This is a genomic window from Thermodesulfobacterium geofontis OPF15, from assembly GCF_000215975.1.
GTDB classification, from domain to species: Bacteria; Desulfobacterota; Thermodesulfobacteria; order Thermodesulfobacteriales; family Thermodesulfobacteriaceae; genus Thermodesulfobacterium; species Thermodesulfobacterium geofontis.
The window spans coordinates 1145420-1201917 of the sequence record NC_015682.1; the positions used below are offsets into that span (position 1 = coordinate 1145420).

General features: G+C 30.6%; 64 protein-coding genes and 1 tRNA gene (2 of these 65 running past the window's edge). 34 read left to right on the forward strand and 31 right to left on the reverse strand.

Translation table 11 applies throughout. The features are described from left to right. The 6 genes in view from TOPB45_RS05925 to TOPB45_RS05950 are tightly spaced (at most 14 nt apart) and all read right to left on the reverse strand, a layout consistent with a single transcriptional unit that may run on beyond the window. A protein-coding gene (locus TOPB45_RS05925) for a 3-deoxy-D-manno-octulosonic acid transferase (RefSeq protein WP_013909933.1) crosses the window boundary here: on the reverse strand, window positions 1-1170 show its 5' portion. The gene continues 81 nt to the left of window position 1, outside the view; 1170 of the gene's 1251 nt are visible here — the first part of the coding sequence; its start codon is at window positions 1168-1170; the stop codon falls past the left edge of the window. Then, window positions 1167-1904, reverse strand: coding sequence for a peptidoglycan editing factor PgeF (pgeF, locus tag TOPB45_RS05930; protein ID WP_013909934.1), 738 nt, complete (start codon window positions 1902-1904; stop codon window positions 1167-1169). The genes TOPB45_RS05925 and pgeF overlap by 4 nt, the downstream gene beginning before the upstream one ends. A 4-nt stretch (window positions 1905-1908) precedes the next feature. Continuing rightward, window positions 1909-2526, reverse strand: a complete 618-nt coding sequence (locus TOPB45_RS05935) for an XTP/dITP diphosphatase (RefSeq protein ID WP_013909935.1) — start codon at window positions 2524-2526, stop codon at window positions 1909-1911. Next, window positions 2523-3233, reverse strand: coding sequence for a ribonuclease PH (gene rph, locus TOPB45_RS05940; protein ID WP_013909936.1), 711 nt, complete (start codon window positions 3231-3233; stop codon window positions 2523-2525). The genes TOPB45_RS05935 and rph overlap by 4 nt, the downstream gene beginning before the upstream one ends. Window positions 3234-3246: 13 nt before the next feature. Continuing rightward, window positions 3247-4353, reverse strand: coding sequence for an SPL family radical SAM protein (locus TOPB45_RS05945; protein ID WP_013909937.1), 1107 nt, complete (start codon window positions 4351-4353; stop codon window positions 3247-3249). 14 nt (window positions 4354-4367) lie between these two features. Further along, window positions 4368-5390 carry an aspartate-semialdehyde dehydrogenase gene (locus tag TOPB45_RS05950; protein WP_013909938.1) on the reverse strand — a complete coding sequence of 341 codons (1023 nt, stop codon included), beginning with the start codon at window positions 5388-5390 and terminating at the stop codon, window positions 4368-4370. 227 nt (window positions 5391-5617) lie between these two features. Here TOPB45_RS05950 and nikR point away from each other — a divergent pair, with 227 nt between their 5' ends. Then, window positions 5618-6040 (forward strand): nickel-responsive transcriptional regulator NikR, encoded by a 423-nt coding sequence (gene nikR, locus TOPB45_RS05955; RefSeq protein WP_013909939.1) that lies wholly within the window; start codon window positions 5618-5620, stop codon window positions 6038-6040. A gap of 5 nt (window positions 6041-6045) precedes the next feature. On the opposite strand, the gene rnr is transcribed toward nikR, so the two are convergent. The 5 genes from rnr to TOPB45_RS05980 are packed head-to-tail and all read right to left on the reverse strand — an operon-like array spanning window position 6046 to window position 11567. Beyond that, entirely contained in the window at window positions 6046-8163 is a 2118-nt protein-coding gene (gene rnr, locus TOPB45_RS05960; protein WP_013909940.1) for a ribonuclease R, read from the reverse strand. Between the two features lie 22 nt (window positions 8164-8185). Then, window positions 8186-8494 (reverse strand): hypothetical protein, encoded by a 309-nt coding sequence (locus TOPB45_RS05965; protein WP_144011493.1) that lies wholly within the window; start codon window positions 8492-8494, stop codon window positions 8186-8188. 34 nt (window positions 8495-8528) lie between these two features. Beyond that, on the reverse strand, window positions 8529-9626 hold the full coding sequence (hisC, locus tag TOPB45_RS05970; RefSeq protein WP_013909942.1) for a histidinol-phosphate transaminase: 1098 nt from the start codon (window positions 9624-9626) through the stop codon (window positions 8529-8531). An 8-nt stretch (window positions 9627-9634) separates the two neighbouring features. Then, the gene (locus tag TOPB45_RS05975) at window positions 9635-10792 is read right to left on the reverse strand and encodes a SufB/SufD family protein (protein WP_013909943.1); all 1158 of its coding nucleotides are present in this window, start codon (window positions 10790-10792) and stop codon (window positions 9635-9637) included. A 22-nt stretch (window positions 10793-10814) separates the two neighbouring features. Beyond that, window positions 10815-11567: an ABC transporter ATP-binding protein gene (locus TOPB45_RS05980; RefSeq protein ID WP_013909944.1), complete on the reverse strand. Its 753-nt coding sequence runs from the start codon at window positions 11565-11567 to the stop codon at window positions 10815-10817. Window positions 11568-11754: 187 nt separating this feature from the next. Between TOPB45_RS05980 and TOPB45_RS05985 the strand changes: the two genes are divergently transcribed. From TOPB45_RS05985 to waaC, 7 genes are all read left to right on the forward strand, one after another. Continuing rightward, on the forward strand, window positions 11755-12999 hold the full coding sequence (locus TOPB45_RS05985) for a DNA methyltransferase (RefSeq protein ID WP_013909945.1): 1245 nt from the start codon (window positions 11755-11757) through the stop codon (window positions 12997-12999). Beyond that, window positions 12992-13669, forward strand: a complete 678-nt coding sequence (locus TOPB45_RS05990) for an MjaI family restriction endonuclease (RefSeq protein WP_013909946.1) — start codon at window positions 12992-12994, stop codon at window positions 13667-13669. Before TOPB45_RS05985 ends, TOPB45_RS05990 begins: the two co-directional genes overlap by 8 nt. A gap of 259 nt (window positions 13670-13928) precedes the next feature. Continuing rightward, window positions 13929-16037, forward strand: a complete 2109-nt coding sequence (locus TOPB45_RS05995; protein WP_013909947.1) for a polyribonucleotide nucleotidyltransferase — start codon at window positions 13929-13931, stop codon at window positions 16035-16037. After that, entirely contained in the window at window positions 16012-16848 is an 837-nt protein-coding gene (locus tag TOPB45_RS06000; protein WP_013909948.1) for a purine-nucleoside phosphorylase, read from the forward strand. The genes TOPB45_RS05995 and TOPB45_RS06000 overlap by 26 nt, the downstream gene beginning before the upstream one ends. A 1-nt stretch (window position 16849) precedes the next feature. Further along, window positions 16850-18307: an Rne/Rng family ribonuclease gene (locus TOPB45_RS06005; RefSeq protein WP_013909949.1), complete on the forward strand. Its 1458-nt coding sequence runs from the start codon at window positions 16850-16852 to the stop codon at window positions 18305-18307. A gap of 9 nt (window positions 18308-18316) precedes the next feature. After that, complete coding sequence (locus tag TOPB45_RS06010; protein WP_013909950.1) at window positions 18317-18880, forward strand: D-glycero-alpha-D-manno-heptose-1,7-bisphosphate 7-phosphatase; 564 nt, start codon at window positions 18317-18319, stop codon at window positions 18878-18880. After that, window positions 18877-19908 (forward strand): lipopolysaccharide heptosyltransferase I, encoded by a 1032-nt coding sequence (gene waaC, locus TOPB45_RS06015; protein ID WP_013909951.1) that lies wholly within the window; start codon window positions 18877-18879, stop codon window positions 19906-19908. Before TOPB45_RS06010 ends, waaC begins: the two co-directional genes overlap by 4 nt. Here the strand turns inward: waaC and TOPB45_RS06020 are convergent. Further along, window positions 19896-21620 (reverse strand): ABC transporter ATP-binding protein, encoded by a 1725-nt coding sequence (locus TOPB45_RS06020; RefSeq protein WP_013909952.1) that lies wholly within the window; start codon window positions 21618-21620, stop codon window positions 19896-19898. The genes waaC and TOPB45_RS06020 overlap by 13 nt on opposite strands. A gap of 14 nt (window positions 21621-21634) precedes the next feature. After that, window positions 21635-22495, reverse strand: coding sequence for a zinc metalloprotease HtpX (locus tag TOPB45_RS06025; RefSeq protein WP_013909953.1), 861 nt, complete (start codon window positions 22493-22495; stop codon window positions 21635-21637). Between the two features lie 61 nt (window positions 22496-22556). Here TOPB45_RS06025 and TOPB45_RS06030 point away from each other — a divergent pair, with 61 nt between their 5' ends. From TOPB45_RS06030 to rlmB, 6 genes are all read left to right on the forward strand, one after another. Beyond that, a complete protein-coding gene (locus tag TOPB45_RS06030) occupies window positions 22557-24518 on the forward strand; it encodes an ASKHA domain-containing protein (protein WP_236608013.1) in 1962 nt (653 codons plus the stop codon). 22 nt (window positions 24519-24540) lie between these two features. Next, a complete protein-coding gene (locus TOPB45_RS06035; protein WP_013909955.1) occupies window positions 24541-25146 on the forward strand; it encodes a phosphatidylserine decarboxylase in 606 nt (201 codons plus the stop codon). A 2-nt stretch (window positions 25147-25148) separates the two neighbouring features. Further along, window positions 25149-25874 (forward strand): CDP-diacylglycerol--serine O-phosphatidyltransferase, encoded by a 726-nt coding sequence (gene pssA, locus TOPB45_RS06040; RefSeq protein WP_013909956.1) that lies wholly within the window; start codon window positions 25149-25151, stop codon window positions 25872-25874. Between the two features lie 151 nt (window positions 25875-26025). Further along, window positions 26026-26307, forward strand: a complete 282-nt coding sequence (locus tag TOPB45_RS06045; protein ID WP_013909957.1) for a DUF370 domain-containing protein — start codon at window positions 26026-26028, stop codon at window positions 26305-26307. Continuing rightward, the gene (gene gmk / locus TOPB45_RS06050; protein ID WP_013909958.1) at window positions 26294-26911 is read left to right on the forward strand and encodes a guanylate kinase; all 618 of its coding nucleotides are present in this window, start codon (window positions 26294-26296) and stop codon (window positions 26909-26911) included. The genes TOPB45_RS06045 and gmk overlap by 14 nt, the downstream gene beginning before the upstream one ends. Further along, window positions 26904-27650 (forward strand): 23S rRNA (guanosine(2251)-2'-O)-methyltransferase RlmB, encoded by a 747-nt coding sequence (rlmB, locus tag TOPB45_RS06055; RefSeq protein WP_013909959.1) that lies wholly within the window; start codon window positions 26904-26906, stop codon window positions 27648-27650. The genes gmk and rlmB overlap by 8 nt, the downstream gene beginning before the upstream one ends. A 36-nt stretch (window positions 27651-27686) precedes the next feature. Here rlmB and TOPB45_RS06060 read toward each other — a convergent pair whose 3' ends face one another. From TOPB45_RS06060 to TOPB45_RS06070, 3 genes are read right to left on the reverse strand one after another with little or no spacing between them, the layout of a single operon-like run. Beyond that, window positions 27687-28148 (reverse strand): hypothetical protein, encoded by a 462-nt coding sequence (locus TOPB45_RS06060; protein ID WP_013909960.1) that lies wholly within the window; start codon window positions 28146-28148, stop codon window positions 27687-27689. After that, entirely contained in the window at window positions 28118-28753 is a 636-nt protein-coding gene (locus tag TOPB45_RS06065; RefSeq protein WP_013909961.1) for a histidinol phosphate phosphatase domain-containing protein, read from the reverse strand. Before TOPB45_RS06065 ends, TOPB45_RS06060 begins: the two co-directional genes overlap by 31 nt. An 11-nt stretch (window positions 28754-28764) precedes the next feature. Beyond that, the gene (locus tag TOPB45_RS06070) at window positions 28765-29280 is read right to left on the reverse strand and encodes a bifunctional nuclease family protein (RefSeq protein WP_013909962.1); all 516 of its coding nucleotides are present in this window, start codon (window positions 29278-29280) and stop codon (window positions 28765-28767) included. Window positions 29281-29501: 221 nt separating this feature from the next. On the opposite strand from TOPB45_RS06070, the gene TOPB45_RS06075 reads away from it, so the two are divergent. The 9 genes from TOPB45_RS06075 (at window position 29502) to TOPB45_RS06115 (ending at window position 36277) form a co-directional block, all read left to right on the forward strand. Beyond that, entirely contained in the window at window positions 29502-29894 is a 393-nt protein-coding gene (locus TOPB45_RS06075; protein ID WP_013909963.1) for a NifB/NifX family molybdenum-iron cluster-binding protein, read from the forward strand. A 69-nt stretch (window positions 29895-29963) separates the two neighbouring features. After that, window positions 29964-30317 (forward strand): DUF2325 domain-containing protein, encoded by a 354-nt coding sequence (locus TOPB45_RS06080; RefSeq protein ID WP_013909964.1) that lies wholly within the window; start codon window positions 29964-29966, stop codon window positions 30315-30317. Continuing rightward, the gene (locus TOPB45_RS06085; protein WP_013909965.1) at window positions 30293-30610 is read left to right on the forward strand and encodes a FeoA family protein; all 318 of its coding nucleotides are present in this window, start codon (window positions 30293-30295) and stop codon (window positions 30608-30610) included. The genes TOPB45_RS06080 and TOPB45_RS06085 overlap by 25 nt, the downstream gene beginning before the upstream one ends. 4 nt (window positions 30611-30614) lie before the next feature. Continuing rightward, entirely contained in the window at window positions 30615-31373 is a 759-nt protein-coding gene (locus TOPB45_RS08630; RefSeq protein ID WP_013909966.1) for a GGDEF domain-containing protein, read from the forward strand. 4 nt (window positions 31374-31377) lie between these two features. Then, on the forward strand, window positions 31378-31986 hold the full coding sequence (locus TOPB45_RS06095) for an HD-GYP domain-containing protein (RefSeq protein WP_013909967.1): 609 nt from the start codon (window positions 31378-31380) through the stop codon (window positions 31984-31986). Between the two features lie 82 nt (window positions 31987-32068). Continuing rightward, window positions 32069-32299 (forward strand): FeoA family protein, encoded by a 231-nt coding sequence (locus TOPB45_RS06100; RefSeq protein ID WP_013909968.1) that lies wholly within the window; start codon window positions 32069-32071, stop codon window positions 32297-32299. Further along, window positions 32296-34440: a ferrous iron transport protein B gene (feoB, locus tag TOPB45_RS06105; protein WP_013909969.1), complete on the forward strand. Its 2145-nt coding sequence runs from the start codon at window positions 32296-32298 to the stop codon at window positions 34438-34440. Before TOPB45_RS06100 ends, feoB begins: the two co-directional genes overlap by 4 nt. Window positions 34441-34527: 87 nt before the next feature. Next, window positions 34528-35709 (forward strand): carbohydrate porin, encoded by a 1182-nt coding sequence (locus tag TOPB45_RS06110; RefSeq protein ID WP_013909970.1) that lies wholly within the window; start codon window positions 34528-34530, stop codon window positions 35707-35709. 226 nt (window positions 35710-35935) lie between these two features. Continuing rightward, a complete protein-coding gene (locus TOPB45_RS06115; protein WP_013909971.1) occupies window positions 35936-36277 on the forward strand; it encodes a histidine triad nucleotide-binding protein in 342 nt (113 codons plus the stop codon). Here the strand turns inward: TOPB45_RS06115 and metG are convergent. The 13 genes from metG to TOPB45_RS06180 all read right to left on the reverse strand — a co-directional run bounded on the left by metG (window position 36274) and on the right by TOPB45_RS06180 (window position 45856). Beyond that, entirely contained in the window at window positions 36274-37827 is a 1554-nt protein-coding gene (gene metG, locus TOPB45_RS06120) for a methionine--tRNA ligase (RefSeq protein WP_144011494.1), read from the reverse strand. The genes TOPB45_RS06115 and metG overlap by 4 nt on opposite strands. Beyond that, complete coding sequence (locus TOPB45_RS06125) at window positions 37817-38692, reverse strand: PSP1 domain-containing protein (RefSeq protein ID WP_013909973.1); 876 nt, start codon at window positions 38690-38692, stop codon at window positions 37817-37819. The genes metG and TOPB45_RS06125 overlap by 11 nt, the downstream gene beginning before the upstream one ends. Beyond that, entirely contained in the window at window positions 38693-39652 is a 960-nt protein-coding gene (gene moaA / locus TOPB45_RS06130; protein ID WP_013909974.1) for a GTP 3',8-cyclase MoaA, read from the reverse strand. After that, a complete protein-coding gene (locus TOPB45_RS06135) occupies window positions 39642-40175 on the reverse strand; it encodes a DUF4416 family protein (RefSeq protein WP_013909975.1) in 534 nt (177 codons plus the stop codon). Before TOPB45_RS06135 ends, moaA begins: the two co-directional genes overlap by 11 nt. Next, window positions 40162-40362 (reverse strand): Trm112 family protein, encoded by a 201-nt coding sequence (locus TOPB45_RS06140; protein ID WP_013909976.1) that lies wholly within the window; start codon window positions 40360-40362, stop codon window positions 40162-40164. Before TOPB45_RS06140 ends, TOPB45_RS06135 begins: the two co-directional genes overlap by 14 nt. A 70-nt stretch (window positions 40363-40432) precedes the next feature. Beyond that, entirely contained in the window at window positions 40433-40783 is a 351-nt protein-coding gene (locus TOPB45_RS06145) for a hypothetical protein (RefSeq protein ID WP_013909977.1), read from the reverse strand. A gap of 24 nt (window positions 40784-40807) precedes the next feature. Further along, window positions 40808-41371, reverse strand: coding sequence for an elongation factor P (efp, locus tag TOPB45_RS06150; protein WP_013909978.1), 564 nt, complete (start codon window positions 41369-41371; stop codon window positions 40808-40810). A 3-nt stretch (window positions 41372-41374) separates the two neighbouring features. Beyond that, window positions 41375-42415, reverse strand: coding sequence for a bis-aminopropyl spermidine synthase family protein (locus TOPB45_RS06155; protein WP_013909979.1), 1041 nt, complete (start codon window positions 42413-42415; stop codon window positions 41375-41377). A 106-nt stretch (window positions 42416-42521) separates the two neighbouring features. Then, window positions 42522-42598 (reverse strand) — tRNA-Met (locus TOPB45_RS06160). 51 nt (window positions 42599-42649) lie between these two features. Continuing rightward, on the reverse strand, window positions 42650-43270 hold the full coding sequence (locus TOPB45_RS06165; protein ID WP_041430354.1) for an HD-GYP domain-containing protein: 621 nt from the start codon (window positions 43268-43270) through the stop codon (window positions 42650-42652). Window positions 43271-43301: 31 nt separating this feature from the next. After that, entirely contained in the window at window positions 43302-43706 is a 405-nt protein-coding gene (locus TOPB45_RS06170; RefSeq protein WP_041430355.1) for a GAF domain-containing protein, read from the reverse strand. Between the two features lie 108 nt (window positions 43707-43814). Next, window positions 43815-44246, reverse strand: a complete 432-nt coding sequence (locus TOPB45_RS06175; RefSeq protein WP_041430356.1) for a GAF domain-containing protein — start codon at window positions 44244-44246, stop codon at window positions 43815-43817. After that, window positions 44243-45856: a GGDEF domain-containing phosphodiesterase gene (locus TOPB45_RS06180; protein ID WP_013909980.1), complete on the reverse strand. Its 1614-nt coding sequence runs from the start codon at window positions 45854-45856 to the stop codon at window positions 44243-44245. The genes TOPB45_RS06175 and TOPB45_RS06180 overlap by 4 nt, the downstream gene beginning before the upstream one ends. Window positions 45857-45922: 66 nt before the next feature. Between TOPB45_RS06180 and nrdR the strand changes: the two genes are divergently transcribed. The 11 genes from nrdR to TOPB45_RS06235 all read left to right on the forward strand — a co-directional run bounded on the left by nrdR (window position 45923) and on the right by TOPB45_RS06235 (window position 55654). Beyond that, a complete protein-coding gene (gene nrdR, locus TOPB45_RS06185; RefSeq protein ID WP_013909981.1) occupies window positions 45923-46375 on the forward strand; it encodes a transcriptional regulator NrdR in 453 nt (150 codons plus the stop codon). Next, window positions 46365-47102: an orotidine-5'-phosphate decarboxylase gene (gene pyrF, locus TOPB45_RS06190; protein ID WP_013909982.1), complete on the forward strand. Its 738-nt coding sequence runs from the start codon at window positions 46365-46367 to the stop codon at window positions 47100-47102. The genes nrdR and pyrF overlap by 11 nt, the downstream gene beginning before the upstream one ends. Continuing rightward, complete coding sequence (locus TOPB45_RS06195; protein ID WP_013909983.1) at window positions 47089-48174, forward strand: DUF763 domain-containing protein; 1086 nt, start codon at window positions 47089-47091, stop codon at window positions 48172-48174. The genes pyrF and TOPB45_RS06195 overlap by 14 nt, the downstream gene beginning before the upstream one ends. A 138-nt stretch (window positions 48175-48312) precedes the next feature. Next, window positions 48313-48885: an RsbRD N-terminal domain-containing protein gene (locus tag TOPB45_RS06200; protein WP_013909984.1), complete on the forward strand. Its 573-nt coding sequence runs from the start codon at window positions 48313-48315 to the stop codon at window positions 48883-48885. Window positions 48886-48906: 21 nt separating this feature from the next. Continuing rightward, window positions 48907-49968 (forward strand): sulfate reduction electron transfer complex DsrMKJOP subunit DsrM, encoded by a 1062-nt coding sequence (gene dsrM / locus TOPB45_RS06205; protein ID WP_013909985.1) that lies wholly within the window; start codon window positions 48907-48909, stop codon window positions 49966-49968. Window positions 49969-49983: 15 nt separating this feature from the next. Beyond that, on the forward strand, window positions 49984-51618 hold the full coding sequence (dsrK, locus tag TOPB45_RS06210) for a sulfate reduction electron transfer complex DsrMKJOP subunit DsrK (RefSeq protein WP_013909986.1): 1635 nt from the start codon (window positions 49984-49986) through the stop codon (window positions 51616-51618). Between the two features lie 11 nt (window positions 51619-51629). Then, the gene (gene dsrJ, locus TOPB45_RS06215; protein ID WP_013909987.1) at window positions 51630-52016 is read left to right on the forward strand and encodes a sulfate reduction electron transfer complex DsrMKJOP subunit DsrJ; all 387 of its coding nucleotides are present in this window, start codon (window positions 51630-51632) and stop codon (window positions 52014-52016) included. After that, the gene (gene dsrO / locus TOPB45_RS06220; protein ID WP_013909988.1) at window positions 52007-52786 is read left to right on the forward strand and encodes a sulfate reduction electron transfer complex DsrMKJOP subunit DsrO; all 780 of its coding nucleotides are present in this window, start codon (window positions 52007-52009) and stop codon (window positions 52784-52786) included. Before dsrJ ends, dsrO begins: the two co-directional genes overlap by 10 nt. Window positions 52787-52810: 24 nt before the next feature. After that, window positions 52811-54001, forward strand: coding sequence for a sulfate reduction electron transfer complex DsrMKJOP subunit DsrP (gene dsrP, locus TOPB45_RS06225; RefSeq protein WP_013909989.1), 1191 nt, complete (start codon window positions 52811-52813; stop codon window positions 53999-54001). 54 nt (window positions 54002-54055) lie between these two features. After that, the gene (locus tag TOPB45_RS06230; protein WP_013909990.1) at window positions 54056-55450 is read left to right on the forward strand and encodes a cobyrinate a,c-diamide synthase; all 1395 of its coding nucleotides are present in this window, start codon (window positions 54056-54058) and stop codon (window positions 55448-55450) included. Between the two features lie 15 nt (window positions 55451-55465). Next, window positions 55466-55654: a 4Fe-4S dicluster domain-containing protein gene (locus TOPB45_RS06235; protein WP_013909991.1), complete on the forward strand. Its 189-nt coding sequence runs from the start codon at window positions 55466-55468 to the stop codon at window positions 55652-55654. A gap of 43 nt (window positions 55655-55697) precedes the next feature. Here TOPB45_RS06235 and coaD read toward each other — a convergent pair whose 3' ends face one another. After that, window positions 55698-56192, reverse strand: a complete 495-nt coding sequence (gene coaD / locus TOPB45_RS06240) for a pantetheine-phosphate adenylyltransferase (RefSeq protein WP_013909992.1) — start codon at window positions 56190-56192, stop codon at window positions 55698-55700. Window positions 56193-56205: 13 nt separating this feature from the next. Next, window positions 56206-56498, reverse strand: partial view of a hypothetical protein gene (locus TOPB45_RS06245; RefSeq protein ID WP_041430357.1) — the end only. It continues 1147 nt past the right edge of the window; 293 of the gene's 1440 nt are visible here — the last part of the coding sequence; its start codon lies off the right edge, out of view — the gene reads right to left on this strand; the stop codon is at window positions 56206-56208.

The following is a 56498-nucleotide window of genomic DNA, read 5'->3' on the forward strand; positions in this document are numbered from 1 at the left end:
GCCTAATTCAATTCTTTTATCAGGATTTTTGAGCAAATCTTCCAATAAATCTTTTAATTCTTCTTTTTCTGTCTGTAAACAAGCACCTCTTTCTAAAAACTCTTCTATAAAAGGGAAATTTTCCATAGAGGGTCCAAAAATTACAGGTTTTTTCCAATAAATAGCTTCTAAAGGATTTTGCCCTCCATGAGGAATAAAACTTCCCCCAATAATAGCAATATCAGCTATTCTATAAAGGGACCCTAAAATTCCCATCCGATCTACTAAAATAATAATTTTAAAATAGCTTCTCATATCTAAAGGTAATTCGCTTAATTTGTAAAAACCTATTTCATTTTTTTCATCAATCATAGAATTTATAATCCTTTCTACTTCTTTATATCTTTCTGGATGTCTTGGAACAATGAAAAGAGAAGAAGGAATAGGAATTTTTAAAAATGTTTCAGTAATTAATTTTTCTTCTGGAAAGTGGGTACTTCCAGCTACAATAATAGGACGAGGAACTAAATTTTCCCATAAAAAGGAAATGTAAGGTATTTCTATATCAAATTTAGTATTTCCAGTAACTACAATTTTGTCTTCAGGAGCTCCTAAATCTTTAAACCTATTTTTATATTTTTCATCTTGAACAGCTATTAAAGAAAAACTGCTTAAAATTGGCTTCAAGAAAAACTTTATTTTTTTATATCTTCTGAAGGATTTATCACTAATTCTTGCATTTATTAAAAATACAGGTATTTTTTTTGAAGAGATTAAAATCAAATTAGGCCAAATTTCAGTTTCTGCAATAAGTAAAGCAGATGGATTAAAAGTTCTTAAAGTCCTTTTTATAGCAAAAGGGCAATCTAAGGGAAGATAAATGATTTTAACTGGAAGATCTTTAAATCTTTGAGAAGCAACTTGATTTCCAGTATCAGTAATAGTACTAAGAAGGATATCATATTCCTTAGCCAAACTTTTTATTAAACTTGAGATAGCAATCACTTCTCCTACAGAAACAGCATGTATCCAAACAACTTTCCTTTGCGAAATAAAATCTGTTTTGGTAAAAAGAGCTAATTTATCTTTAAGCCATTTTTTTCTTAATTGAGAAGGTCTTTTAAAAAATTCCTTAGGTAAAAAAAATCCATTAACTAAGTAATATAAAAAGGTGTAAAGTTGAAAAATCATTTTAAAATTCCTATTAGTGCAATTTGAAAGCTTCTTTTCTCTCTATGATATCTTTGAGACCAATATTTATCTTTTAAACAATAGGTACAATCTTTTGAAATCCAAATATTACTTTTAGGAATCAAACATTCTAAAGCTTGATAATAATTTAAATTTTCCAAATCAAGGAAAATTTTTTTGTTTTTAAAGAAAATGAACCTTTCTGGATTTTCAAAATTTTTTCTTATCATTTCAATTACCTCATCCCCTACTTCATAACAACAAACTTTAATATGAGGTCCCATAGCAATTAAAATATTCTCAGATTTAATACCTAAGTCTATAATTTTTTGTAAAAATTTAAATAAAATTTTATTTACAGATCCTCTCCATCCTGCATGCACAGAAGCTACAAAATCAGCGTTTTTGCTGGTTATTAAAATAGGGACACAATCTGCAGTTCTTATACCCAAAAAAATATTTTTATCAAATGTATATACAGCATCTCCTTCAATTTCAAAAAGGGATAAAGAAGTGTTAGAAAATAAATTTTCTTCTAATTTGATTATCTGAGTGCTATGGATTTGTTTAGGAAAAAAAATTTTAAATGAATTTAAGGCATTTAAAGAATTAAAATTAAAAGGGTAGGGCAATTTTTGGGAAAAAACACCAAAAACAGAAATATCTTTAAAAATTGGTGGAAATATAAATTCAGTGTTAAATAAATTTTTGAAAACACATAATAAATTTTTCATAATCTTAGCTTATAGATTTTAAAAATTCAGTTAAAATGTCTTTAAGTTTTGCTAAGGCTTTACCTCTATGACTTAGTTTATTTTTTTCTTCAATTGGGAGTTCAGCTGCGGTTTTTTTGTAATTGTATTCAGGAACTAAAAATATGGGATCATACCCAAATCCGTAAGAACCCCTCGGTTCAAATCCTATAAGTCCTTCCCAAATGCCTTCACTTTTTATATATTTTCCACTTGGATGATAAACTACTATAACACAAACAAATCGAGCTTTTCTTTTTTCAAGAGGTACATTTTTGAGAAGTTCTAAAAGTTTTTTATTATTTTCTTCATCAGAAGCATTTTCTCCTGCAAATCGAGAGGAATAAATTCCTGGTGCTCCATTTAGGATATCTACCTCTAATCCAGAATCATCTGCTAAGGATAAAAGTCCAGTTTTTTCTGCATAATATTTGGCTTTGAGATAGGCATTTTCAAAAAAGGTATTTCCAGTTTCTTGAGGGGGAGTTATATTAGGAAAATCTTTTAGAGTTTTTATTTCAAAATCAAAGTCTTTTAAAGCTTCACTTATTTCTTTAGCTTTTCCCATATTAGAAGTTGCTATAAGTAATATTTGTTTTTTCACTCTTTTAGTACCTCTTTTTGTTTTTTAATTAATTCAAAAATACCCTTAAAAGCAAGATCTTTCATAATTGTAATTTCTTCCCAAGAAAAGGGTGCTTTTTCAGCTGTTGCTTGTATTTCAATAATTTTACCTGACTGGGTCATAAAAAAATTAGCATCTACCTCTGCAATTAGGTCCTCTTCAAAATTAAGATCGAGATAATACTGGTCACCTATCTTACCTACACTTACCCCTGCTAAATAATCTAAAATTGGATCCTCTTTAATAATTTCTCTTTCTAAAAGTCTTTTTATAGCAAGTTTTAAAGCTACAAAAGCTCCTGTCACAGAAGCACTTCTTGTTCCTCCATCTGCATTTAAAACCTCGCAATCTACCCATAAGGTTCTTTCTCCCAATTTAGTTAAATCTACTACACCTCTTAAAACACGTCCTATAATTCTTTGAATCTCCATAGATCTTCCTTTTCTTCCCATTGTTTCTCGAGGTGTCCTTTCTACAGTTGCACCAGGAATAAAGGCATATTCAGCAGTAATCCAACCTGTTCCAGTTCCTTTTAAAAAGGGTGGTACCTTTTCATCTAAAGTTACAGTACATAAAACTTTAGTATTTCCAAACTCAACAAGTACTGAACTTAAAGGATTTTTTAAAAAATCAATTATAAAATTTACAGGTCTTAATTCATCAAGTTTTCTTCCATCAATTCTCATTTAACCTCCTCATTTAATTGTTTTTAGTATAACAAAGCTTTAAAGCAACCTTATCAAGAAGAAGCTTTACTTCGAAAGAAGAAGTCACTCTTTTTTCTAAAATTTCTTCCCAAATTCTTTCCCCCTCCATACAAAAATAGAAAGTTACTAAATCTTTTACTTCATTTATTAATTTTTTAAAAGAAATATAAAGTTTTTTTCTTAAATCTATGAAATAACGTTTTTTATTATCTAAACCCTCTATAAATTCTTGTGAATAAATTTTGGTTTTGGGAAACCTTTTTTCTGCTATAATTTTTAATTCTTTAGGATATCTTAAAGTTCCAAGGCTTATCCAAGCTATTTTTTCAGGAGGGATAGTGTTTAAAATTTTTTCTAAAACTTTAGGATATTCTTTTTCTGCATCTTCGTAAAAAATAATAGGATCAAAATGAAAAGCTACTGTAAATCCAAAATTAATAGCTTTTTTAGCACTTTCAAGTCTTTTTTCTAAGGGTGCTGTTCCTTTTTCTTCCTCTTTTATAATTTTTTCTGTATTTACAGACCAAGCAAAAATAATCCTTGGATCTGGTTTAAATTTAGAAAAATAATTTTCTGAAATAGCTACCTTAGTTTTTAGTTCAAGCACAGCCAAAGGATCTTTTTCTTCCCAAAAGTTTATCAAAATTTCAGAGACATTACTAATAGATTCTAAAGCCATACTGTCAGCAAATTCCCCTGTTCCAATTCTTAAAACTTTTTTTTGTTTTTTATGTTCATCTAAAATTTTTTCCAATTCTGACAGTCCATTTTCTATTAAATTTGCCCAAATTTTGAGCCCAGGTCTATTTAGATAAGTCTGTAATATACAATAACTACAATCTAAGGGACAACCCTCTCCAAAATGAAAAATCTTGTATCCACAACAAAAATAGATTTTTGTTCCAGGGCAAACTTTGAAGAAATTGCCTTTATAATTAATAAGAAAAAGTCTTTTTTTACCTAAGGAGATAAGTTCATAAAAGGGTTTTTCTTCCCATCTAAAATTTTCGTAGGAGGTTATTATTTTTGCAGAATAATCTTTAAGAATTTTTTTAGTTAATTGAAAAGAAAGGGCTGATTCCTCAATAAAAATTTCCATTAATTGAGTAAATTCTATAGATAATTTTGAATTAAAATTTCTGCAATTTGAACTGCATTAGTTGCAGCACCCTTTCTAAGGTTATCAGCAACCACCCAAAGATTAAGTCCATTTTCTATAGAAAAATCCTCTCTTATTCTTCCTACAAAAACTTCATCTCTTCCAGCGACTTCAATTTGAAGAGGATAAAGTTTTTCGTTAGGGTTATCAAGCACTATTACTCCTGGAGCTTTTTCAAGGAGTTCTTTTGCTTTTTCTACAGTAATTTTTCTTTCCGTTTCTATATTTATAGATTCAGCATGTCCATAAAAAACTGGAACTCTTACAGTTGTTGCAGTTACTTTTATATTAGGATCTTCCATAATTTTTTTAGTTTCTTCAATCATTTTTATTTCTTCTTTAGTATATCCATTAGGAAGAAATACATCTATATGGGGAACACAATTAAAAGCTATAATTTGAGGAATATATTTAGGAGGTGGCATAGGAGTTCCTTCACACCAAGCTTTCACTTGGGCTTCTAATTCATTTATAGCTTTTTGCCCTGCTCCTGAAACTGACTGATAAGTACTAACTATAATTCTCTTAATTTTTCCATAATCATGTAAAGGCTTTAAAGCAACTACCATTTGAATAGTGGAACAATTTGGATTGGCGATAATTCCTTTATTTTTATATCCTGCTACTGCATGGGGATTTACTTCTGGAACAACTAAAGGAACTTCTGGATCCATTCTCCAAGCACTTGAATTGTCAATAACTACAACACCATCCTTTGCAAAAAGCGGTGCATAATCTAAACTTCTCTGAGCACCTGCAGAAAATAAAGCTATATCTAAACCTTTAAAACTTTTAGTTTCTTCTAATGCTTCTACTTCAATTTCTTCTCCTTTAAAAGGGAGTTTTAATCCTTTCGATTTAGGAGAAGCAAAAAGTTTTAAATTTTTAACAGGAAAGTTTCTTTCTTCTAAAACAGTAAGCATCATTCTACCAACTGCCCCTGTTGCTCCTACTATAGCTACATTATATTCTTTCACTTTTAGCCCCCTATAATTAAATTACTAAATTCTAAAAACTATCATATAACTCAAAGATTTCAAGATTTTTTAGATTAAGTATCAAATAACATAAAACCTCTCACAATCAATATAAAAAATCTTATTTATTTTTCATAGTCTTTACAAAATTAATAATCATGTTATTTTAATATTCAAACTTTAAAGTTATAGAATCAAAATAAGTAGCACTAAAGGAGGATAGTTAAATGGAAAAGTTAGCACGTTTTGGGATTTCTATCCCTGAAGAATTATTAAAAGCTTTTGATGAATATATAGAAAGAAAACACTATGCTAATCGTTCAGAGGCAATTAGAGATTTGATAAGACAGAAATTAGTAGAAGAGGAATGGAGAGAATCAAAAGAAGAAGTTGTAGGTGTAATAACATATTTATATGATCATCATAAAAGAGAACTTACTGATAAATTAATTGAAATACAGCATGATTACTATGATAAAATTATTACTACCCAACACATTCATGTAGATCATGATAGATGCTTAGAGGCAATCTTAGTAAGAGGAAAGGCAAATGAGATAAAGGATCTTGCAGATAAAATTCAGGCACAAAAGGGAGTTCTTCATCTTAATTTAGCCCTAACTACTCTTGGGAAAAGTTTACCCTCTTAAAAAACTTAATTTATTAGTTCAAAATTGATGTAAAATCTTTTTAAATCAACCTCTTTAACTTTAACCTTGACTTTTTGTCCTAATTGAAAGGTTTTGCCTGTATTTTTTCCTACAAGAGTTATTCCCTTTTCATCAAGAACATAATAATCATCTTTTATATCAATTAATCTTACTACTCCGCTTACTAAATATTCTTCTAAATCTACAAAAAAGCCAAAAGCGGTAATTCCTGTAATAATTCCGTGAAAGACTTCCCCTATTTTGTCTTTCATAAAGAAGGCTTGAAATCTTTTTAATATATCTCTTTCAGCTTCTTCAGCTATTCTTTCTCTTTCAGATAAAAATTTACCCATTACTTCCAATTCTTCCTCTTTATAAGGAGGCTTTTTATTCCTTAGAGCCCTTTTAAGGGTTCTATGAACTACAAGATCGGGATATCTTCTTATAGGGGAAGTAAAATGACAATAACAAGTAGAAGCAAGACCAAAGTGTCCTACATTTTCCGGAGAATACCTTGCCTGTTTAAGGGATCTTAAAAGAAGGAAATTAAACAAATAAGCGTAAGGTTTTCCGCTAAATTTGGTAATAAGTTCCTGGAAAAAATGAGGAGTTAGCTCTTCTGGATGATTAATATCTATTCCATAGGCTAAAAATATCTCTGAAAGTTGTTTAAATTTATTTGGATCCGGCTTTTCATGAATTCTATAAAGAAAAGGATATCCTCTTTTAGTTAAATATTCCGCCACAGCTTCATTAGCAGCTATCATAAAATCTTCTATAAGCATATGGGCTAAATTTCTTTCTCTTTTTACGATATTTTCTATTTCTCCTTTCATATTTATAATTACCTCTGGTTCTGGAAGATCAAAATCAAGACTTCCTCTTTTAAGTCTTTTTTCTCTTAAAATAAGGGCAAGTTCAGCTGCAACTTCTAACATGGGATATAAGGTTTCATATTTTTGAATAACTTTCTTATTTTTATCAACTATCATTTCTTTTACTTCTGTATAAGTTAAACGGGCATGGGATTTTATAACAGCTTCATAAAAGTTTTGTTTAATAATCTCTCCATCCTTGGTGAAATCTATTTCTACTACCATAGCAAGACGTTCAACCTTGGGATTTAAACTACAAAGGTGATTAGAAAGCTTTTCTGGAAACATAGGGACAACCATATTGGGAAAATAAACACTTGTTCCTCTTGAATAGGCTTCTCTATCTAAAAAAGTATTTTTTAAAACATAATGAGCTACATCAGCTATAGCTACCCATAGTTTATAACCATTTTTAGTTCTTTTTACACATACTGCATCATCAAAATCTCTGGCATTTTCTCCATCAATGGTAACTAAAGGAATTTCTGTAAGGTCTACCCTTCCTTTTTTATTCTCAGGAGTAACTTCATCTGGTATTCTTATGAGTTCTTTTTGAACTTTTGAACTCCATTGATGGGGAAGGTCATGAGCATAAATTACAGCCCAAGCATGGGTTTCTAATTTTTCAGGATCCCCGAGATCTCTAATTATTTCTCCAACAGGAAGTCCGAACTCTGAAGTATTTTGAATAATTTTTGTAACCACTAAGTGATTTTTTTTAGCTTCATGAAGACGTTTTTTAGGAATAAAAATTTCAAAAGGAAACCTTGGATCCTCTGGTTCAACAAAAAAATATTTACCTCTTTTAACTAAGTATCCAACAATGTTTTTTCTTTTCCTTTCTACAACCTTGACAATACTCCCTTCAGGTCCTTTAGAAGTGATTTTCTCGATCCTTGCAAGGACTATATCACCGTTCAAAGCGTTTTTAATTTTTCTTGGAGGAATAAAAATAGTTTTTCCATCTTCAGTTTCTACAAATCCAAAACCATCAGGATGCACTCTTAGTTTTCCTTGATAAATAGGAAATTTCTCTGGAAGACCATATTTTCTTCTTTTTAATTGAATTATTTTTCCGCTTTCAAGTAATTTTTTAACAGCTCTTCTTATCTCTTTTCTTTTCTCAGGAGGAACATGTAAATGATGATAAATATCTCTTAGAAAAAGAAAGTCTTTTTGTTTTTTTAAGAGAGAAAGAATTTCTTCTTCTAAATTATAGAGGGACTTTTTTTTCTTTTTTGAGGGCATGAAAAATTATAAACCAATTAAACTATTTAAGATTTAAGTATTGAATAGCCTTTTCCAAATCTTCATCAGGAACAGTTGTATGGAGTCCAGATTTAGGACCCTTTCTTATTAAAACTCTAAGCTCTTCTGCAGAAGTAATGTTTTTTTCTTTTACCATATTTTCAAGACTTTTAGAACCTTTGTGACATTTTAAACATTTAAAATCCCTTGGTTTTTCTTCTACTGGATTTGAAGAGGCATTTTTACTATAACCATTAAAAATTACTAAACCACCTATAAGAAATATCACAAAAATTATACCCATACTAAACCTTTCTAATTTGTTTTTCATTGTTTAATTAAACTTACTTGTTAAAAAATTTTTGTCAAGATAAAACATTTAGGATATCTTTAAGATTTTTTATAAAAGCTTCATTTTCCTCTGGTAAGCCTATAGAAATCCTTAAAGCTTTAGGAAATCCATAAGCCTTTAAAGGTCTTAATAAAAAGCCTCTCTTTAGAAGTTGCTCATATAAAAATTCTACTTTTTCTCCAAAATCAACCATAATAAAATTAGCCTGAGAGGGATAAACTTTAAATCCAAGATTTTTTAATTCATCTGTTAAATATTTTCTTCCTTCTTTTACTAAATTAATGCTTTTTTCTATATATTCTTTATCTTCAAGAACTGCTAAACCAGCTTTATAAGCTAAAATATTTATGTTAAAAGGTTGTCTCACTAAATCAAGTACTTTAGAAAGTTCTAAAAAGGTTATCCCATATCCCAGTCTTAATCCAGCAAGACCAAAAGCTTTAGAGAAAGTTCTAAGAATTAAAACTTTATAGCCCTTCTTTAAAAATTCTATTCCTAAAGGGATAGAAGGGTCTTCTATAAAATCTCCATAAGCTTCATCTATTACTATTAATACATGAGGAGGAATTTTTTCTAAAAATTCTTCCCAAGATTCTCTATTTAAAACACTTCCAGAGGGATTATGAGGATGATCTAAAAATATAATTTTTGTTTTTTTTGTAATACTTTTTAAAATTTTATTGAAATTATGTGTTAATTTTTTAGTTAAGGGTATAGTTTTTATCTTAACTCCGTATATTTGGGCAAATTTTTCATACATTAAGAAGCTTGGTTTACTTATAATAATTTCTTCATGAGAATCTATAAGGGCTTTAAAAAGAAAATCAATTATTTCATTTGATCCGTTTCCTAATATAATTTGTTCAGGCAAAACATCCCATTTTTTAGCTAAAGCTGATTTAAGTTCTTTATAGCTCGCTTCGGGATAGTAATTAATCTGAGAAAGGGAATCTCTAAGTACATTTAATACTTTAGGGGAAGGACCCAATGGATTTTCATTAGAGTTCATTTTATATATTTTTCCTGAAATTGATAATTCTTTTTTGAATTCCTCTATAGTTTTGCCAGGAGGGTAAGGTTTAAGAGATTTTAAATGAGGTTTAACAGACATTTTTATATTTAAAATCCTAATTTTGCAAGTTCTAAAGTTTTATCAATCTGAGATTGTAAAGCAGGTGGTATTCCTTCTATTTTAATAGTTAAAAATCCTTTTACAATAAGAGAAATTGCTTCCTCTTCACTTAACCCTCTTGCCATAAGATATTCTACTTCCTCTTGAGCTATTTTACCTACTGCAGCTTCATGAGTTAATTCTACATCATAAAAGAAGCTATCTAATTCAGGTATAGCCCTCATAATTCCCTTATCAGATAACATAAGTCCTTGACATTCAAGGTGTCCTTTTACTTTTGGAGCTTTAGCTATAATTTTACCTCGAGCAATATTTTCACCTCCATAGACTACATTACGAGAAATTATCTCTGTTCTTGAATTTTTTGCTTCTAAATGGACTTCTCCACCTATATCTATATAAGAATCAGGATGATTTGCAATTATGGAAATAAAAGAAGCCTTTGCATCCTTTCCTATTAAACGACAAACAGGAGCTGTTTGAATATTTTTTACTGGAAAAAGACTAACGTAAGTAGAAACAAAAGTTCCTCCCTCTTCTACTATAATACCTGTTCTTGGTCTTACACTTGTTTTTTCTCCCCACATATGAATCATAGTAAAAGTTAATTTGCCTCCCTTTTTAATATAAAACTCAGATATACCTATGTGAAGCGCTGATCCTATATGAGGATGAACCGAACAAGAAGTGATTAAATTAAGTTCTGCTCCCTCTTCTACAATTACGATATTATGAACTTTTTGAGCTATGTTTTCAGTTCTTATATAGAGACAGGTTTGAACAGGATATACCAATTTATAATTAGGGAAAACTCTTATAAAATAGCCATCATCTAAATCTTCTGCTACAGCTTTTGTAAACTGATCTTTTTCAGGAGAAACAGCCTTCCAATAATAATCTTTAATCCATTCATATTTTTTTAAAGCTTCGGTGATAGGTAAAATCTCCAATCCTTCTACTTTTTTCCGACAAAGAAGTGGTACTGCATCTATTTGAACATATTCTCCTTCCCTTTTTAATTCCTCATCTAAACCAAGAAGTTTAAGACGCTCTTTCTCTTCTTTATCAAGTTCAGCAAGATCTTTTGGCTTGGGTGCTTCTTTAGCTGACTTAAATTCTTTTAAATCTACTGTCTTTTCTTCCATAAATCCTCCAAAAGATTTAAACTTAAAACAGTTTAATTCTTTTCAAACATTTTTTACATTCTTCATATCCATATTTTTGGATACCTTCAAATATTTCTACAGGATTCCCTTGGCAATAAATTTCTCCATCCATAATTACATATCCAAGATCAGCAGCTACATATTGAAGAATAAATCCTGTATGAGTAATTATTAAACCACTTTTATTTCTTGGTTTATGAGGAATATCCTTTTGTAAAAGTCTTTTAATCATATTTCCGATTAATTGGATATTCTCTACATCAACACCTGATTCTGGTTCATCAAGCAAGACTAAGTCAGGATCTTGTATTAAAAGTTGAAGAAGTTCGCTTTTTTTAAGCTCTCCTCCAGAAAAACCTTTGTTTACCTCTCTATCAAGAAAGTTTTCAAATTGAAAAGTTCGTGCTAATTCCTCAATCTTTACACTATTTTCTTTAGCACAAAGTTTTAAAATATCCCTTAGTTTTACTCCTTTTAAAGTAGGGGGTCTTTGAAACATTATCCCAATACCTCTTTTTGCTCTTTCATAAGGAGGAAGATTTGTTATATCTTCACCTTTAAAATAAATTTTTCCATGTTTGATTTTATAGGTACGAAAACCCATAATAGTCATAAGAAGAGAAGTTTTACCTGAACCGTTTCTTCCGAATATTACATGAGTTTGTCCTACAGGAAGTGTCAAATTTATCCCTTTAAGAACCTCTTTCCCTTCTACTTCTACCCAAAGGTCTTTAATTTCTAAAAGTTTTTCCATTTTTGAACCCCTTATTTAAGTAGATTTGATTTTTATTATAATACACTTTTAAAAAATTTTTACTATAATGCTAAACAATTTTTAAAACTTTTTTGAGAATTTATTTTATAATATTTACTAAAGCTAAAGTATTCTATCAATTTTTACAGAATAGGTTATAATTTTTGGTAAAAAGTTAAAAAACTCTATGATACCTTGGGCTAAAATAATTATTGGTGATAGCAGAAAAATGGTTGAAATTAAAGATGAAAGTATAGATCTTATTGTTACTTCACCTCCTTATTGGCATATAAAAGATTATGGAAAGGTTGGTCAGATTGGATATGGTCAAACACTTCATGAATACTTGAAAGATTTATATAGGGTTTGGGAAGAATGTTTTAGGGTTTTAAAGTCAGGAAGAAGATTATGTATTAATATAGGGGACCAATTTGCTAGGTCAGTTATATATGGAAGATATAAAATCATTCCTTTGCATGCTGAGGTTATATCTCAGTGTGAAAGAATTGGTTTTGATTACATGGGAGCAATCATTTGGCAGAAAAAAACTACAATGAATACAACAGGTGGAGCGGTTGTAATGGGTTCCTATCCTTATCCACCAAATGGCATGATTGAGATAGATTATGAATTTATTTTAGTTTTTAAAAAACCTGGGACAGTAGGGAAAGTTCCAAAAGAGATAAAGGAAAATTCAAAGCTTACCAAAGAAGAGTGGAAAGAATATTTTGCTGGGCATTGGGGGTTTGGAGGTGAGAAACAAATAAATCATGAAGCAATGTTTCCAGAGGAATTACCGAAAAGGTTAATAAAAATGTATTCTTTTATAGGAGATACCGTGCTTGACCCATTCGTAGGAAGTGGAACAACTGTAAAAGTTGCCCTTGAATTAAAAAGAAATGCTGTAGGATATGAGATAAACGAAAATTTTCTTGAAATAATTAAAGAAAAGATGGGTATAAAAAATTCACTATTAAGAGTTTATGATGTAGAAATAATTAAAAGAAATGAAAAAATAAAACTAAACAATGTAAATTACAAACCAAGTATCCAAGATGCAAAACCACAATTAGATCCCAAAAAGTTAAATTTTAGAAAAAATGCTTTGTATAAAGTTGTTGATATAGTAGATGAAAATACAATAAAACTTAATACAGGTCTTTTAGTAAAGTTTTTAGGAGTAAATATTGTTGATAAAGACAGGGCAATTAAATATTTAAAAGAATATCTCTTGAAAAAAGAAGTCATGCTAAGGTTAGAAAGCAATTCAGTATTAAATAAAAATACGATTTTTGCTTATGTGTATTTAAAAAATAAAATTTTTATTAATGCTTATCTTATAAAGTCAGGAATAGCTCAAGCAGATAGAGAGAAAGAATATAAATTAAAAAGAAAGTTTTTAGAATTGGAAAAGGAGACAAAATGTGGCTAAAGAATGGATACTTAACATGGCAACTAACAGATGGGGACTTAATAAAAAGGATAGCGTCGGTCCTGTTTCGGAATGGATAAGGGAGTGTGACCCTAAGGATCTTAAAGAATGGGAAAATTGTTATTTTGAAAAATTAAAAGAATTTCTTTCTTTGAAAAATATTTTTCTTGAACCTTATGAATATCTTGAATATCTTGGGAAAAAGCTTTACACCAAAATCACAGAAGTAATAAGAGCTGAAATAGATGAAGTGTCAGAAGAAGATTGTGTGAAATATATTTACAATCTTGTCATAAATAGAACTTTTGAGGGTTATCAAACAGAAATAGATACTGTTTATAAAAAACTACGAAAGGAATTAAATATAGAAATAAAACCAGCACCCGACGAATGGGATAGACTTTATAATGTAGATTTTTATATAGAGGTAAATGGAAAATATATAGGTCTGCAGATAAAACCCATTACTTATAATCAAACTCCAGAAATTCACAAGTGGAAAGATTGGCTTAGCAGAACGCACAAGAGTTTTGAAGAAAAAATTGGTGGTAAGGTGTTTATTATTTTTTCCATTAAGAAAGGGGATAAAAAGGAAATATATAATAAAGAAGTAATTGAGGAAATTAAAGATTTAATCAAAAAATTAAAATTAGTGAACAATTATAAATAACTTTATTCTTATAACAAGTAATTGCTAATTTTGTTAGCATTTAAGAAGTTTATTTAAGGAAAGTATTTCAAAAAGGTTTCTGCACAAGTCTTCAATTAACTTCTAATCCACAAATTTTACCTGGACAACCGAGGGATTAAAGCCTGATAAAAATTGCGCTTTAGTGTGATAAATAGGAAAACAATTTTATCTTGAAAAATTTAAGTTATATTCTAAACTTTAACCAAATTTCAAAATTTTCTGAGGAGGAATTAAGTCTATGGAGAGATTGGAGGTTGAAATTGGTTCTTCTGCGCCGATTATAATTGAAACTGGTGAATACGCCAGATTTTCTGATGGAGCAGTAATTGTTAAACAAGGAGATACTGCAGTTTTGGTTACTGCAGTTATGGGAGAAAATTTAGTTGAAGGGATAGATTTTGTCCCGCTTTCAGTTGATTATAGAGAGCAATCCTCTGCATGGGGTAAAATCCCTGGAGGATTTATAAAAAGAGAAGGGAAACCAACTGATAGAGAGGTTTTAGTTTCCCGTCTAATTGATCGTTCTATAAGACCTCTTTTTCCTGAAGGTTTTTTCTATGATGTAGTGGTAACAGCTTTAACTTTATCTGCTGATGAGAAATTTGATCCTGATGTTCTCTCAATTATAGGAGCCTCAACAGCATTACATATTTCTAAAATTCCTTTTGAAGGTCCTTTAGCAGGTATAAGGATCGCTAGAATAGATGGAGAGTTTTTAATCAATCCTACCTATGAAGAAAGACAAAAGGCAGATTTAGATTTGGTTGTTGCCTGTTCCAAAGATGCAATTGTTATGGTTGAGGGAGGAGGAAAAGAGGTTGAAGAAAAAGTTGTTATAGATGCTCTTTATTTGGCTTTAACAAAATGTCAAGCTTTAATATCTGCCCAAGAGAATCTAAGAAATCAAATAGGTATCCCTAAAAAGGAGATAGAAATTCTTAATTTACCAGAGGAACTAATAAATAGGCTAAATGAATTTTGTTACAATAAAATAATAAAAGCTTTAGAAATTCCAGATAAAAAGTTGAGAAAAGAAGAACTTAATAAAATTTTAGAAGAATTTATTGCGAGTTTAGAGAATCAAGAGATTAATAAGGTAGCTCTTAGTTATTTTTATAAAAAATTAGTTAGCCAAATTTTAAGAAAAAAACTTTTTGAAGAAGGGAAAAGAATTGATGGAAGAACCCCTGATGAAATAAGACCAATAGAGATAAAAATCCATCCCTTTGAAAGACCTCATGGGAGTGCCATTTTTACCAGAGGACAAACCCAGGTATTTGCTACTGTTACCTTAGGTTCACCTGAAGAAGCACAAATGGTTGAAAGTATCTATGAAGGAGAAACTTTTAAAAGATTTATGCTCCACTATAATTTTCCACCTTTTTCTACAGGGGAGGCAAGACCCTGGGGACCACCAAGAAGAAGAGAAATAGGACATGGGGCTTTAGCTGAAAGAGCACTTGAACCCTTAATTCCACCAGAAGATACCTTTCCCTATATTATTAGAATTGTAGCTAACGTTCTTGAATCTAATGGTTCCACTTCTATGGCAACTGTGTGTGCAGGTTCTCTTGCTTTATTTGATGCAGGAGTTCCTGTAAGTAAACATGTAGCTGGGATTGCAATGGGACTTGTGATGGAGGAAGATAAATATATTATCTTAACAGATATTTTAGGAGAGGAAGATCAATTAGGAGACATGGATTTTAAAGTTGCAGGTACAAAAGAAGGAATTACAAGTATTCAAATGGATATAAAAATAAAGGGGTTAAAAAAAGAAATTATGGAAGAAGCGTTATTAAAAGCTAAAAAGGCACGTTTATTTATATTGGAAAAAATGTATTCAGCAATTCCGGAGCCTCGTAAGGAACTTTCACCTTATGCTCCTAAAATTGAAATTATAACTGTTCCAGAAGACAAAGCATTCTTAATTATAGGTCCGGGAGGAAAAACTGTAAAAGAAATAAGAGAAAAAACTAACACTATAATATGGGTTCTTGAGGGAGGAAAAGTTTCTATTACTGGAAAAACAAAAGAAGATATAGAGGCAGCAAAAAGAGAAATAGAAGCTATAATTGCTGAAATTGAGATAGGTAAAATTTACGAAGGAAAGATAACAAGAATAGAACCTTATGGACTTTTTGTAGAAGTATTCCCTGGTAAAATAGGTCTTTTACATATTTCTAAGATGGAAAATCCTCCTAAGGATTTAAAATCAGCTTATAGTATTGGAGAAAAAATAAGGGTAAAGGTTTTAGAATTTGATGAACTTGGAAGACCAAGATTTACTACTAAATTTGATAGTGAAGAAGGTTTAACAGATGAAAGAGGAGGACCAATACTTTAAAAAAGTTGAAGAGACTTACCAATTTTTAAAAGAAAATGTCCCTTTTGCCCCTGATATAATAATTACCTTAGGAACTGGTCTTTCTTCTCTGGGAGAAAAAGTTGAAAAAGTAAAAACTTTTCCTTATAGAGAAATTCCAAATTTCCCTATTTCTACAGTAGAAACTCATAAAGGGGAACTTGTTTTCGGTTATTTAGAAGATAAAAAAGTAGCTGTTTTACAAGGAAGATTTCACTATTATGAAGGTTATTCTGCAAAAGAGTTAACTTTTCCTTTAAGAGTGCTTACCCTCTTTAAACCAAAAATTTATATAGTTTCTAATGCTGCAGGAGGATTAAATTTAAGTTTTAAAGCTGGAGATATAATGATTATAAAAGATCATATAAATTTAATTCCAGATAATCCCTTAAGAGGGATTAATAATGAAGCTTGGGGGCCAAGATTTCCTGATATGTCATGTGCCTATGACTTAGAACTGAGGGATTTATTTAAAAAGGTTTCCCAAAAACTTAATGAAGAAGTAAAAGAAGGGGTTTATGTTGCAGTTCCTGGACCAAGTTTAGAAACACCTGCAGAAACAAGATTTTTACGTATGATAGGAGCAGACGCAGTTGGAATGTCTACAGTGCCTGAAGTAATTGTAGCTGTCCATGCAGGACTTAAAGTTTTAGGAATTTCAGTTATTTCTAATGTTAATGATCCTGACAATTTCAAACCTATTCTTTTTTCTGAAGTGGTAGAACAATCTAAAAAAACAGAAAAAAGATTAGAAAAAATTATAAGGGCATTTATAAGGGATTTAAAAATTTAAAATGGAAAAATTACTTATAAGTTATACACCGTTTGAGACAAGAGTCGGGCTTATAGAGGGAAATCAATTAGTAGAATTTTATGTGGAGAGACCTTCTGAAAAGGGATTGGTTGGGAATATATATAAAGCCAAAGTGGTAAGAGTGGTTCCTGGTATTAATTCAGCATTCGTAGATCTTGGTTTGTCAAGGACTGCTTTTCTTTTTGGTGATGATATAATGCCTTCAGGTGAAGTAGATTGGGATAAAGAAGGTATAATGATTACCCATCTACATGAAATTCTTAAAGAAGGGCAAGAGATTTTGGTTCAAGTAATAAAAGAGCCTATAGGAAACAAGGGAGCAAGGGTTTCAACCAATCTTACCTTACCTGGGCACTACTTAGTTTATCTTCCCTATATGAATCATATAGGTATTTCAAGAAAAATAAATAATGAAAAGGATCGTAAAAGATTAAGGGAGATGTTAGATAAAATAAGACCCCTCAATACTGGTTGGATTATAAGGACTGCTGCAGTTGAGGCTTCTGAAGAAGATCTAAAAATTGAAATGGAGTTTTTACTGAATTTTTGGCAAGAAATAAAAGAAAAAGCAGAAAAAGTAAAAGCTCCAGCCCTTATTTATGAAGAATTAAATATAGCTTTAAGAGCAATAAGAGATCTTTTTAATAAACAGATTTCAGCCATAATAGTAGATAATAAAGAATTTTATGAACAGATTAAAAATTTTTTAAATAAGTTTTTCCCTCATCTTACTCCTTATGTAGAACTTTATGAAGGACATGAAGATATTTTTACAGCTCATGGAATTCAAATAGATATAAAAAAAATACTCTCTCGAAAGGTATGGTTAAAATCAGGTGGTTTTATTGTAATTGAACCTTGCGAAGCTTTCACTGCTATAGATGTTAATACAGGAAGATATACTGGAACTAAAGAGCTTGAGGAGACAGTTTTTAAAATAAACTTAGAAGCTGCAGAAGAAATTGCTTATCAATTGAGGCTTAGAAATATAGGAGGGCTCATTATTATTGATTTCATAGATATGGAAAATCCTGAACATCAAGAATTAGTTGTACAGACACTAAAAGAAGCTTTAAAAAAAGATAAAGCTAAACACAGCATTTTACCTATTTCTCCTTTTGGGATACTTCAAATGACAAGAGAAAGAAAAAGAGAGTCTCTTTATCAAATATTTTATGAAACTTGTCCTTATTGCTCTGGTGAAGGAAAAATAAAAAGTAAGAGGACTATTTATTATGAAATATTAAGAAGAATTATGAAAATGGGTCCCCATATTAAAAATAAGAAGGTTGAAATAGAGATAAATCCTGAGCTATCTGAGATTATAGGGGAAGAAATCCAATACTTGGAAGATCTTGAAAAAAAATATAATTTTACCGCTACTTTAAAACCAAATAAGGAATTCCCTATTTGGGAGTATAAATTTCATATTATGTAAAATAAATTTATGAAAGAACCAGCAGTATTTTTAGACAGAGATGGAACTATCAATGAAGAAATGGGTTATATTAATGATCTTTCTCGTTTAAGAATTTTACCAGGAGTAGCAACTGCTTTAAAACTTCTTAAAGATTACGGATTTAAGTTAATTGTAGTTAGTAATCAAAGCGGACCTGCAAGAGGTTACTTTCCAAAAGAGTTAGTTTTTGAGACAAATGAACTTTTACAAAAAAGACTTAAGAAGAAAGGTGTTTCTATAGATGATTTTTTTATCTGTTTTCATCATCCAGAAGAAAATTGTTCTTGTAGAAAACCTAAACCTGGTCTTATATTACAAGCTCTTGAAAAATACTCCATAGACCTTGAAAGATCATATTTAATAGGAGATAAAATTATAGATATAGAAACAGCACAAAACGCTGGAATAAAAGGAATTCTTGTTTTGACAGGATATGGGAAGGGGGAACTTAAATATGTAGCTCCTCAAAAAGGGATTTTTCCCCATTTTGTAGCAAAGGATCTTAAAAGTGCTGCTGAATTTATTATAAAGGATTGTTTTCAGAAAAAGTGAAAATTTTAATAGTAAAACTTTCAGCTTTAGGTGATGTAGTTCAGACTTTACCCTCTTTAAGTTTATTAAAAAAGGTTTTTCCTGAATCTAAGATAGATTGGGTTGTAGATAAAAGAAATGCTGAAATCTTAGAAAAGCATCCTTATCTCAATAAAATTTTAGTTTTTTCAAATAATACCTTTTTTTCTTTTAAAAACCTGAAAAAATTCTTAAAAGATTTAAGATCAGAGGAGTACGACGTAGTTATAGATTATCAAGGACTTTTAAAAAGTGGAATTATTACTGGATTAAGCAAAGCTAAGTATAAAATTGGCTTTGCCAATCATAGAGAGGGAAGCCCCCTTTTTTATAACCTTAAACTTCCTCCCTATGATAAAAATTTACATGCAGTTAAAAGATACCTTTTTCTTACCAAAAAAGCGATCGAAATTTTAGGAAAGCATAAGGATTTAATTTATTCTGAAGAAATACCAGAACCAATTTTTTCTTCTGAAATATTAAATAAAAAGCTTAAATTTATTAAAAAACCTTATATAGTTTTTGTTCCTTCTGCACGTTGGGAGACTAAATGGTGGCCATTTTCGCATTGGGAAAAACTTATAGAGCTTTGTAAAGATTTAGCTAAGAATTTTGATATATTTATCACAGGAAGTTCATCAGAAATAAATTTAAAATCGTGGGCAGAAGAAATGGAAAAAAAATACCCCTATATTTATTCTTTAGTTGGTAAACTTTCTTTAAAAGAACTAATAATCTTAATAAAAGATTCAAAAGCTTTGGTAAGTGTTGATACTGGACCTATGCATATAGCTGAAGCATTAAAAAAACCTGTAGTAGCCTTATTTGGACCAACTTCTCCAGAAAGAACCGGACCTTGGGCTGGAGATTTTAAAGTTATTAGAAGTTCTTTATCTTGTAGCCCCTGTTTTAAGAAAAAATGTAAAGAATTAAAGTGTATGTTTGAGATAAAGCCTGAAGAAGTAAAAAATGCTTTGGAAGAGCTAATTATAAAGTATTATTCTCTATGAAAAGTTTTATAAAGTTCCTGATAAAGAGGAGATTTTTCCAGTAATTCATCATGAGTTCCTTCAGCTACGATTTTTCCTTTGTCAAGAACAACGATTTTATCTGCTTTTTTAACAGTTGATAAACGATGAGCAATAATAATAATAGTATGCTTGTCTTTTAAATTTTCTAAAGCTTGGTGGATAGCAAATTCTGTTATACTATCAAGTTGACTTGTAGCTTCATCAAGAATTATTATAGGAGGTTTTTTTAGAAAAACCCTTGCTAAAGCTAATCTTTGTTTTTCTCCCCCAGACAGACTCAATCCATTTTTCCCAAGAATAGTTTCATAGCCCTGAGGAAGTTTTTCAATAAAATCATGAATCATAGCTAATTTACAAGCCTCTATCACTTCTTCTTTTGTAGCAGAAGGTTTCACCATTATTAAATTATCCCAAATTGAAAGATTAAAGAGAAAAGGTTCTTGCAAAACCATACCAAAAAGACTTCTCAAACTTGAAATGTCAAAATCTTTTAAAGGAGTGCTATCTAAATAAATATCTCCTTCTTGAGGATCATAAAATCTTGGTAGAAGAGAAACTAAAGTAGTTTTTCCTGATCCACTTTGCCCAACTAAAGCTGTGATTTTATTAGTAGGTATAAATAAATTGATTTTTTCTAAAGCAAGTGGTAATTGAGGTGAATATCTAAAAGATACATCTTTAAACAAGAATCCCTGAGAGGGAGCAAAGGCTTTTAAAGTTCCTCCTTTTTCTTCTGGCAATTCAAAAATTTCTTGGATTCTTATCCAGGCTCCTTGAATTTCTTTTAAACCTGTATAAGACCTTGCAAGTTTTCTTAGGGGATTAAAGATAAGAAGGATAGATGCCAAGATAGAAAGAAAGGCTCCTGGAGAAAGAGAGCCTTTTATAATTAAAAAACCTCCATAGCCTATAACTAAAGCACCTCCAAATCCTGTCATAATATCTACTAAACTTTTAGAACCTTCTCTATATTTGGTAATTTTTAAGCTCCATCTATAGAATTTATTTAATTCCTTTAAAAAAAGATCTGACAATTTATCATAGGAGCCACTTATTTTTATTTCTTTTATCCCTTTAGTTATTTCATTCATTTTTTGAGTAAGCTCTCCTGTAGCACTTTGAGCAAGTTTTCTTGCTTTTCTTGTTTTTATTCCTAAAGCTTTAGCTCCAAAGACAATTATAGGGATAGTTAATAGTGCAACCAAAGTTAGATCCCATTTTTGATAAAAAGCAACTCCTAATAGAGCAAAAACAGTCAAAGTTTCTTTAAAAAAGGTTTGAAGATTATCACCTAAGATAGGTTCAATTTGAGAGGTGTCATTTATCACTCTTGAAATAGTTTGCCCCTCTCCATATTTAGTTAAATGTTCTACAGGGATGGAAAGACATTTTTTAAAGAGATCAAGTCTAATAAGATTTACCATTCCTGTTGAAACATCTTTCATTAAATAAGCTTGAAGAAGGGAAAAACATCCCATAAGGGTAAAAATTAAAATGATAAAGAAAGGAATCCATTTAAAATATTCATAATGTTTTTCTATAAAAACATAATTAAAAATAGGTTTTATAGCCCAGGTGCTAAAACCTGTTAAAGTAGAAGTAAGAGAAGCAAAAAAAAGAGCAAGGAGAAATTTTTTCCAGAAAGGTTTTAAATAATGTAAGATATTTTTTAGGAAAAAAAGAAGTTCCAAAGAAAACCTATCTCCTAAATTTCTTTTGCTAATTTCATAAGTCTCGCAATTCTTTCTTCAATAGGAGGATGAGTTGAAAATAATTTAAATAAACTTTTACTTGATAGAGGATTTACAATATACATCTGAGCATGGGCAGGGTTTACATCTAAAGGATAAGCTCTGTTCCAGGTTTCTAATTTTTCAAGAGCCTTTGCCAAAGCACCTGGGTTTTTAATAATTTTAGCTCCAGTTTCATCAGCTAAAAATTCTCTACTTCTACTTATAGCAAGTTGAATAAGTGTTGCAGCTATAGGAACAATAATAATAGCAACAAGGGTTGCAATAAGACCAAGTGGATTTCCTCTATCCTCATCATCTCTATGAATTCCACCAAACATTAAAGCCCATTGAGCCATATGAGCAAGATAAGTAATAGCTCCTACTAATACAGCAGCGATAGTAGAAATTAAAATATCTCTATTTTTAATATGAGCAATTTCATGTGCTATAACCCCTTTTAATTCTTCAGTATTTAAAAGTTTTAATAATCCTGAAGTTACAGCAACTACGCCATTTTTAGGATTTCTTCCAGTAGCAAAAGCATTAGGAGTTTCAACAGGGACAATATATATTTTAGGTTTAGGAATTCCAGCCTTTCTTGCTACTTCCTCTACTATAGCATGAAGTTCTGGAGCTTGACTACGATCCACAGGTACAGCTCCAGTTGTTGCAAGAACAATCTTATCCGAAAAGAAATAGGCTATAGAATTCATTATTAAAGCCATGAAAAGAGCAATAGTTGCCCCTGTTTTTCCTCCGATTAAATTTCCAACTACAATAAAAAGAATGCTTAATATAGCTAAAAATAAAAAAGTTTTTAAGACATTCCACATAAACTTTTTCACCTCCTAATTTGCTTCTTTTGTTTTAAAAATTATAAGTAAAAATAGGTGGTTGTCAAGAAATCGGTATTTTAAAGAACTTTTAGAGGTCTTTATTATCGAAGTATTGACATTTAGATTAAAAGTTATAAATAAAAAGATCATGTTTAAAATTAAATTTTTACCTTACAATTTAGAAGTTACTACACTTCCAGGAGAAACTATTATAGACACAGCAATGCGATATGGTATTCATATAAATGCCTCTTGTGGAGGAGCTGGGGTTTGTAATAAATGTAAAATCATAATTGAAGAAGGAAAAGTAAAAGGAGAAATTATTGAGAATAATTTTTATAAAGCTTGTGCAACTTTTCCTCTTTCAGATTTAGTTGTTAGAATTCCTATAGAAAGTTATATAGAAAAAAGGGCAACTTTTCTAAAACCAAAAAAGAGACCTGCTTTTTTATCAAAAGAAATCAAAAAAATACCAGATTCCCCTTTTAAAAAACTTTATTTTAAACTCCCTTTACCTACCATTGAAGAAAACTTTTCAGATTGGACAAGAATAAAATATGCGTTAGAAAAAGAAAAAATTTTAAATCCCGAAGTAAATATAAATATTTTTAAAAAATTGCCCCACATTTTGAGAGAAAAAGAATTTGAAGTAACTTTAAACTTATATTATGATCCAAGAAAGGATAGATACTATTTAATAGATATAGAAAGTGGAGACAAAACTTCTTATAACTTAGGAGTAGCAATAGATCTTGGAACTACAACTTTACAGCTTGAGCTTATAGATTTAAATACTGGAGAAACTTTAGCTTTTACTTCTGATTATAATCCTCAAATAAGCTATGGTGAAGATGTGATAAGTAGAATTGAGTTTGCTAAAAGAAAAGATGGTTTAAAGATTTTAGCATCTAAGGTTAGAGAAAAGATAGTAAATTTAATTGAAGAAATGTTAAGAGAAGCACAAAAAAATTTAGAAGATATAAACTTAATTTCTCTTGCAGGGAATACAGTAATGAGTCATTTGTTCTTAGAATTGGAGCCTAAATATTTAAGGGAATATCCTTATGTTCCAGTAGCTACTGAATTTCCCTTAATTTTTGCTAAGGATTTAGAACTTCCTCTTAAAGAAACTACTTTAATTCAGCTTGCACCTTGTAAAGCAAGTTATGTAGGAGGAGATATTGTTGCAGGTGTTGTTGCCTCTCGCATGGCAGAAGAAGAGCCTTTAACCTTATTTATAGATCTTGGAACAAATGGTGAAATTGTATTAGGAAATAAAGAATTTTTAATGTGTGCTGCCTGTTCAGCAGGACCTGCTTTTGAAGGAGGGGGAATAAAAAACGGAATAAGGGCTGTTTCAGGAGCTATTGAAGTTGTCAATATTGATCCTGTCTCTTTTGAACCAATGATTTTAACTATAGAAAAAAAACCACCTAAGGGAATATGTGGTTCTGGAATAGTTTCACTTTTGGCTAATTTATTTAAAGTGGGGCTTATAGATAGATCAGGTAAATTTGTAAGAGATACAAAACATCCCAGATTAAGAGAAGGTGAAGATGGATGGGAGTATGTAGTAGTTTGGAAAGAAAATTCAGCAACCGGTGAAGATATTGTTTTTACCGAAAATGATATAGAAAACGTAATTAGAGCCAAAGGAGCCATATTTGCTGGATGTCAAGTATTGTTAGAATCTATAGGACTTTCTTTTGAAGATGTTGAAAGAATCTATTTAGCAGGAACCTTTGGAAATTATATAGATTTAGAGGAAGCAATTATTATAGGACTTTTGCCAGATATTCCTCGTGAAAAATTTTTCTTTTTAGGAAATACAAGCCTTGAAGGAGCAAAACTTGCTTTATCATATAAGGAAATACTTTTAAAAATGGAAAAAGTAGTTAATATGATGACCAATATTGAACTTTCAACTTATCCAAAATATATGGAATATTACATGGCTACCTTATTTTTACCCCATACCAATGAAGATCTTTTTCCTTCAGTAAAAAATTTAAAAATTTAAAAATTTAAATGGAGAGATAAAAATGATTCACAAAGAAGGGATTCCCTGGGTACTATATCCTCTTTTTTTCTCAACAACTGCTTTAATTTTTAAAAAGAAAAAATTAGCAGCTGCAGGTTTGATGTTAAGCACCTTAAACGCTTATTTTTTTAGAGATCCCAAAAGGGAACCTGTATTAAATCCTGAATTGATCATTTCCCCTGCCGATGGAAAGATAGTTCTTTGTAAAATAGAAGAAAAAAAAGATTGGTATCCGGGAACACTCTGGAGGATAGGTATTTTTATGAGATTATGGGATGTGCACATCAATAAAAGCCCAGTTACAGGAAAAATTTTGAAAATGAGTTATTTCAAAGAAGAAAACAGAGAAAAACAAATTTATCTTATTGAAAGAGAAGATGGATGTCCTTTCTGGGTAATTCAGATAGGAGGACTTATAGCAAGAAGAATAAAGAGTTTTGTTCTTCCCGGAGATGACGTAGTTACAGGAGATCCGATAGGAATAATAAAATTTGGTTCAAGAGTTGAACTTTATTTTCCATTAGAGGGAACTGAGATTTACGTTAAAGAAGGACATAAAGTTTTTGCTGGTGAAACTGTTCTTGGAAGAATTCCTTTAAAGACTTAAACATGACCTATCTTCTTCCTCATATATTTACCACCCTAAATATCTTTTTTGGATTTTATGCTATTGTTAAAGTTATAGATGGAGATTTTTTTAAAGCAAGTTTGGGAATATTTTTAGCTATATTTTTTGATATTTTTGATGGAAGAATAGCAAGACTTTTTAAAATTCAAAGTAGATTTGGATTAGAGTATGATTCTTTGTGTGATCTTGTATCTTTTGGAATTGCCCCAGCTTTATTAATTTATCAATTTTCTTTAAAAGGTTTCAACAAAATTGGTTGGTCAGCAAGTTTTTTATATGCTACTTGTGTAGCTTTAAGATTAGCAAGGTTTAATGTAAAGAATCTTTTTAAAAAGAGTTATTTTGAAGGATTACCCTCTCCAGCAGGAGCTGGAATTTTAGCTTCCTCTGTTCTTTTTCTTTTAAAAACTGACATTGATCCTATTTACAAAACCTATGGGTTGCTAATTTTAACTTACCTTGTAGCTTATTTATTAGTTTCTCCTATTCAATATCCCAGTTTTAAAGAATTTAAAATAAAGAAAGCACAAGCTTTTTACTTCTTAGTGTTTTTTATTCTTGGATTAACAATAATTGCTTCTAACCCATCCTTTTATTTGTTTATAATATTTAGTTTTTATTTGCTTTTGGGTCCCTTTTTATTTTTTAAAAATAATCGTAAAAATTTTTTTAAAAACTTTACCAAGAAGGGCACTTTCAAGAGTTGATATTTTAAGACTTTAGTAAGGGATAGCAATTTAAAATAGGATTTTAAGAAATTAAAAGAAAAATTGACAAATTGAAAACTTGATTTAAAATTTTTGGTTAAAATAAAAAAAATTCTTTTAAGATTAAATATATTAAAAGAGGGGATGAGATATGGGGACTCCGTTTAAATTACTTAATATTGGGTTTGGAAATTTCGTAGTAGCTAATAGGATTATCGCTATTGTTAATCCAAATTCAGCACCCATGAAAAGACTTAAAGAGGAATCAAAAGAGGCTAAACATCTTATTGATGCTACTCAAGGTCGCAAAACAAGATCTATAATAATTACTGATAGTAATCATGTTATTCTTTCTGCTATTCAGACCGAAACAGTGGCTCAAAGGTTTATGAGTGATACATTAGAAAAATTAGAAAAGGATGCAGAAGAATAAATTTTTAATAATTGTTGTTACAGGTCCTTCAGGAGCAGGTAAAACCTCCCTTCTTAAATATTTACCTCCTGAAGAATTTTATATTTCTGTTTCTCACACAACTCGTCCGCCTCGTAAAGATGAAATAAATGGAAAAGATTATTATTTTATAAATAAAGAAAAGTTTTTAGAAATGATTAAAAATGGAGAATTTTTGGAATGGGTAGAAGTTTTTGGTACCTACTATGGGACTGCTAAAAGCGAAATAGAAAAGGCTTTTTCTCAAAACAAACATCTGATTTTAGATGTAGAGGTAATTGGAGCAACTCGTATGAAATCCTATTTTGGTAATTCTGCAGTTTTTATATTTATTCTTCCTCCAAGTATAGAAGAAATAGAAAAAAGACTTAAAAAAAGAGGGACAGAAGATGAAAATAAAATAAAGGAGCGTATTCAAAGGGCGAAAGAAGAAATTAAATTTGCAGGCTGGTTTGATTATATCATAGTTAATGACGATTTGGAAAAAGCAAAGGATAATTTTTTTTCAATTATTAAAGCCGAACTTTGTAGACCCTTTAGAAATAACAATTGGCAAAATATTTTAAAATCATTAATTTATGAGTAAAGCCATTTATGGAGTTAATGCAGTCTTAGAAGCCTTAAATTCTCATCCAGAACTTATTGAAGAAATTTGGTTAAATAAGACAACTCTTTCAGGTAAAAAATATCAAATACTTGAAAAAGCTAAAAAATTTGGGATTCCATTAAAATTAATTTCCAAACCAGATTTCAGACCCCCTAAAATTTCACCTAATACGAATACCCAAGGTGTGGTAGCATACATAAGTGAGTTTATATACGCAGATTTAGAAGATATTGTAAAAAATTGGGAAAATAAAAAGGAAAATCCTTTAGTTATTATGCTTGATGAAGTAGAGGATCCTCAAAATGTAGGCTCTATTATAAGAACTGCTGATGCAGGAGGTGTTCACGGGATAGTAATACCTAAATTAAGAGCCTGTGATATAAATGAGACTGTAATTAAAGTTTCCTCTGGTTCTGTATTTAATATACCTATAGCAAAGGTAAATAACCTTAAACATGCTATATCCTTTTTTAAAGAAAAAAATCTTTGGATAATTGGACTTACTCACAAATCTGATATTTCTATATATGAATTAGATTTAAAAAAACCTTTGGTTTTTATTGTAGGAAATGAAGGGAGAGGTATAAGAAAAACTATCTTAGAAAAATGTGATTTTTTAGCTAAAATTCCTATGAGAGGGAAAATAGAAAGTTTAAATGTTTCTATTGCTACAGCTATTGCAATTTTTGAAACTTTAAGGCAAAGATTTTATACTTAAATTTTTGCAGACTTACAATCTGCAAACCCCTCCCTTTCAACCTCCACTTAAGTAAATAGCAAGAATTTTCTTTTCTATTTCTATATTAAAGTTTTTTATTAATTTTGGTTCATATTTTTTAATTTCCGAAAAATCTGGTATTATTTCTTTTCCTCCCTTTTCCTTTTTTTGAGTATATACATCTATTAAAACAAAATCTTTTAAATTGGTGATTAAAGCAAAGTAGGGTGGGGGATCAAAGAAAACTCTTGCTAAAGCAATTATACCTCTTTCTGAAGGGGTTAAATTTTCTTGAGGCTTATAATCTACTATAAGTAAAGGTTTAGAATTGTATTTAATAATTAAAGGGATGAAGATGTTAAAAGGTTTTTCTTTATAGGAAAATTGATAGTTTCCTTCTTCAAAAAAGCAGTTTCCATAATATCCCTTTTCTTTGAAAATATTTTTAAGTATTGAAAGTGCTTCATTTACAAGAATTTCTTCTTTGCTATTTCCCATATTTTTTCTACTTCTTCTAAGGTAAGGCCTGCTCCTAATCCAATTTTTAAAGCAAGTTCTTTGGTTAAAAGATCAGAAGGGCTATGAGCATCAGAATTAATTATTAAATTGGCACCATATTTTTTGGCAAGAGAAACAACATGTCCATTTGTGAAACAATGACCTTTTCTTCCAGAAATTTCTAAAAATACTCCCTTTTCAGCAGCTAATTTTACTTCCTCATCTTTTATAAGCCCGGGATGAGCTAAAATATCTGCTCCTCCAAGTATAGCCGAAAGGTTAGTGCCCTCTGCAACTGGTTCTACAATTGTTTCTCCGTGAACCACTACAATTTCTGCTCCGCATTTTCTTGAATCTTTTATAAGTTCTGGAATAAATTCTGGAGGGACATGGGTTAACTCTATTCCTACAATAAGCCGAGGTTTTAAGCCTTGAAATACATTTTTTATTTTTAATAAACTTTTAATAATAAATTCAAAATTGGAATGATCTGCATGATCTGTAATAGCTATAGCTGAATATCCTAAAACTTTTACTCTTCTCCATATTTCAGCAGGAATAAGTTCTCCATCACTAAAAGTTGAATGGCAATGAAAATCTATCATTGAAAATTAAATTACATTTTGTATTTGAAAAGCTTAGGATCAAGATTTTCCAAAATTTCTTTAAGTTTCTCTTTTTCTTCTTCAGTAGTAACAACCAATTCTCCTTCTTTTTCAGTTGAAGGAGTTTCAGTATAGAGTTGACTTTTTTGTAATACCTCTTCATTTACAAATATTTCAGCTCCTGTTCTTAAGGCAAGAGCAACTGCATCGCTTGGTCTTGCATCAATATCATAAGTTTTTCCTTCAATATTAAGAGTGATAATAGCATAGTAAGTATTTTCCCTAAGATCTACGATTTCTATTTTTGGAATCTTTACACCTAAAAAATCAAAAATGTTTTTCATTAAATCATGAGTTAAAGGTCTTGGAAATTGAATATTTTCAAGTTTTGCAGCAATAGAAGTTGCCTCTAAAACTCCTATCCAAATAGGAAGAATTCTATCTCCGTCAACTTCTTTTAGAAGCATAACCGGACTATTTGATAGAGGATCCATCGCTATTCCATGTATAACCATTTTTATTTTCATCCCTTCTATCCCTCCTTTCAGATATTTTATCTGATACTGTAAATAATATACTAAGTCTTTATTGAAAATTGTCAACAGATTTATTGTTCAAAAAAGTTTGTACATGAAAATTTTTAGAAAAATTTAAAAAAACCTCTTGACAAAAAAAAAAAAAAAAAAAAAAAAAAAATTTATATAATTAAAATTGAAAATCAAATTCAAAATCAAAAAGGAGGTGGGTTATGAAAGTAGCAATTGCAGCCTTAGGAAATTCCGTTGATGCAGCTTATGCTCGCTATTTTGCTACTGCTACCCATTATTTTATTTATGATACAGAAACTGGAGAAGTAGAGGTGATGGAAAATACTGCAAGGAACCTTCCAGCCGGAAGAGGGGTGACCTTAGCTGATACTCTTATTAAAAAGGGAGTTAAAGCGGTTGTGGTTGAACTTATCGGTCCAAGACCTTTTAACATGCTTAAGGATGCAGAAGTTAAGGTTTATCCAGGACCAAAACTAAAAGTTCAAGATGTATTGAATGCGGTTAAAGCTGGAGAACTTGCTTCTCCTTTGACAGCCCCAACAGAAGAACCACATGCTGGAGAACATGGCGCATGCGAGGAAGAAGTTAAATAATTTTTAAAAAGAGACGGATAGGAGTAAAAAAACTTCTATCCGCCCCTTAAAAATTGCAGGAGGTATTTTATGACTGTTGTAGTTTTAGGAGGACATGACCGATTTAAAAACCAATTAGAACAATACTCTAAAAAGATTGGTGTTAAACTTAAATTTATCAATAAGTGGTGCCCTTATGCATTTCATACTCTCAATTCAGCAGATTATATAATTGTAATCACTGGTTGTGTGTCCCATGAGCTTGTTAATTTAGCAAAAATAATTGATAAAACAAAATGCATCTTTTGCCATAAAAAAGGTCTCTGTGAAATAAAAAAGATTATTGACGAAATTAAAAATTCAAATAAAATTTCAATTCCAATTGAAAATGAAATGCAAAACAAATTACAGGAGGGAAGATGTCTGGAAAGAGAAACGAAATAGTTCCTTTAGGACTTTTAAGAGAGGGAGAGGTAGGGGAAATTTATTCTCTTCCTGATCTAAGTTTAGAGGCTGAATTTTGGGGTGGTCCAGGAGGTTGGGGTGGTTGGGGGCATTGTTTTAGAAGGAGAAGAAGGTTTTGCCAAAGGATAAGTTCTATGGGATTAAAACCTGGGCAAATAGTTGAAGTAAAACAAAACAGACCCGGTAATCCTATGCTTCTTAAAGTAGGAGAAACTTTTATAGCTCTAAGCAGAAGGGTAGCTATGGGAATAAAAGTAATAAAAAGAGGGTAAAGGGATGAGCATTCGAAAATGTGGTAAATTTCCCCTTTACCCTTTATCTGAAATTCCTTTAGAAGAGCCGGTTGAGGTGATTTGTATTTCCGATTTTGATCTAAGCTTGAGACTAAAAAGTATTGGAATCCAAGAGGGAACTATTTTAGAGGTCATTCATCAAGATCTCTCAGGAGAGCGTATGGTGGTTAAAATTGATGAAAGCAGGATTGCTTTAGAGAGAGGTATCCTTAAGCAGATTTTAGTAAGACCCCTAAAATCTTCTTATGAGATTTTAAGAGATTTTGCCAGATTTGACCAATTAACAGGGCTTTTAACCCGGCAATTTGCTGAAAATTTACTAAAGAGAGAATTAACTAATCCTCCTTATTGTTTTGTTTTGGCAGATATAGATAATTTTAAAAAAATTAATGACACCTTTGGGCATCAAGCAGGAGACCAAGTTTTAAAAGAGATTGCCCAAATTATTAAAAACTGCCTTAGAAAAACTGACTTTGCTATTCGGTGGGGTGGGGAAGAATTTGTTTTGTTTTTTAAAAATACCACCATCGATTTAGGAAAACTCATAACAGAACGTATAAGAAGGAAAATATTTGACCATATCATTTATTGGCAAGACCAAGGGTTAAGAGTTACTTTAAGCTTTGGAGTTTGTGGAGCTCCCCCTATTAGACCTTTAGAAAAACTTATTGAAATAACTGATAAAGCCCTTTATCAGGCTAAACGGCTTGGTAAAAATTTAGTATTTAGTTGTAAGGAGTAGTCCTATGTTAATTAGACAACATTTTTATGATTTTGAAATTGAAGAGCTTTGTTGCCAACTTGAGAGATGTAAAACTTTGATGATTACGGTACATCAAATTTGTGAAGTTTTGGTCAACCTTATGGAGAATAGAGATCCTTTTACTAAAGATCATTCTGAGAAGGTGGCAGTTTTTAGTTATATGCTTGCTTTAGAATTAGGGCTACCTCCAAAGGTTGCAGACCTAATTCACATTGGAGGGCATCTCCATGATGTAGGAAAGTTTTCCTTGCCTGACAGTATTTTAAAAAAGCCAGGACCTTTAACCAAGGAAGAATGGCAATTAGTCAAACAACATCCAGTTGTTGGAGCAAAATGCTTTGAAAATATTAAAATTTTTCAAGGAAAAGGTGGGGTAATAGAAATGATACTTTATCACCATGAAAGATGGGATGGTAAGGGCTATCCTTATGGACTTAGAAAAAGAGAAATACCTCTTTCTGCAAGGATTATAGCTGTGGCTGATGCTTTTTCAGCTATGATAGATAGACGCCCTTACCGAGAACCTCTAAGTTTTGATTTAGCCTTAGAGGAGTTAAAAAAGGTGCAGGCTCTCAATTTGACCCAGAGGTAGTAGAAGCCTTTCTTAACGTGGAACAAAAAATAAAAGCTTATTTAGGATTAATATAAAAAATTTACAGGAGGTGGTCGAGGAAATGCCAAAACTTTCAGAATCAAAAATTGGACAAAAAGTAAAAGTACTTTCTGTAGAAGGTCCACCTTTGGTAAAACAGCGCTTAAAAGAAATGGGGATAACTCCTGGAGTTGAACTTCAGATTGTTAGGGTTGCTCCTCTTGCAGACCCTGTTGACGTAGTAGTTAGAGGGTATCATCTATCCATAAGAAAAAAAGAAGCAGAATTAATTGAAGTGGAGGTGTTATCATGAAAGAAATAAAAATAGCAGTAGTAGGGAATCCAAACACAGGTAAATCAAGTTTGATAAATGCTATTGCTAAAGCCAAACTTCAGGTTGGTAACTGGCCAGGAGTAACTGTTGAAAAGAAAGAAGCGAAACTTTCCTATAAAGAATATACTCTCCATTTTATTGATTTACCCGGTGCCTATAGTCTAACTCCTTACAGCATTGATGAAGCTATTGCCAGGGACTTTCTTTTTCTTGAGGATTATGATGTTATTTTATGTGTGGTTGATACCACCAATCTTGAGAGAAATCTTTATTTTGTAGTTCAGCTTATGGAGCTTGAAAAGCCTTTAGTGCTTGCTTTAAATATGTTTGATGAAGCAAAAAGGCTCGGATATAAGGTTGATATACCACTTTTAGAGCAGATTCTTGAAGTAAGAGCTGTTCCAACGGTTGCAGTAAAAGAGCAAGGAATTGAGGAACTTAAGGAGGCTTTGGTTGAAGTTTTCGAGAAAAAGCTTGTTCCTAAGAGGCTCCCTTATGGAGAGGATTTAGAAAACTTGATAGAAAAAGTTGTATTTCATCTTAAAGCTTTTAATCCAGATTTAGAAAGAATTAGTTTAGGTGTAATTTTTAAGATTTTAGAAGGAGATGATGAATTAATAAACAAATTAGGACTTAAGTTTGATAAAAAGGAGATAGAAAACATAAGTAGTCATATAAAAACTGTTCATGAGGTAGGGCTTAATGATTATCTTCTTGATATAAGATATGGTTTAGCAACAGGAGTTACAAAAAAGGTTCTTCAACGTCCTGAAATTCGTAGAGAAACCCTTACAGAAAAGATTGATAAAATTGTTTTAAATAGGGTCTTAGGTATACCTCTTTTTCTCTTAATTATGTGGATTGCCTTTAAAATTGCATTTGATGTGGCAAATCCTTATATAGATTTTTTAGATAAGGCTATAAATGAGATTTTTAAGAAATGGATAGAGGCTGGACTTTCTTCCCTTGGTGCAGCAGATTGGTTGAGTTCTCTTGTACTTGATGGTATCGTAGGAGGGGTAGGAACGGTATTATCTTTCATTCCTATAATCGGAATGATAATGCTTATGATAACCTTTCTTGAAGCTACAGGATACATGGCAAGAGCAGCCTTTCTTATGGATAGGATTATGCGTTCTTTTGGGCTTCAAGGAAAGGCTTTTATACCTTTACTTATGGGGTTTGGTTGTAATGTGCCCTCAGTTTATGCTTGTAGAACTATGGAACAAGAGCATGAAAGAAAACTTACTATGTTTGTAATACCTTTTATGTCTTGTGGAGCAAGACTTCCTGTTTATGCCTTATTTGTTTCTGCCTTTTTTGCATCTTATTCAGCAGAAGTATTACTTTTTCTTTATGTACTTGGTATCGTAGTAGCTCTTACTATAGCAACTATTCTTCATAAAACTTATTTTAAAGGAGTTGGGGCTCCCTTTATTATGGAGCTTCCACCTTATCGTATGCCTACGCTCAAAAACCTTGCTATTCATACCTGGCTAAAACTAAGACATTTTGTAATAAAAGCAGGAACTTGGATTTTAGCTTTTAATATTATCGTATGGATGGCGTTAAACCTTCCTTGGAAGCCCGAAAAACCTGAAGATTCAGTTTTAGGTAAACTGGGACACGTAATCTCTCCGGTTTTTAAACCTCTTGGATTTGGGGATTGGGCAAGTAGTGCAAGCTTGTTAACAGGATTTCCTGCAAAAGAAGTAGTTGTTTCAACGATGGCTCAAATATACGGAGGAGAAGAAGAAAAAAGCGAAGAAAAGAGCTTATCTTTTAAAGATGACCTAAAAGATTTGATTTTAACCTTTGCTGAAAAAACCAAAGAGGCTGGACTTAATTTAGTTTCTTCTTTTAGGGTGGTAAGTATTTCTGCAGAAGTACCAGAGGAAGGTGCGGGAATTTTATCCGAGCTCCAAAAAAGATTTACCCCTGCTTCAGCCTTATCTTTTATGGTTTTTACTCTTCTTTATTTTCCTTGCATGGTTTATGCAGCAGCGGTTAAGACTGAGGCAGTGTCCTTAAAATTTGTTTTGCAGATCATACTTGTTACCTTAACAACCGCTTGGATAGTATCTTTTTTGGTTTATCAATTTGCAAGATTAATTTTTTAAAATTTTTTAATTATATTGTTGCAAAAATTTTAATTACATATTAATATGTGTGAAAATTTTTTGAAAACATAAAGAGGAGGTGGAAAAATGAGAAAAAGGGATTTAGCTGTTATATTAAGTGGATTAACATTGATTAGTGCTCAGGCACTTCCGGGATGGGGTTTTGAAGTAAATGAAAAATTATCCTTTGAAGGGACTTCTACCATAGTTTATCAATGGTTAGATGGATCAAATATTAAAAGTAAAAATAGAGGCTCAGGGGCAATTGACCTTGGGTTAAGCTTTAAACCCACTGAAAATAATGAATTTTATGTTCTTGGAAGCTTTGCAAGTGGAAATGGGCTGAAACCAGAAAATGTTTCCCCCTTTAAACTTAAGCCTAATGCTGATGATTTAGAAGATGATGTAAAAAATATAAATGGACATAAACAGCAAGATAATATTTTAGAACTGTGGTACGCCCATACTTTTAATTTTAGCAATGACACATCTTTAAAAATTACTGCAGGAATTATAGATGCAACAAAATACATTGCTGACAACCGTTTTGCTGATGATGAAATTACTCAATTTATGAATGAGGTTTTTGTAGACCCACCAGCTAATTTTACACCTCCAAGTTATGATTTAGGAATAGTTGCAGAATTAACAAAAGGTCCCTTTACTTTAAGAGCCCTTGGAATGACAACCAAAACTGAAATAGGAATTCCACAAGGAGAAGAAGAAGCAAAAGAAGGGTTTTATCAATATTATGCTCTTCAACTTGGATATAATTTAAAATCAAAATGGGGAGAAGGAAATTATAAAATATTTGGATGGTATACAAGCAATGATTTTTATAAAAGGAATGGAAAAGGTAAAGATTCTCGCTATGGTTTAGGAGTAGTAATTGACCAAGATCTTGGATTTATTAAAAATCCCTTTAGTAAAAATCCAATCGGATTTTTCTTACTCGGTGCTTGGGAGGATGATGATACCCAAGTTGATTATGATTATTACATTTCAGCAGGCTTTAATATACCTTTCTGCTTTCTTGGTAGAGAAGGAAATGAAATAGGTATTGGATATGCCTATTTAGATGGAGCTGATAAAGCAGACATTTCTAATACACATGCTGTTGAGGCTTATGCAAAATTTAATCTATTTTCCTATGAGAAGCTAAAATCTGATTTAACTTTAGATTTTCAATACATGAAAGATAATTATAAAAAAAGTAGCGAAGATAAAGAAGGATTTATAGTTGGATTTAGATGGAATCTTTCTTTTTAAATTTTTCTTGACTTTATTTTTTTAATTTTTAAAATTTTTTTAAAGATAAGAAATTATAGGAGGATGTTAAGAAAGGAGTGGGAAAAGTAACCAATTTATTGGATGTTGAGGGACGGAGGGGCAGGCTCCTTTGGAAGCTTAAAAGCCTACAAAAATTGGAGTCCTGTCCCTCTCTATTTTGCAAGCTATAACCTTATAATACAATAAAAATTGTAGGAGAATTACTATGAGCTGTATATTCTGTAAAATTGTTAATAAAGAAATTGCTTCTAACATTGTTTATGAAGATGAAAAAGTAGTTGCTTTTCATGATATTAATCCTCAAGCACCCTATCATATATTGGTTGTTCCTAAAAAACATATTTCTACACTTTTAGAAGTAACAGAGGAAGATAAAGAGCTTATAGGGCATATTTATTTAGTGATAAATAAAATTGCTAAAGACATTGGTTTTGATGAAAGAGGATATAGAGTAGTTGTTAATTGTAAGGAAGAAGCTGGTCAGACCATATTTCATCTTCATTTCCATGTCTTAGCAGGAAGAACGATGGGTTGGCCTCCAGGTTAAGAAACCTCAGGTATCTTTTCAATTCTTGGATATAAAGGTTTTCCTTTGCTTATTTGAGCTCCGGTTTTAAGTAAATTAAATCTAAAAACATTTTCCCAATTAATCTCATTTTCGCTTAAAGATAAGTTATTTAAAAGAATTTTAGAGGTTTCAGGCATAACTGGGTAGAGAGCAATTGCAAAACTTTTAATACTTTCTAAAAGCACTCTTATAATGGTTCCAGCCCTTTTTTCATTTTTCTTTTTTATTTCACTCCAAGGAGTAGTCCTATCTATATAAACATTTCCTCTTCTTATAGCTTCCCAAAGTCTTTCTAAAGCTTTATAAAAAAGAAATTGAGAAAAATATTTTTCATATTCTATAAGTGCAGACCTTACTTCTTCTAAAAATTCTTTATCTATATCTTTTAGCTCATCTAAGGAAGGAACTTTACTTTCGAAATATTTTTCAACCAGATTAAGGGTGCGATAAATTAGATTTCCGTAATCATTAGCTAAATCTGCATTTATTTTCGTTATGAAAGAAGAAATATTAAAGTCTGCGTCATAGCCAAATGCCATTTCTCTTAAAAGAAAGTATCTTAACTGATCCTTCCCAAATTTTTTAGCAACCTCAATGGGATCAACAATATTACCTAAGGATTTAGACATTTTTAATTTATCAACTAACCAATATCCATGCACAAGAAGTTTTTTATAAATAGGAAGTTCCATTGCTTTAAGCATAATGGGCCAATAAATAGCATGGGGCCTTAAAATATCTTTTGCAATAAAATGATGGGCATTTATCCACCAATCTTTCCATTCTGGATTTTCAGGATAGCCTATTCCAGAAAGATAATTAATTAAAGCATCAAACCATACATAGGTTACATAATTAGAATCAAAGGGAAGCTCTATTCCCCAAGAAAGTCTTGCCTTAGGACGGGAAATACAAAGGGGTGGAAGTTCTTCTTCAAGCATATTTAAAACTTCCTCTTTATAAAATTCCGGATAAATTAAATCATTTTTAGAAATATAATCCTTTAACCAAGCTCTATATTTTTCTAAATTAAAAAAATAATTTTTTTCTTTTATATGTTGTGGATAAATTTTATGATCTTTGCATTTTCCCTCTTCATCAAGTTCTTTTGAAGTTAAAAATCTCTCACAACCAATACAATAAAGTCCCTCATATTCGTCAAGATATATTTCTCCTTTTTCATAAAGTTTTTGCAAAATATATTGGACAACTTTTTTATGTTCCTGGGAGGTTGTTCTAATAAACTTGTTATAAATTATTCCAAAGTAGTCCCAGGTAATTTTAAAAGCTAAACTTATTTCATCTACAAAGACATGAGGTTCTTTTCCCTTATCTTTTGCAGATTTTTGGATTTTATCCCCATGTTCATCTGTTCCTGTAAGAAAAAAAACTTTCCAGCCCTTTAAAAGATAAAAGCGTGCTAAAGAATCTACTAAAATTGTAGTATAAGCATGCCCCAAATGGGGATAAGCATTAACATAGTAAATTGGTGTAGTAAGGTATATCCTCATCATTTTTTTACCCTTCATCAAGTTCTTTTAATTTCTCTTCCTCCATTACCTCTTCAGTTTCTTCTTCTATTAAAATCTTTATTTGGGAAACTGGAATTTGAATTATTTGTCCTTCTTTATTTTCTAAATAGGCTACCTTTTGGAAAATATTGTATTTTAAAATTTTATAGGGCTCTCCATTAATTCTTATTTTGTTCCCTATTTTAGGTAAATCCTGTAAAAACTCTTTGTAAATATCTTCTTCATAAGCCAAACAACATAAAAGTCTTCCGCAGGGACCGGAGATTTTATTAGGGTCTAAAATAAGTCCTTGTTCTTTTGCCATTCTAATAGAAAGCGGGATAAATTGTCTTAAAAATTTGGCACAACAAAATTCTTTCCCACAATATCCTATTCCTCCTATAAGAGCAGTTTCATTTCTGACCCCGATTTGTCTCATTTCAATCCTCATTCTCAAAGCCCTTGCAAGCTCTTTTACTAATTGTCTAAAATCTATCCTTCCTTCTGCGGTGTAATAAAAGATAATTTTGCTTCTATTAAAGAAACAATCAACTCTTACCAAATTCATTTCTATCCCAAGATCTTTTGCAAATTGTAAACAAAATTCTTTCCCCTTTTCTTCTATTTCTAATTTTTTCTCATACTCTTTAATCTCCTTAAAGGTTGCTTTTCTAATAACAAAAGGGATACCTTCTACATTAAAAGGTAATTTATAAGAATTTTCTGTTAAAATAAAAACTTCTTTTCTTCCGTCTGGTAATTTCGCAAGGACATAATTTCCTTTAAGCAAAGGTTTATTTAGTTTAAGAGCTTGGTCTGGAAATCCCTTTTTTAGAGTTCCTAAACTTAACCAAATACCTTTTGTGTTTTCCTTTTTATACATCTATCCCCCGATAGCTCTCATAGGTTTTAAAGTAAAATTTAAATTATGTTCAGAGGGTTTTATTTTTAAGGCTAAAGAAAAAGCCTCTTCCAAAGTTCCTTCACCTTTTCTTAAAATAGGTTTTAAATCTATCTCCTTATCAGAAAAAAGGCAAGGTCTTAATCTTCCATCTGCAGTAATTCTTAATCTATTACATTTATGACAAAAATGTTCAGAAATAGGAGAAATTAACCCAATTTTTCCTTTTGCTTCTTTCCATCTAAAAACTTTAGCTGGTCCCCCACCAAAAGAAGAATCAGGAATTAGTTCAGAAAAACTTTCTAAAACCTCTTTTATTTCTTTTATAGTAACAACGTGTTTTTCATTCCATAAGCTATTTTTTCCTATGGGCATAAATTCTATAAATCTAACTTCAACGGGTTTTTCTAAAGTAAGCTTAGCAAGGTCTAAAATCTCATCTTCATTAAAACCTCTTATTATTACAGTGTTTATTTTTACAGGATTAAATCCCAATTCCAAAGCTATATCAATACTTCTAAGAACTTTTTCAAATTCAGAAGTTCCTGTAAGTTTTTCAAATTTTTCTTTATTTAAAGTATCTAAACTTATGTTTATTCTTTTTAATCCTGCTTTTTTAAGTTTTTCGCCAAGAGTTTCTAAAAAAGAGCCATTTGTAGTAAGACTTAGGTCTTCTATTTCAGGAATTTGGGAAAGTTTTTCTACCAAATATTCTATATTTTTTCTTAAAAGAGGTTCTCCACCTGTTAATCTTATTCTTTTCCCACCTAATTTAGCAAAAACCTTTGCTATACTTTCTATTTCTTCAAATCTTAATATTTCTTCATGAGGAAGCCATTTCCAATTTTGATGAGTAAAACAATATATACATTTAAAATTGCACCTATCTGTTACAGAAACCCTTAAATATTCAATCTTTCTTCCTAAATGATCAATTAACATTTAAATTTTCCTTATACCAAGCTCTTACCTTATTAAAGATTTCTATAATTTCAGGTTGTTTATAATCTGGATAAGTCCAAGGAAGTTCCATATAGGTCTTATTTCTATAAATTAGAGTAACTTCAGCATAAACACCTTTACCTAAATATATTCTATGAGCATAGTCTTTAAAAGTTGAAAGAACTACTTTTGAAAGACCTAAATAACCTGGATCTAAATTAATTCTTCTATTTCCTAAAGAATCAGCAAAATTCTTCTCAATTTCGTAACATTTATATTTAAGGTCAATTAAATATTCAGGAGGCTTTAATTTTTCGAAAAAATAAATTCCCTTTTTTAAGTTTTCTCCCATTTCCTTAGCATAATAAGAAGTAAAAGATGAAAAATCATAAATTTTAGATTGAAAGATAGGGGAGCCGAGTTCAGGTTTTAAAAGATCAAGAGCCTTTTCCCATAAATCTAAATCTTTACCTGTAATAGCAACAAAATAAAGTTGTGGAGGTGGACTTTTAGGATGACTCATTTTTTTCTGAAAGAGGGATAGCTTCTTCTATAAGCATTATAGGAATATCTTCCTCTATAGGATAAAAAAGTTCGCATTTTTTACAATAAAATCCCTCTTTCTCATTCCATATTTTATAAATTAAATCTCCTTTACATTTAGGACAAGCTAATACCTTTAAATATTCTTGAATTTTTGCTTTTTCCATAAGATTTTTTTATAATATCACTTTTCAGAGTTTATGCAAATAATGAATTTAAAAGATAAAAATTGAATTTTTAAAGAATAGGTTGTAATACCTTTTTGATGATTTCTAAAAAAAGCCTAATATTTTCTATAATTTTTTCTTCTTCAGGTTTTTCAAAAAAAATAACATTTTTAATTTTTTCTAATTTTCCTACATCATCTGGGTCTAAAGATTCTACAGTTTTTCTCCAAAGCTCTTCAAATTCAGGAGGCTTTTCAGGAGGAAATACATAAGAAAGTGCCCAGACAGCTTTTAATCCTAAATTAAAAATTTCTTTAGCTTTTTTTTGAAGTTCAGAAGGATTTCCTTTTATTTTAGAAAAATCTTTAAATAAATCTAATGCATATCTATAATAGCTTTTAGCTCTTATGTAATAAACCATTTAAAAATATTTTAAAAGAGCTTATTAACCAGCTCTTTCTAAATATTTTCCTGTTCTTGTATCAACTTTTATTATATCTCCCTCATTTATAAAAAGAGGGACTTGAATTACAAGTCCTGTTTCAAGTTTTGCAGGTTTAGTTGCGGTTCCTACTGTATCTCCCTTAACTCCAGGCTCAGTTTCTATTACTTTTAATTCAACTACATTAGGAAGCTCTATACTTACCACTTTCCCTTTATGATATAAAACATATACATTTAAATTTTCTTTTAAATATTTTGATGCTTCTCCTACATCTTCCTCTTTTATATAAACTTGGTCATAATCTTCTAAATCCATAAAAACATATTGATCTCCTTCTTTATATAAATATTGCATTTCCTTTTCTTGAAAATCCGGCTTTTCAAAACGCTCTCCAGCTCTAAAATTTACCTCTAAAACTCTACCAGTAGCAAGATCTTTTAATTTTGTTCTTACAGTAGGTTGATTTTTAGAGACTTTTACATGTTGAAAATCTAAAATTTCATACAATTTACCTTCCCATTCAATCTTTAAGCCTTTTTTAAAATCTGAGGTTGTGTAAGCCATGGTTTACCCCTCCTTTTTTTCTAAAAAAGAAGGAAGAGGTGTAGCCCAGGCTTCTTCATCAAAATATAATTCCTCTAAATCCTTAGGCATAGGTATATTTAGTATTTTTGGTCCCTCAACTACCTCAAATCTTATAAAACAAGATTTATACCAATCCACATTTGGTAAATCCAAATCAAATTCTTTCATGATTCTATAGGTGCGATAAAAATCTTCCCATTGATTTTCCTTTTCTGGATAGGTAGTAAAATCTCTTAAAATATCAGTAATGACGAATCCAGAATCAAGAAGAAATTTTTCAAAATCATACCATTTTCTTAGAGATGCCTCTCTATGAGTAAATCCCATATATCCTGCTGACCCCTTACCTTTTAGAGCACTAATACATCTGCTAATAAATAACTTTAAACCCTTTTCAGTTTCTACCGGATCAGTCACAAATATGTCAAATTTACCCTTTAACTCCTCCGGAAGCTCATAAATAACATTATAATTATAAACTTCTATATTTTCATATCTTATTTCTTTAGCCTTTTCTTTGATAAATTTATTAATTCTTTCATCAATTTCTACCACGACAATTCTTTTAGGAAGCTTTGTAAGAGCCATACTTAAGGAAATGAGATCATCATCACCCAGTATAAAAATTTCTGAATCCTCAAGATCTCCCCTTTTATAAATAAAAGCAGTTCTTTTTAAGGTATCTTCTGGTTTTATAAATCCTTGATCAAAATCACTTGTAGGAAGAGGTCTATCTTTAACTAATTCTAAAAATTTATCTAAAATATTTTTCCAAAAAATATCTTCAGTAAAAGGAGAACACATAAGACATCCAGGATTTTTATAAGGAGGCACATCTAAATTATTATTAATATGAAAAAAGGGTTTTTCGTATATTATAAGTTTCTCATTTAACAAATCCTTAATAGCTTGTAAGAAAGTAACTATATGTGAATCTTGATAATTTATTAATTCCCAGAAAGTAGAAGGTTTTTTAACAAGTTGTCTTAAGATTTGCTTTTTTATTCTCTCTAATTCACCCACTAAAGCACCTTTATAATTAAATTTTTCTAAAAATTCTTGGTTTAAAATCCCTTAAGTAAGATCTTGAGAATATATTTAGAATTTAATTATTTCTCAGAGAAAAAATTGGTTGCGGGGGTGGGATTTGAACCCACGACCTCCGGGTTATGAGCCCGACGAGCTACCAGGCTGCTCTACCCCGCGATCTTAAAAAAGCTAATTAAAATATAATGAACTTTTTAAAGATGTCAAGAGCTATAAATATTCCTTTATAACTTCTAAAAAGACCTTAACAACCTCCGGATCAAAATGTTTACCTGATTGAGAAATAATATATTCAAGAGCCTTTTCTTTGCTCCAGGGAGGTCTATAGGGTCTTTCATTGGTCAAAGCATCCCATACATCAACCACAGCAAATATCCTTGCAGGAAGAGGAATTTCATCCCCTTTTAAGCCTTTCGGATATCCTGAACCATCCCATTTTTCATGATGATAAAGAGGAATCTCTAAAGCAGGTAAAAGAAAATCAACCTTCTTAAGCATGTTATACCCATATTCAGGATGTTTCCTCATTATCTCCCATTCCTCCTCAGTTAAAGGTCCGGGCTTGAGAAGAATACTATCAGAAACTCCAAGCTTTCCAATATCATGAAGTAAAGCTCCCCATTTTACATATCTTAATTTTTCTCCCCTTATCCTAAATTTCTCAGCAATTTTTACTGTGAGCTCTGTTACCCTTTGAGAATGTCCTTCAGTCTCTTTATCCCTTAAATCAAGACCATAGGAAAGGGCTTCAATCGTCTGATCATAAGCTAAAAGGAGATCCTCTTTAGCATTTTGAAGCTCAAATAAAAGCTTTGCATTCTCAAAGGCCATCGAAACTTGCCCTGTTAAAGCCTCAAAAAACTCAATCCATTCTTCTTCTTCTTCTTCTTCTTAAAATCTCAACCATTCCAAGAATTTTTCCTTTGGCTATCATTGGAGAAGCATAATAAATATTAAAACCTTGCTCTTCCATAATCCTTTTTCTCAATAGTTCATCCATTTCCTCCAAGCTTGCTTTTATAATTCTTCTTTCCTTTGCAGCTTTTCCAGGAATAAATCTACCTATTTTAATGCTTTGTTTTTTAAGCTCTTCATTTGGTAACCCTTTTTGGACTTTTAACTTGAATTCTTGAGTAAATTCATCAAATTCAAGTAAACTTACTGCATCTATTTGAAGTAAAGAAACCATTTCATGAAGAAAAACATCATAAATAACCCTTATATCAAAACTTGAAAGTATGGCAAGGTCAATATTCCTTAAAGCCATGATTTTATTTAATCTTTGATTTGCCTTTTCAAAAAGAAAAGCGTTTCTGAAGGCAAGACCAAGAAGATCTGAAAAGGAATTGAAAATCTCAATAGTTTCAGAAGAAAATTAATTTTTCTTTTTACTGTAAAGATTTAGACTTCCCAGAACCTCTCCTTTCTCATCTTTTATGGGGAAGGCAGCAGAAGACTTAAATCCGTATTTTTTAGCTACAGAAAGCCAAACTTTGTATTCTGGAGTTTCCACATCCCTTAAAATTTGCGGTATTCCAAGTTTAATAGCTCTTCCAGTAGGACCCTTTCCATAATCAGATTCATTCCATCTTACCTTTATCAGTTTTGGATAGGGATGATCAAAAGGATATTGAGCAAAAACACTTACCGATCCGTCTTTTTCCTTTTTACCAATCCAACAAAGGCTTAACCCTAAATCTTTAACACAGATTTTACAAACAGCTTCAGCCCTTTCTTTAAAACTTAAGGCTTTTATGATTTCCTTTATTCCCTTATAAAGAGAAAGAAGAATCTTATTCCTCTTCATCTATCTTTAATAAGATCTTCTATAGGAACTGGTTCACTTAAATAATACCCTTGCACAAAGTCGCACATAAGGAGCCTCAAAATCCTAAACTGTTCTTCATTTTCAACCCCTTCGGCAACTGTTTTTATACCAAGCTTTTTGGCAAGGTCAATAATTGTCTGAACAATCGCCAAAGCCTTTGGCTCATCAAGCATTCTTCTTATAAAACTATAATCGATTTTTATTATGTCAATAGGAAGATTTTCAATATAAAAAAGGGATGAATATCCTGTTCCGAAATCATCTATAGCAATTTTTATATCAAGTTCTTTTATCTTTTTAATGATTTCTAAAGCCTCTCTTTCTAAAAATAATCTTTCTGTAATCTCACAAATAAAAGGATAATTAAGTGCTCTTCTTAGCTCAGCAAGTTTTGAAAAAATTTCTGAAGAGAGAAAAGATTTTGCTGAAAGGTTTATAGAAAGAGGAATTTTGGTTTTGGTTCCAATTTTTTTAATTTCCTCAAAAAGAAAATCTTCAATTTTTAAAATCAATCCTGAATTCTCAAGAAAATCTATTACAGTAGCTATAGACTCAACTTTTTCATTTTCCCTTATCCTTAGCAAAACCTCAATTCCTGAAATTTCCTTATTTGAGGTTGAAAAATAAGGTTGACCATAAAGAACAAATTTTTTTTCCTTTAATAAATTTGCTAACTTTTCTTTTAAAGAAAGAGAATTTTTAATTTCTTTTTCCAAATTTTCTTCATAAACCGAAAAGGTATTTTCTCCTTTTTTCTTTGCTCTTTCAAGGGCAATTTTAGCTTTATTAAAGAGTTCTTCGTAAGTTTTTCCATTTTCTGGGAAAAAAGAAATTCCAATGTTTAAACTTACAACTATTGATTTTTCATTTATTACAAAAGGTTCTAAAAACTTTTCAAAAAAATTTGATACAAAAATTGCTATTTCATCTTTAGTAGTTTTAAAAAGGGCAATTAAAAATTCATCTGCCTCTGTTTTGGCAATAAAACTTTTAGAAGGAAGAAAGGTTTTTATTCTTTTTGTGATTTTTTTAAGTAAGACCTCAGAAAATTCTATTCCATAGGTTATACTTAAATCTGAAAATCCACATATATCAGCTATTAATAAGGTAAATGGTTCATTATATCTATTAATATGTGTAGTAATTACTGTAGAAAAAGCCTTTTCATGAGGAAGCCCGGTAATAATATCAAACTCCTCTGCATTTGAAAATTTATGTAATTTTTCTTTTCCTAAAATTTTTTCTCCTAAATAAACAAAACCTGTTATTTTTTTGTTTTCTCTAATAGGGAAAATTTCTAAATAAAGATGAAAGTTTATTCCAGATTTCTTTTTTCCTTGAATAAAACCTTTAAAAACCTTTTTAGATTTCAAAAATTTTTCAATTTCAGAAGCATTAATTAAAAGGGAATAGATAGATTTTCCAATAAGTTCATTTTTCTGATAATCTGTAATTTTTAAAACTCCCTCATTTGAATAAAGAATTTTTCCTTCAGAATCAGTAATTAAACAAAAAATGTCAGAATTTTCCAAAGCTTTGAAAATAATTTCTTTAACTTTTTCTTCAGTAAGTAAATTTTTAAAGATCATAAATTTAATTATACTATACTGTTTGTATTATGAAAAAATGAATTTATAATTAAAATTAAAATTATTATGAGATGTCCAAGATGTAAAGAAATTGAAACTAAGGTTATAGATTCAAGAGTTATAGAAGATGGATTTTCTATAAGAAGGAGAAGAGAATGTAGTAAATGTGGGTATAGATTTACTACTTATGAAAAACTTGAGTTGGATATAATGATTGTAAAAAAGGATGGAAGAAGAGAACCCTATAATAGAGAAAAATTAGTTTCAGGAATAAGAAAGGCTTGTCATAAAAGACCTATAAGTGAAGATACTATAAAAAAATTTGTAAATGAGCTTGAACTTGATCTAATTCAAAGAGGAGAAAAAGAAGTACCTTCTCAATATATAGGAGAAAGGGTAATTTCTAAATTAAAAGAATGGGATAAAGTAGCTTATATAAGATTTGCATCAGTTTATAAAGAATTTAAAGATGTAGATGAGTTTATTACTCAAATAAAAGAATTGAAAAATGAAAAATAATAGAAAACCAGAAGAAATTATAGTTTTCCCCTTAGATGTTTCGGATTTAAAAGAAGCTTTATATTGGGTTGAAAGACTTAATGAACTGGTAGGAGTTTTTAAAATAGGTTTAGAACTTTTTACAAGCTGTGGCCCAAAAATTATTGAAGAAATTAAAAAAATAAGTAAGCAAAAAATTTTTCTTGATTTAAAGCTTTATGATATACCTAATACCTTAACCAAAGTAATTAAAGTAATTTCTGAATTAGGTGTTGATTGGGTTACAGTTCATACTTTATCAGGAAGATCAGCTTTAGAAAGTGTAGTTAAATCTGCGTCTAATAATTTAAAAATAATTGCGGTAACCATTCTTACTTCTCTTGATAGAGCTGATCTCATGGAATTAGGTTTTTATTCTGAGTTAGCAAGAGATATTAAGGAATTAGTTTTTAAATTGGCTCAAATAGCATATAAAACTGGATGTGATGGAATTGTTTGTTCAGCAAAGGAAGTAGAAAAAATAAAAGAAGCCTTTCCTGAACTAAAAACTATTGTGCCAGGGATAAGATGGGAAAAAGGTAAAGATGATCAATTAAGGGTTGCCACCCCTTATGAAGCTGTTTTAGCAGGTGCAGATTATTTAGTTATTGGAAGACCTATTAGAGAATCCTCTTCTCCAGAAGAAGTCTGCCAAAAAATAGCTGAAGAAATAAAAAAAGCATGGATGGCAAAAAATGATCATTCGTAGCATTGTTGATTTACCTTTACATGGTGGCAAGTGCCCACCTTGGCTTTTTGAAAGAATGGTAAGATTAAGCAGAGCTATTCTGATTCTTATTTATGAAGAATTTGGAAGCAAAGAACTTATTAAAAGATTGACTGATCCTTTTTGGTTTCAAGCTTTTGGTTGTTTACTTGGGTTTGACTGGCATTCTTCTGGTTTAACTACTACTGTAGGGGGAGCTGTAAAGGAAGCGCTAAAACCCTATTTTAAAGATTTGGGAATTTATATATGTGGAGGGAAAGGAAAAAGAGCTTTAAATACCCCGCAAGAAATAATTAATTGGGGAGAAAAGGAGGGTTTTTCTCAAGAAACATTTAAATTTATCACCTTGAGTAGACTTACTGCAAGAATTGACAATAATGCTATACAAGATGGTTTTCAACTTTATTTTCACTTATTTATTTTTTCAAAAAATGGAGAATGGGGTGTTATACAACAAGGAATGGATGAGAAAACTTCCTATGCAAGAAGATATCAGTGGTATAGTGAAAGGATTACTAATTTTTGTGAAAATCCTCATACAGGAATTGTATCTCCAATTAAAAAGAAAGAAGTAATTAATTTAGTAGCTAAAGAAAGTAAAAAAGTTCAAGAATCTTTAGTGAGCTTAGTAAAAGAAAATCTAAATATAGTAATGAAAGAATTAACTCCCAAGGTTCACATAATTTTTAAAAAAGATCATATTTTAACTCCTCAAGATTTTTCTTTTAAATCTCTTAGAAAAGTTTGGGAAAAAACCTATGAAAATCCACCTTCAAATTTTCAAGAATTGATTTTAACTGAGGGTGTGGGTGCTAAAACCTTAAGAGCTCTTACTTTAGCTTCAGAACTCATTTACAATGTAAAAGCCTCAAGAGAAGATCCAATTATTTATAGTTATGCTCATGGAGGAAAAGATGGCTATCCTTACAAACTAAATAGAAAACTTTATGATACCACTATTCAAGAATTGGAAGAAATTTTAAGAAAAGTTAAATTAGGAGAATCGGAAAAATTAGCACTTTTTAAAAGACTTCCTCAAATTTTCAAATTTTAAAAAAGTTGAAAAATTTAAAAAAAATTAAAAAATTCTAAAAATTTTTTAATAAAACCTTAGTAATACAATAGAAAAATATTTAAAATTTTTCAAAATTACGGTTGACTTTTGTAAATTAAACTATATAAAAAGGTAAAAATGCAAAGGAAATCTACTAATTTATCTGAAGAATTAATTAGATATCTTGAAAATAAAAGAGATGGTATTTTAAAAAAATGGAAAGCTATCTTTTGGGACTCCTTTGGAGAAGAAGCTAAAAGATTTTTTACTAAAGAGGTGGATAGATTTCAAAATCCTTTTGGTTATAGAATAGATGAAACCTTTGAAGGATTAATTGGTATTTTGTTTGGAGATTTTAATTGGGAGGAAGCAGATTATTATTTAAGAAGACTTGTTCAATTAAGAGCTGTTCAAGAGACAATTCCTTCAAAAGCTTTAAATCTCTTTATTCAGTTAAAAAGTATAATAAGAAAAGAAATAGGAGAGGATATACTAAAAAAATTTGGTGTAGAGGAATTTATCAAGTTGGAAGATAGAATTAATGCTTTCATGATTAGAAGTTTTGATTTTTTCATGGAGTATAGAGAAAGATTAAATCAACTTAGATATGATGAATGGAAAAGAGCCCATTATCTTCTTTTAAAAAGAGCAGGTTTAGTTTATGATCCTATGGAGGGAATGCCTAAAAGTGAACCTGAAGAAATTAACTAATAAAAAGGAGAGGGATGGATTATGAATGCCTTAGTAAGTTTTATAATTTTTGGTATTTTAGTTGCTATACCTTGGTTTGGAGTAGGGGTATTAGGTTTAGATAGTTTATTTGGAATTATAATTCCTTATGCTTGTTTTTTGGTATTTGTAATAGGTCTAATTTACCGAATTATATATTGGGCTAAATCCCCTGTTCCTTACAAAATTCCTGCAACCTGTGGACAACAAAAAAGTCTTCCCTGGGTAAAGAGAACTTTTAGAGACAGATTAGAATCACCTTTTTATACTTGGGAAGTAGTTCTAAGAATGTTTTTTGAAATTGTATTTTTTAGAAGCCTATTTAGAAATTTAAGGGCAGATCTATATGGAAAAAGGCTTATTTATGGTTCTGCAAAATGGTTATGGCTGGGTGCTATTCTATTTCACTGGTCCTTTTTTATAATCCTTTTGAGGCATTTAAGGCTTTTTACTAATCCAGTGCCTCAAATTATTCAAGGATTGGATTATTTAGATAGCTTTATTCAAACCTTAGGAGTCCCTCCGGTATATATTACAGATATACTGATTTTAGCTGGTTTAACTTTTCTCTTGTTAAGAAGATTCTTTGACCCCAAGGTGTCTTATCTTTCTTATGGCTCTGATTTCTTTCCTTTATTTTTAATTCTTGGTATTGTAATTACAGGAGTATTAATGAGATATTATATAAAGGTTGATTTATATGCAGTTAAACAATTAACTCTTGGTCTTGCTACATTCAATCCTGTCATTCCTGAGGGAGCAAAAATAGGAGTAATTTTTTATATTCATCTATTCTTAGTTTCATCTCTTGCTGCCTATTTTCCTTTTAGCAAGCTTGTTCATATGGTAGGTGTATTTTTCAGTCCAACCCGTAATATGGCTAATAACAACCGTGCTGTAAGACATGTTAATCCTTGGGAATATCCGGTAAAACATTTAACCTATGCAGAATTTCAAGAAAAATTTAGAGAGGCAATGGAACAAGCTGGAATTCCTATAGACGAGGAAGTAACAAAAGAAGAACATGAATGGTATACTATGTATGGTCCTCATAAAAATATATAAAGAGAGGGGGTAAAGATGAGTCTTCCTAAACCTGAGGAATTAATATCTGATGTGAATTTGCATAAAACTCCAGAAAAAGATTGGATGGATATAAAACCTGAATTAAAAAGAGGATATTATTTAGGAATAGTAGAACCTAAATATTTAGAAGAGTTAGATCTTAACACATTGGGGAAATGGCAACCTTATGATGAAAAATGGCCTCTTCCTGAAAATTGGAAAGAGATTGTAAGAAAAGAGATTCTAAAGAGGATGGAAAAACATAGATCCTTTAAATTATTTATGGATATATGTGTAAGATGTGGAGCCTGTGCGGATAAATGCCACTTTTTCTTAGGAACTGGAGATCCAAAAAATATGCCTGTTTTAAGAGCAGAACTTATAAGATCTATAATAAAAGGTGAATTTTCTACCTTTGGTAAACTTCTTGGAAAATTTGCAGGTGCAAGAAAATTAACTGAAGATGTCATAAAAGAATGGTTTTATTATTTTTATCAATGTACAGAATGTAGAAGATGTTCTGTATTCTGTCCTTATGGTATAGATACTGCAGAAGTAACTATTATGATGAGAGAAATTTTACTTGAACTTGGTATTGGTACAGATTGGGGAATAAAACCAGTTCATAATAGTTATTATATAGGAAATCATGTAGGTGTTCCTCCTCATACATTTAAAGAAAATTTAGAATTTTTGGCTTGGGAATTTGAAGATATTACAGGGATCCATATTGATTTAGATAGATATATAAATAGAAAGGGAGCTGAAATTTTATATGTTCCCATGTCTGGAGACTATTTTGCTGATCCAGGTATTTATACAATGATGGGAATTCTTGCCCTTTTTCAGTATTTAGATTTAGATGTAACTATGAGTGCTTTTGCAACTGAAGGTGGTAATTTTGGATTCTTCCATTCTTTAGAGATGGCAAAAAGACTTCATTCAAAAATATATGAGGAAGCTAAGAGACTTAAAGTTAAGTGGATACTTGGTGGAGAATGTGGACATAAATGGAGGGTCTGGCATCAATACCATAATACTTGGTTTGGCCCTATAGATTTCTTAGAAGTTCCAAAATCTCCTATTACAGGAACAGTTTTTGAGCATGCCAAATCTAATAAGATTGTTCATATAGTTGAATTTACAGCAGATCTAATTGCCCATGGAAAGTTAAAGTTAGATCCTTCAAGAAATGACCATCTAATAGTTACTTATCATGATTCTTGCAATCCTTCAAGAGCTATGGGATTTTTTGAAGAACCAAGATTTATCTTAAAACATGTATGTAATAACTTTGTTGAGATGCCAGAAAATACAATTAGAGAAAAAACTTTTTGTTGCGGAAGTGGGGCAGGTCTTAATGCTGGAGAAAATTTAGAAATAAGACAAAGAGGTGGTTTTCCAAGAGCAAATGCAGTAGAGTATGTGCATAAAGAATATGGAGTTAATCAATTAATTTGCATATGTGCTATTGATAGAGCAGTTTTCCCAACTCTTTTAGGATATTGGGTTCCTGGGGTTGATGTAGGAGGACTTCATGAACTAGTTGCTAATGCACTTGTCTTTGAAGGAGAAAAATCAAGGGATGTAGATTTAAGAAGAAGACCTCTAAAACACCCTGTAAAAGGTACTGATCAATCTGAAGAATAGGAGGTTAAATTATGTATAATGCAGGGAAGGTAATATTTTTTATAATTGTACTTATTGTGTTTTTTACTATACCAATGTGGTTAAATTTTGGAAGATTACAAGCTATTCCACAGCCAGAACTTCCTAAGGAAGAAAAAAAATGTGTAGAATCAAAGGAATATATGAAAGCTTATCACATGAAATTATTAGATAAATGGAGAAAAAAAGCTATTCGTGAGAATCAGCATATGTATATTGCAAGTGATGGAGAAAAATATACTATCAGTTTACAAAGAACTTGTATGAAATGTCATACAGATAAAGAAAAATTTTGTGATAGGTGTCATAATTTTGTGATAACACACCCAGATTGCTGGGATTGTCATATTGCACCGGAGGTGGCGAAAAAATGGCAATAAAAAGAAGAACCTTTCTAAAATTAACAGGTTTAACTTTATTAGGAACTGCAGTTAAGGGTTTATTAAACAGGGGGGAAATAAAGGCACAGGAGTATACTTCCCCTCCAGAAGCTTTAAAGGGTAAAAGGTGGGCAATGGTAATTGATGTTAAAAAATGTAAAGAGGGTAGGGCTACTTGTGGTCTTAAATGTATAGAAGCTTGTCATTATGTACATAATGTTCCCTCAATTCCTGATAAAAAAAGAGAAATTAAGTGGATTTGGGAAGATAAGTTTGAACATGCCTTTCCGGAACAGGCAGATGAACATCTTAAGGAAATCTTCAAAGATGTTCCTTTTTTACTTTTATGTAACCACTGTGATAATCCTCCTTGTGTAAGAGTGTGTCCAACTAAAGCTACTTTTAAAAACAAAGAAGGAATTGTAATGATGGATTTTCATAGATGTATAGGATGTCGTTTTTGTATGGCAGCTTGTCCTTATGGAGCAAGATCTTTTAATTGGTTTGATCCTCGTCCATATATTAAAAAAGTAAATCCAGAATATCCTACCCGTATGAAAGGTGTAGTTGAAAAATGTTTATTCTGTTATGAAAGATTAGCTCAAGGAAAAATTCCTGCATGTGTTGAAGCCTGCCCTGAGAAAGCATTAATTTTTGGAGATTTAGAAGATGAAAACTCAGAAGTTAGTAAAATTCTTAAAGAAAAGGTTGCTCTTAGAAGAAAAGCAGAATTAGGAACTCATCCATCTGTATTTTATTTAATAGATTAAAACTTTTAAAGGAGAGGTGTAAATATGTTAGAAAAGGCACTGGTAGGAAGTAAAAAATATTGGTTATGGGTTTTATTTTTGCTTTCTATTATATTTATAGGATTTCTTTGTTATCTTTATCAATTTAAAGTAGGATTAGGAATTACAGGAATGAGTAGAGATGTTTCTTGGGGATTCTATATTGCTAATTTTACCTTCTTAGTTGGAGTTGCAGCTTCAGCTGTAATGGTTGTACTTCCCTATTATTGGCATAATTATAAAGAATTTGGGAAGATTACTATATTAGGTGAATTTTTAGCTGTAGCTGCAGTTACTATGTGTATTCTTTTTGTATTTGTTGATCTTGGACAACCAATGAGAGTATTAAATGTTCTTAGATTTCCTACTCCAAATTCTATAATGTTTTATGATGTAATAGTGCTAAGTGGTTACCTTTTATTAAATTTACTCTGTGGATGGACTGTTTTACATGCAGAATACAAAGGAACGAAATATCCTTCTTGGTTAAAACCTTTTATTTACTTAGCTATAGTATGGGCTCCAAGTATTCACATTGTTACCGCTTTTCTCTACCAAGGATTACCAGGGCGCCATTTTTGGTTAACAGCTATTATGGCTCCAAGATTTTTAGCTTCAGCCTTTTCTTCCGGACCTGCTTTAATTATTGTAGTTGCTCTTTTATTAAAAAAGGTTGCTAATTTTGACGCAGGTAAAAAGGCTATAGATACACTTTCAAAGATAGTAGCCTATGCTTTTGTAATAAATGTCCTTTTATTCCTCTTTGAGTTATTTACAGCATTTTATAGTGGAATTCATAGCCATCAAGCACCTATTAAATACTTATTTGTTGGACTTGAAGGACATGCAGAATGGGTACCCTTTATGTGGACTTCTTATATTTTAGCAGCTATTGCCATAATACTACTTGTTATTCCAGCTTTAAGAAGAAACGAAACTACTTTAGCTCTTGCCTGTATAGCTGTATTTCTTTCTTGCTGGATTGATAAAGGTATTGGATTAATTACTGGTGGATATACTCCTACACCTTTCGAAACTATCACTCCCTACAGACCAACTTTACCAGAAATTGGAATTACTTTAGGTGTTTGGGCAACCGGATTTTTAATTATGACCATCCTTTATAAAATTGCTTTAGAAGTAAAATCTTCTAAAGAATTAGTGGTAAAATACGAAGGGGTTCTATATAAAAAATAATTTTTGAAAGTTTTTCTCCTCCTTCTTTCTTATTTTTATTTTAAAAATTAAATTATGAAAATTTCTTATAACATTCCCAGGATATTAATTTCTTCGCATAAAGGTGGTTCAGGCAAAACTATATTTACTATTGGATTAATTTATTATTTAAAATCTATTGGATTAAATCTATCCGCCTTTAAAAAGGGACCTGATTATATTGATGCAGGTTGGTTAAGTAAAATTTCAAAAACCCCTTGTAGAAATTTAGATTTATTTTTGTTTGACGAAAAGGATAATTTATATTCCTTTTATTTAGGCTCTAAAGATTCCGATCTTGCTATTATTGAAGGTAATAGGGGATTATTTGACGGACTTGATATATTTGGAAGTTGTAGCACTTCAAGACTTGCTCAACTCTTAAAAGTTCCCATAATTTTAATTCTTGATTGCACAAAAGTGACAAGAAGTCTTGCAGCTTTAATAAAAGGCTTTCTTGAATTTGAAAAAGATATAGAAATCAAAGGGGTTATTTTGAATAAAATAGCAAGACCAAGGCATGAAAACATAATTAGAGGTTCTATAGAATATTATACAGATGTTAAAGTATTAGGAGTTATTCCTAAACTAAGAAATTTACCTCAAGAAAGGCATTTAGGGTTAATTACTTCTTTTGAATATAATGAGAATTTTTTTTTAGATCAACTACAAAAGATTATAAAAGAAAATGTAGAGGTAGAAAAAATATTAGAAATCAGTAAAAAAGTTCCTCCTATAGAGATAGAAGTTTCTCAACCAGAAAATATTATTGAGTTTAAAGATGTTAAAATTGGAGTGTTTAAAGATGAAGCTTTTCAATTTTATTATCCCGAAAATTTAGAAACTTTGACAAATTTAGGAGCTGAACTTATTTTTATAAATGCCTTTAAAGACAGAAACTTACCAGAAGTCTCAGGTCTTTATTTAGGAGGAGGGTTCCCTGAAGTAAAAGCAGAAGAACTCTCTGAAAACAAAGAACTTTTAAAAGCAGTTAAAGATGCTATAATGGAAGGAATGCCAGTTTATGCTGAATGTGGGGGTTTAATGTATTTAGGAGAAGAAATAATATGGAAAGAGAAAAGATATCCTATGAGTAAAGTTTTACCTATTAAATTTATGGTAGAAAAATTTCCCCAAGGACATGGATATGTTATAGCTAAAATAAAAGAAAAAAATCCTTATTTTGAATTAGGGACTTCTATAAAAGGTCATGAATTTCATTATTCAAAACCTTTAGAAATGAAGTTTAACGAAGAAATAAAGTTTGCCTTTGAATTAGAAAAAGGTACTGGGTTTGACGGCAAATTAGATGGAATTTTGTATAAGAATTTATTAGCAACCTATACCCATATTCATGTTTTTAGTGTAAAATGTTGGGCAACAAATTTTTTAAAAAAAGCAAAAGAGTTTAAAGAGCAAAAATTATACTAACTAAGGAGGTGGGGTATGGTTGAAATTACTGTTAATTATGACACTTGTGAAGCTTGTGGATCTTGTATAGATTCTTGTCCTGCTCAGGTTTATGACAAAGGCGAAGATGGGAAACCAATTGTAGCAAGACCTGATGAATGTATGGTATGTTTTACCTGTGTAGAAGTTTGTCCTACTGGATCTATTACAGTTAAGGAACTTTAATTTTTAGAAACAAAAAGGGGAAAGAGAGTCTACCTCTTTCCCCTTATCTAAATTTTTCTTTTAACTTTTCAGCTACTATTTTAGGAACTAAATCGTCTACATTTCCACCTAATTTTGCTACTTCTTTTACAATTGAAGAACTTAGGAATATCCACTTAAGACTGGTTAAGAGAAAAACTGTATCTATACTATTAGAAAGCTTTCTATTCATTAAAGCTATTTGCATTTCATATTCAAAATCAGAAACAGCTCTTAAACCCCTAATAATCGCACAAGCTGATTTTTTCTTAGCAAATTCTACTAATAATCCAGAAAAGGCTTCCACTTCTATTCTATGATTTTCAGGTAGCTCTTTTATAGCTTCTTTTATTAAATATACCCTTTCTTCTAAAGAAAAAAGCGCTTGCTTTTGAGGATTTTCTCCTACAGCAACTATTACTAAATCAAAAAGTTTTAAAGCTCTTTTAATTATATCTAAATGTCCATTAGTAATAGGATCAAAAGTACCAGGATAAATTCCTATTTTTTTATTTTCCATTTTCTTTTAGTTTTTATTCTTTTTTACTGTTATTATGGATGAGCTCTAAAAAAAGCAATTTAATTTTAGGATTCCCTTCTAATTTTCCTATACCTAAGAATCCTTCTAAAAATTCTACATAACTTGTATCTGGTCCATTAACTATTCTAAAAAGAAAGGCTAATTCTTGAATACTTTTTTGTTTATTTTTTTCATATCTATATAAACCCCACAATAGCTTAAAATAAGTATAATCTTCATGCTTATAATATTCCCAAAGTTTTAAAAAGGCACTATAGTTTCTTTCCATTCCTTCATCATAAAGAG

Bases quoted from the DNA above. Each gene is read 5' to 3' on its own strand.
- TOPB45_RS05980 (WP_013909944.1), bottom strand. From the start codon at position 11,567: ATGGAAAAACTTTTAGAAATTAAAGACCTTTGGGTAGAAGTAGAAGGG.
- efp (WP_013909978.1), bottom strand. From the start codon at position 41,371: ATGGCTTACACAACCTCAGATTTTAAAAAAGGCTTAAAGATTGAATGG.
- rph (WP_013909936.1), bottom strand. From the start codon at position 3,233: ATGAGAATTGATGGAAGAAAACTTGATGAATTAAGACCTGTAAATTTT.
- dsrP (WP_013909989.1), top strand. From the start codon at position 52,811: ATGTTAGAAAAGGCACTGGTAGGAAGTAAAAAATATTGGTTATGGGTT.
- TOPB45_RS06135 (WP_013909975.1), bottom strand. From the start codon at position 40,175: ATGAGTCATCCTAAAAGTCCACCTCCACAACTTTATTTTGTTGCTATT.
- dsrK (WP_013909986.1), top strand. From the start codon at position 49,984: ATGAGTCTTCCTAAACCTGAGGAATTAATATCTGATGTGAATTTGCAT.
- gmk (WP_013909958.1), top strand. From the start codon at position 26,294: ATGCAGAAGAATAAATTTTTAATAATTGTTGTTACAGGTCCTTCAGGA.
- TOPB45_RS05995 (WP_013909947.1), top strand. From the start codon at position 13,929: ATGGAGAGATTGGAGGTTGAAATTGGTTCTTCTGCGCCGATTATAATT.
- TOPB45_RS06095 (WP_013909967.1), top strand. From the start codon at position 31,378: ATGTTAATTAGACAACATTTTTATGATTTTGAAATTGAAGAGCTTTGT.
- TOPB45_RS06145 (WP_013909977.1), bottom strand. From the start codon at position 40,783: ATGGTTTATTACATAAGAGCTAAAAGCTATTATAGATATGCATTAGAT.
- TOPB45_RS05965 (WP_144011493.1), bottom strand. From the start codon at position 8,494: ATGAAAAACAAATTAGAAAGGTTTAGTATGGGTATAATTTTTGTGATA.
- dsrO (WP_013909988.1), top strand. From the start codon at position 52,007: ATGGCAATAAAAAGAAGAACCTTTCTAAAATTAACAGGTTTAACTTTA.
- TOPB45_RS06175 (WP_041430356.1), bottom strand. From the start codon at position 44,246: ATGAAGAGGAATAAGATTCTTCTTTCTCTTTATAAGGGAATAAAGGAA.
- TOPB45_RS05945 (WP_013909937.1), bottom strand. From the start codon at position 4,353: ATGGAAATTTTTATTGAGGAATCAGCCCTTTCTTTTCAATTAACTAAA.
- TOPB45_RS06195 (WP_013909983.1), top strand. From the start codon at position 47,089: ATGATCATTCGTAGCATTGTTGATTTACCTTTACATGGTGGCAAGTGC.
- TOPB45_RS06035 (WP_013909955.1), top strand. From the start codon at position 24,541: ATGATTCACAAAGAAGGGATTCCCTGGGTACTATATCCTCTTTTTTTC.
- TOPB45_RS05975 (WP_013909943.1), bottom strand. From the start codon at position 10,792: ATGGAAGAAAAGACAGTAGATTTAAAAGAATTTAAGTCAGCTAAAGAA.
- TOPB45_RS06070 (WP_013909962.1), bottom strand. From the start codon at position 29,280: ATGAAAATAAAAATGGTTATACATGGAATAGCGATGGATCCTCTATCA.
- feoB (WP_013909969.1), top strand. From the start codon at position 32,296: ATGAAAGAAATAAAAATAGCAGTAGTAGGGAATCCAAACACAGGTAAA.
- pgeF (WP_013909934.1), bottom strand. From the start codon at position 1,904: ATGAAAAATTTATTATGTGTTTTCAAAAATTTATTTAACACTGAATTT.
- TOPB45_RS06085 (WP_013909965.1), top strand. From the start codon at position 30,293: ATGTCTGGAAAGAGAAACGAAATAGTTCCTTTAGGACTTTTAAGAGAG.
- TOPB45_RS06075 (WP_013909963.1), top strand. From the start codon at position 29,502: ATGAAAGTAGCAATTGCAGCCTTAGGAAATTCCGTTGATGCAGCTTAT.
- metG (WP_144011494.1), bottom strand. From the start codon at position 37,827: ATGAAGGGTAAAAAAATGATGAGGATATACCTTACTACACCAATTTAC.
- rnr (WP_013909940.1), bottom strand. From the start codon at position 8,163: ATGCCCTCAAAAAAGAAAAAAAAGTCCCTCTATAATTTAGAAGAAGAA.
- TOPB45_RS05985 (WP_013909945.1), top strand. From the start codon at position 11,755: ATGATACCTTGGGCTAAAATAATTATTGGTGATAGCAGAAAAATGGTT.
- TOPB45_RS06060 (WP_013909960.1), bottom strand. From the start codon at position 28,148: ATGGGAAATAGCAAAGAAGAAATTCTTGTAAATGAAGCACTTTCAATA.
- dsrM (WP_013909985.1), top strand. From the start codon at position 48,907: ATGAATGCCTTAGTAAGTTTTATAATTTTTGGTATTTTAGTTGCTATA.
- TOPB45_RS06115 (WP_013909971.1), top strand. From the start codon at position 35,936: ATGAGCTGTATATTCTGTAAAATTGTTAATAAAGAAATTGCTTCTAAC.
- TOPB45_RS06065 (WP_013909961.1), bottom strand. From the start codon at position 28,753: ATGATAGATTTTCATTGCCATTCAACTTTTAGTGATGGAGAACTTATT.
- TOPB45_RS06110 (WP_013909970.1), top strand. From the start codon at position 34,528: ATGAGAAAAAGGGATTTAGCTGTTATATTAAGTGGATTAACATTGATT.
- TOPB45_RS08630 (WP_013909966.1), top strand. From the start codon at position 30,615: ATGAGCATTCGAAAATGTGGTAAATTTCCCCTTTACCCTTTATCTGAA.
- TOPB45_RS06000 (WP_013909948.1), top strand. From the start codon at position 16,012: ATGAAAGAGGAGGACCAATACTTTAAAAAAGTTGAAGAGACTTACCAA.
- nikR (WP_013909939.1), top strand. From the start codon at position 5,618: ATGGAAAAGTTAGCACGTTTTGGGATTTCTATCCCTGAAGAATTATTA.
- dsrJ (WP_013909987.1), top strand. From the start codon at position 51,630: ATGTATAATGCAGGGAAGGTAATATTTTTTATAATTGTACTTATTGTG.
- TOPB45_RS06230 (WP_013909990.1), top strand. From the start codon at position 54,056: ATGAAAATTTCTTATAACATTCCCAGGATATTAATTTCTTCGCATAAA.
- TOPB45_RS06170 (WP_041430355.1), bottom strand. From the start codon at position 43,706: ATGGCTTTAAGGAATATTGACCTTGCCATACTTTCAAGTTTTGATATA.
- nrdR (WP_013909981.1), top strand. From the start codon at position 45,923: ATGAGATGTCCAAGATGTAAAGAAATTGAAACTAAGGTTATAGATTCA.
- TOPB45_RS06235 (WP_013909991.1), top strand. From the start codon at position 55,466: ATGGTTGAAATTACTGTTAATTATGACACTTGTGAAGCTTGTGGATCT.
- TOPB45_RS06080 (WP_013909964.1), top strand. From the start codon at position 29,964: ATGACTGTTGTAGTTTTAGGAGGACATGACCGATTTAAAAACCAATTA.
- moaA (WP_013909974.1), bottom strand. From the start codon at position 39,652: ATGTTAATTGATCATTTAGGAAGAAAGATTGAATATTTAAGGGTTTCT.
- TOPB45_RS06165 (WP_041430354.1), bottom strand. From the start codon at position 43,270: ATGGCCTTTGAGAATGCAAAGCTTTTATTTGAGCTTCAAAATGCTAAA.
- TOPB45_RS06140 (WP_013909976.1), bottom strand. From the start codon at position 40,362: ATGGAAAAAGCAAAAATTCAAGAATATTTAAAGGTATTAGCTTGTCCT.
- TOPB45_RS06005 (WP_013909949.1), top strand. From the start codon at position 16,850: ATGGAAAAATTACTTATAAGTTATACACCGTTTGAGACAAGAGTCGGG.
- TOPB45_RS06125 (WP_013909973.1), bottom strand. From the start codon at position 38,692: ATGTATAAAAAGGAAAACACAAAAGGTATTTGGTTAAGTTTAGGAACT.
- TOPB45_RS06180 (WP_013909980.1), bottom strand. From the start codon at position 45,856: ATGATCTTTAAAAATTTACTTACTGAAGAAAAAGTTAAAGAAATTATT.
- TOPB45_RS06025 (WP_013909953.1), bottom strand. From the start codon at position 22,495: ATGTGGAATGTCTTAAAAACTTTTTTATTTTTAGCTATATTAAGCATT.
- pyrF (WP_013909982.1), top strand. From the start codon at position 46,365: ATGAAAAATAATAGAAAACCAGAAGAAATTATAGTTTTCCCCTTAGAT.
- rlmB (WP_013909959.1), top strand. From the start codon at position 26,904: ATGAGTAAAGCCATTTATGGAGTTAATGCAGTCTTAGAAGCCTTAAAT.
- TOPB45_RS06100 (WP_013909968.1), top strand. From the start codon at position 32,069: ATGCCAAAACTTTCAGAATCAAAAATTGGACAAAAAGTAAAAGTACTT.
- TOPB45_RS06200 (WP_013909984.1), top strand. From the start codon at position 48,313: ATGCAAAGGAAATCTACTAATTTATCTGAAGAATTAATTAGATATCTT.
- pssA (WP_013909956.1), top strand. From the start codon at position 25,149: ATGACCTATCTTCTTCCTCATATATTTACCACCCTAAATATCTTTTTT.
- hisC (WP_013909942.1), bottom strand. From the start codon at position 9,626: ATGTCTGTTAAACCTCATTTAAAATCTCTTAAACCTTACCCTCCTGGC.
- TOPB45_RS06045 (WP_013909957.1), top strand. From the start codon at position 26,026: ATGGGGACTCCGTTTAAATTACTTAATATTGGGTTTGGAAATTTCGTA.
- TOPB45_RS06010 (WP_013909950.1), top strand. From the start codon at position 18,317: ATGAAAGAACCAGCAGTATTTTTAGACAGAGATGGAACTATCAATGAA.
- coaD (WP_013909992.1), bottom strand. From the start codon at position 56,192: ATGGAAAATAAAAAAATAGGAATTTATCCTGGTACTTTTGATCCTATT.